Genomic DNA, 57,671 nt, shown 5'->3' on the forward strand with positions numbered 1-57,671 from the left:
ACCCGAGACACCGTCGGCGCCGCTCCCCCCGTGGGAGCGCCTGCGTCACGCGTGGGACGCCCTCACCCGGTGGGGCAAGGCCCAGGCGGGCCCGCTGGGAGCGGCGCTCGTCGGGTTGCTCACGTTCCTGGCGACCTTCGGGCCGGGCGCGCTCGCGCCCTGGCGACTCGGCTGGCTCATCCGGGACGACTTCAGTCAGCACCTGTTGGGGTGGCTCTTCTTCCGCCAGACGCCGCTCGGCCTGCCGCTGGGAGCCACGCCCAACTACCTCCATCCGCTGGGGACCTCGCTCGGGTACACGGACTCGATTCCCTGGGTGGGCTTGCTGCTGCGGCCCTTCTCCTTCGCGCTGCCCACGGACTTCCAGTACATCGGCCCGTGGATGTGTTTGTGCCTCATGCTGCAAGGCGCGTCCGCGGCGTGGGTGGCGCGGCGCATGGGCGCCTCCACGCAGCACCAGTGGTGCGTGGGTGGACTGCTGGTGCTGTCGCCCGTGCTGCTCTCGCGGATGACCTTCGCGCACGAGGCCCTGTGCGCGCACTGGCTGCTGGTGCTGCTGGTGGGGCTCCACCTGATTCCCCAGCGCGACGCGCGTGACGCGAAGCAGGCGCTGGGGTTGGGCCTGTCGCTCTGTGTCTTCGCCGCGGGCGTCCACCCCGTCATCGCCGCCATGACGTTGCCGCTCGCGCTGTCGCTGTGCGCGCGAACGGCGCTGGAGCGGAAGCTGCCCTTCACCTGGCCCGCGCTCGCGGCGGTGGCCTGCTTCGCGTCCGTGCTCGGCCTCTTCTTCGCCTTCGGCTACCTGGGCACCGGCATCCCCGTGAGCGCCACGGAGTTCGGTGACTACTCCTCGGACCTGACCACGCTGTTCAACAGCATTGGCCACGGCGAGATTCGCTGGTCCCGCTTCCTGCCCCCGCTGCCCAGGAACGGAACCCAGAACGAGGGCTTCGGCTACCTGGGCATGGGGGGCCTCGTCGCGCTCGTCATCGTGCTCGGGCTCATGGCCCGCGAGCCCCGGCGCATCCTGTCGCTGTGGCGGCGCTGGGTGCCCCTCACCGTCGTCGCCCTGGGACTGGCCTTCTTCGCCCTCTCGTGGCGCATCACCTTCCAGGGCGTGCAGGTGGCCGACGTGTCCGCGCTCTATCGCCCCGTGCTCAAGTGGGTGGAGGCGTTCCGCTCCTCGGGCCGCTTCATCTGGCCGCTGCACTACCTGCTGCTCGTGGGGGCCGCGCTCGCGCTGCCTCGGCTGGTGCGCCCGTCGCTCGCGCCCACGCTGGCGGGGCTGCTGCTGCTCATCCAGGGCCTGGACCTCAACCTGGGCGAAGGGCGCAGGGCCCAAGGAGGAGGCCGTTGGAACACGCTCCCGTCCCCCGCGCTCACCGAGGCGGCGAAGGGCCGCAAGCACCTGGCGCTGTATCCGCCGCAGATGCATGACGGCTCCGGCCGGGGCTGCCGCGCGGGCCCCATGGACTTCCACCGCTGGGCCTACCGCGCGTACCGGCTGGGCCTCACCTTCAACAGCGGCTATGTCGCGCGCATCGACGACGCCAAGGCGCAGACGTACTGCCTGGGCATGGACGCCGAAATCGCCGCGGGCAAGCTGGACCCCGAGACGGTCTACCTGGTCATCCCCGTGAGGGTGCGCTGGCTCCAGAAGATTCCGGGCGCGCACTGCACGCCGGAGGACGGGCTGTGGCTGTGCGTCTACAACGAGCCGCCCGCGTCCTCCGTGTCCGGTCGCTGAAACCCCCGGCTCAGGCGGCCGGGGGGGCCTGACGCGCCGGCGGCTCAGCGGGCATGAGCGCGTTCAGGTTGGCGTGGATGGTGTTGCAGATGGAGTCCAGCGGCAGGTCGTTGTCGTCGTGGCCGAAGGGGTCTTCGATTTCGACGCCGATCTCCTCGATGCCGAAGAAGATGTACGCGACGACGAACGTGGCGAGCACGGTCAGCCCACCGAAGGACTCCACCAGCGCGAAGGGCAGCGTGTAGCAGAAGACGAGCAGCGCCCGGCGCAGGTGCATCACATACGCGAAGGGGATGGGCGTCTTGCGGATGCGCTCACAGCCGCCGATGTAGTCGACGAGCAGGTGGACGTCCTGGTCCAGCTGCATCTGCACGTACTCGGAATAAAGGCCCTTGCGCCGGCCGGCGTCGAGCAGCGCGCTCATCTTCCGCGCCACGGCGAACGGCACGTGCTGCGCGCGCATCACCTCCGCCACCTCGTCCGGAGGCAGCTCCTGGGCCAGGGGCCCCAGCTCCGCCTTGGTGCGCAGGAACGACGCGGACGCGAAGGGGAAGGCGGCCGTCCACCGCAGCAGCGCGGCGTAGAGGGCGGGCTCGGACTGGAGGAAGACGCCCGCGGCGCGCGCCAGGTTGCGCGTCTCGTTGACGATGCCGCCCCACAGCTTCCGCCCCTCCCAGAAGCGGTCATAGGAGGAGTTCGTGCGGAAGACGAGCAGGAGGCTCAGGGAGATTCCCGCCAGCGTGTGGACCGTGGGGGGAATCGCCACCGAGCGGACATGGGAATGGAAGATGGTGACGCCCAGCGCCCACAGGACGCAGACCATGACTCGGGCCACGATTTCGCGGACCATCGAGCCCTTGAGATAGTGGAAGTAACTCCACCAACGATGCGGATCGTACTCAACCATGGGATTCGAGGGCGTAGGCTGCCACGGCGCTTGAAACCGTGCCGCAACCTTTTCGTCCAGGGGCTGCTGGTGTGTCCAGCCCTCTCTTCCATGAGCAAGGGCTGGCCTCGGGCCTCGTGACTACGGCTGGAGCACTCGGTTTCCGCCGAGCGCGTCAATCACCGCGATGACGTCGTTGGGAGCGCGCTCGTAGAGACCCGGCGTGTAGTTGCGGGACGTCGCGGTCCACACGGGGCTCGGGGCCGACCACGTCTCGAAGTTGACCGTGGTGCTGACGTAGCCGACGTGGCAGTTGCGCTGGTCCACGGGGGCGCTCGACAGGTCGGGCGCTCCCACCTTGTCCTCGTCTGTGCAGAAGGCGACGCCGACGGGGCCATTGCCCACGCGGATGGCATACGGGACGTAGGCGTTGTAGCGACGCCCGGAGCCCGGGTCGACACGGGAGCGATAGACGGTGCGCCGCAGGGACTCGTCCCATGTCCTGCCGCCGTCCCACGACTGCACGGCGTTGATGACATTGGCGCGCGCGCCGCCAGTGGCGAAGGCCTCCACGCCCTCCACGACGACCATCAACCGGTCTCCTCCGAGTTGCACGACGGTGGGCATGCCCTCGCGGTTCAGCGCTCCAGCGCGCTTGTCCCACGCCACGGCGACGACGCCATACGCGGTCCACGGCCCCGAGATTCCCGCGCGTCCCTGCATGGCAATCCACTGGTGGCCCGGATAGCCGCGCTGCGCGGCGAGCGGCTCGGAGTCGTAATAGACTTGCAGGTCTCCATTCGCGCGCTGGAAGAGGAAGGGCGCTCCGACGAAGCGGGTGACGGGGCCGATGACGGTGCTGTCGTAGACCCAGTGGTCTCCGTCGTTGTCGCTCCGGGTGATGGTGATGCGGTACTGGCCGCCGGCGTACTCGCGGAACGCACAGAAGATGGTGCGTGTCCCCGGAATGGCTCGCATCGTCACGTCGCCGAACTGCACCGCGGGGTTGTTCGCGACGGAGCCGTGGAGCGACCAACTCGCACCACCGTTGCCGCTCGTCCAGACGTCGACGCGCGTCCCCGCGCTCGCGCCGCCAATCAGCAGTCCATCCGAGCGGCGGGTGATGTTCCGGATGGGCGCGCCGCCGCTCGCCATCAGCGTCCGCCAACCGCCCGCGGGCAGTGCGTCCTCTCTTCGCTCCAGCGGCTCGGTTTCATCGCGAGGCGCTTCGGGTCCACACGCGGCGAGCGCCGCCACCAGGACGAGCACAGCCAGGGGACGCGAATCAGAACAGCGGCCAGTCCGAAGCACGGGAGCAGGTGTCATGCGCTCCAGCGTGCCCGTTCGTTTTTTATCTGCTCAAGCCCATAAAGCTGATTTTCTTGAAATGCTAAGTTGTCGTCTCCGCGAGGAGTCGGGAGAGGAGCGCGAAGCCAGGGGCCTCCAGGGGGACGCGACCTCGAAGCGCGGCGAGCAGGGACCAGCCGTGGTTCGAGAGCAGGACGACTCCCGCGTCCACGGAGGGCGCCAGGCCGATGAAGCCGACATACCCGCCCATCACCGACGAGCACCACGCCACGGTGTGGCCACGAAGCTGGGAGATGGACCAGCCGAGCCCCATGCGCACGGCGCCGCCTTCGGTGCGCGGAAGCAGAGACATCTTCAGGGGGCGTGAGAGGGACTCGTCGGCGCGGCCGAGGCTCGCGTCGAGGAAGCCCAGCAGGTCCGGCACGGTGGAGTGGAGCGCACCCGCACCCGGCAGTGCTGGGAAGGTCCAGGCGGGCACGGGCCGGCCGCGCGCGGTGTGGCCGGGGAGCAGGCGAGGCGCCAGTTCGTCCGTCACCCGTGCCGAGGTGTCGCTGAGCTTCAGGGGAGTGAAGAGCAGGTCGCGCAGCGCGTGCCCGTAGTTGAGTCCCGCGCGTCGGGAGAGCGCGTGGCCCAGGACGCCCATGCCGAGCAGGGACTCGGAGACGGGGCGTGGAGGGGGGAGTTGGGGGTGGTAGGTCCGGAGGAAGTCTCCGAAGAGGTTGGCGGAATAGTGGCCGAACGGGTCTTCGGGATTGCGAGGTGCCGCGTCGAGATTGGGCGGCAGGTGGGGCATGCCAGAGGTGTGCGTGGCGAGCTGCTCCAGGGTGATTCGGCCCGCGTCCGCATCGGGGAGGAGCGAGCGGGGAATCACCTCGGCGAGCGGCATGTCGAGTCGTGCCTTGCCCTGCTCCACCAGGAGGCCGAGCAGGGCGCCGGTGAAGACCTGGGTGAGTCCGCCCAGGGAGAACAAGGCGTTGTCGGGAGGCGGTGTGCCCTTCCCTCGGAAGGCCTGGACGTGGTGCTCGCCGCGTGAGGTCAGGCCCGCGCACAGCGAAGCCGAGCGATAGCTCCGCACGTAGCGACGGGTCTCATCCTGAAGCAGCGTGGCGAGGGACGGAGGGGAGCTCACGGAGATTGTCTACACCATGGCGGACGCGGGCTGTGCGGAGACGTGTTGCCAGTTCGTGGTTGCCTGGACGCGCTGCCCTCTCCATGGTCAGCACCCAAGGAGGAAGCAAATGCCGACCGGACTTGCAGCGGATGGGACGTATGGGGCCGGAGCCCGACACACCTTCGACATGACGGCCGAAGAGGCGTGGCGGAACTGGGCGGAGGCGAAAGGCCTGGGGCGATGGCTCTCACCCGCACGGGCCTCGTTCAAGGAGGGAGACCTGACCACCCTCAAGGACGGGACGGACGTCGTCGTGATTCGGGCGAGGCCTCCAACCCTGCTCCGCATCCGACTGAATCGCATCGACTGGCCACGACCGCGGACCGCGCAACTCCGTGTCCTCCCGGCGGCGCGCGGCCACACCGTCGCCCTGCATGCGGAAGGACTCCCCGACGCGAAGACCCGTGCTGACTACATCCAGCGATGGACGAAGGCCCTGACCGGCGAAGCCTCGGCGACCACGACGAAGGTCGCGGCGAATTCCGCCTCCGCGAAGAAGACCTCCACGCGGAAGACGGCGGTGACGAAGAGCGCGGCGAAGAAGACCTCCACGAGGAAGACGGTGGCGAAGAAGAGCGCGGCGAAGAAGCCTTCCGCGCGAAAGCCAGCGGCGAAGAAGCCTTCCACGCGAAAGCCCGCGGCGAAGAAGTCCTCAACGCGGAAGACGCCAGCCAGGCGCTGACGCCTGACGTCCAGCCCGGCGATGACGACTGAGGTCCAGCACGACACCCTCCAGGAATCGCCTTGAGCTGATAGCGACAGCCCAGAGCGCCCTACGCCTCGACGAAGCGCTCTGCCTCTCGTTGATAAAGGGCGCCGCACCGGTCCTTCTTCACCGCCGGGCCGCGAGCTCCGTGACCTCACGCCGAGGCCTGAACGGCGCGAACAGCTCCACCGCCCAGTCCACGAACGCGCGGAGCTTGGCGCTCACGTGCCGGTTCTGCGGATAGACGATGAAGAGGGGGAACGGCGGCCCCTGCCACTCACCCAGGATTTGAACCAGCGCCCCGCTGTCCAGATGAGGCCGGGCCACGAAGGCGGGAAGCTGCGTCACGCCCAGCCCCGCCAGCACCGCCGACAAGTGCGCGGTGCTCTCGTTGACGGCCACGCTGGAGCGGCCCATCACATCGATGCGCTCTCCTTCCCGTGGGATGAAGGACAACGGCACGAGCCGACCCGTCCTCGTGGAGAAGTAGCTCACGATGTCGTGGCCCTCCTGGAGGTCCGAGGGATGCACGGGCTTGCCCTTGCGCTTCAGGTACTCGGGCGTGGCGCACGACAGGAACTCCAACTCACCGATGCGCCGCGCCACCAGCGACTGGTCCGGCAGCACGCCTCCGCGAATCACGCAGTCCACGCCGTCGCCCACCAGGTCCACCGAGCGGTCACTCACCCCCAGCTCCAACTGGATGTCCGGGTACTTCGCCCGGAACGCCGGCAGCGCGGGGATGAGCAGGAAGTTGGACACCGAGGACCCCGCGTCCACCCGCAGCCGTCCCCGAGGACGCGTCCGAGCGTTCGACACGTCCGCTTCGATGTCCTCCAGGTCCGCCAGGAGCCTCGCCGTGCGCTCGTAGTACGCCGCGCCCTCGGGCGTCACCGTCACGCGTCGGGTGGTGCGCTGGAGCAGCTTGACTTGAAGGTGCTCCTCCAACCCCTGGACCAGCTTCGTCACCGAGGGCTTGGGCATCTTCAGCGTGTCCGCGGCCCGGGTGAAGGTGCCGGCTTCGACCACGCGGGCGAACACCCGCATCGCGGTGAGCTGATCCATGGAGTCGTCCTCGAAGCGGCCCGAAGGGAAGTCCCGGGCTCCGGCGATTATTACTCGAATGGAAACAGTCCTGTCCCGAGGCCGGCGTTTCTCCCGCGAGGCGAGGTCCCTACCCTTGCCTCATCGAAACCCCACACCGGAGACACGCCATGACGAAGACACGCAAGAACCTCGAAGGCAGGGTGGCCCTCATCACCGGTGGCTCGCGCGGCCTGGGCGCGGCCATCGCCCGGGCCCTGGCGGATGAAGGCGCGGACGTCGCCATCAGCTACGCCTCCTCCGAGACGAAGGCCCAGGCGCTCGTCGAGGAACTGAAGACACGCGGAGTCCGCGCCGCCGCGCTCAAAGCCGACCAGGCCTCACCCCAGCAGGTGGAGGCCCTGGTCAACGAGGTCGCGCGGCGCTTCGGCCGCCTCGACGTGCTCGTCAACAACGCGGGCATCTTCCACACCGCCGTCGTCGGAGACCCCGCCAGCGACCTCGAGGCGCTCGAGCACCAGTTCTCCGTCAACGTCCACGGGGTCGTCGCCGCCGTCCGCTCCGCCGTGCCCCTGCTGCGCGAAGGCGGGCGCATCATCTCCATCGGCTCTGGCATCGCCAGCCACACGCCCTTCGCGGGGCTCGGAGACTACGCCGCCACCAAGGCCGCCATCGCCGCATACACCCGAGGCTGGGCTCGCGACCTGGGCCCCCGAGGCATCACCGTCAATCTCATCCAGCCCGGCCCCATCGACACCGACATGAATCCCGCCACCGGCGCCAGCGCCCCGGTGCAGCGCGCCGGCACCGCGCTCGGACGCTACGGCCAGCCCGAGGAGATCGCCGCCGCCGTCGCATTCCTCGCCAGCCCGCAGGCCTCTTTCGTCACCGGCGCCACCCTCGACGTGGACGGCGGCTTCAACGCCTGAGCTCCAGGCTTATGCCCCGTGGGTACATTTGCAACAAAGTGGCAAATCAATCTCTTGCAAAAACAAGGGATTGGAGATTCTCCTTAACACCGCGCTCAACAAACCCAATCATGTGAGTCCTTTCCCGAAAGGCCTCCCATGACCTGGAAACCCCGACGTCTCCTCGCCGCGGTCCTGTCCCTGCTCGCCCTGCCCGCATGGGCGCAGTCGGCGAATGTCGCGCAAGGAAAGGCCTCTTCGGCGTCCTCGGTGCATGCCAATGGAGCCCCCTTGCTGTATGGGCATGCCAAGGCGTTCAACGGCATCCTCAACACCGAGGACCGGTGGGCCTCCGCCACGCCGCCCGCGGCGTCGACCCCGGAGTGGCTGGAGGTGGACCTCCAGGCGGTGCATCGCATCGACGGGCTCAGGCTGCACTCCGGCCGAGACACCACGGTGGGACTGCAGATGCTCGACTTCGACGTCCAGCATCGGTTCGCCGCCACGGACAGCTTTCAGCCCATTGCCGGCGCCTCCGTCACCAACAACACGCTGCCCACCTGGACGTTCCAACTCGCCCAGCCCGTGGAGACGCGCTACGTGCGCCTCCTGTGCAAGCGCGCGTCAGGCGACGGCCTGTGCCGGGTGCGGGAGCTGGAGGTGCTGGGTGTCCGCCTCGCCAACCAGCCGCCCACCGCCTTCGCGGGCCACGACACGGCCGTCGTCCTGCCAGTCAGCACGGTGCAACTCCCGGGAACGGCCACTGATGGCGATGGCACCATCGCCAGTTACCTCTGGCAGCAGGTCTTCGGCCCCACGCCGGCCACGCTGACGGGAGCAACGACGTCGACTGTGAGCGCCAGCGGGCTGACGAGCGGGACGTACCTCTTCCGCTTCACCGCCACCGACAACGGCGGCTCCACCTCATCCGACACCGTGAGCGTCACGGTGCATCCGAGCACCGCGCCGGTGGACCCGCGCGCGGGCAAGCTTCACGTCTGGTCTCGCGGCGGCAGCTACGACACCGCCGTCTTCCTCCCCATCGAGTACGGCGCGCTTCCAGCGAAGAAGTATCCCCTGGTCCTCTCGCTGCACGGCCGGGGCGGCACCACGCTCACCGCGAACCACACCCAGGTGCTCGGCAATCCGGAGGGCTTCATCCGGCAGCTCATCCCCGGCAAGCCCATCGTCAATACCTACCCCGCCGTCGTCATCGCGCCCAATGGGCCCAACATCGGGGGGGCCCATGAGACGTGGTGGGACTCGGCCCGCACCCACACCCTGGTGCTGCAGGCCATCAGTCTCTACAACATCGACCCGGACCGCGTGACGATGACGGGCCTCTCCTCCGGCGGCGGGGGCGTGAATGACCAGATGCTCGATCACCGGAGCACCTACGCCGGCGGCATGCCGTTGGCATTCACCACACCCCTGGCCAACCCGGTCTGCATCCTCGAGGACTTCCCCCTCTGGGCGGCGGGCAACGTGGGCGATGGGACGTTCAACGCCTGGAAGTGGACCAACCCCACCGACGGACTGCTGACCCAGGTCCGGCAGTGCCCCGGCTACACCGGCGAATTCCAGGTCACCGTGATGCCGGGGACCACGCACAGCGGCTGGGATGAATTCTGGAGCCGCCCCGACGCGCAGAACTGGCTCGTGAGCCAGGTGCGCCAGACGCCCTGAGCTTCACGACGGGGCGGAAGCGGGTGGAGGTGCCTTCCGGCATCACGCCTGCTTCTGCCCTCGCATCACATCTGTTCCCCCACCCCCGAAAGGCGTCCGCATGCCCTGGCACCCCCGGAGTCTCGCCACAGCGCTGTGTGTCCTCTTGCTTCCCCTGGCCCCCGACGCCCTCGCGCAGTCCACCAACGTGGCGCTCGGCAAGCCGTCCTCCGCGTCGTCCGTACATCCCATCGGTTATCCCGACACCTTCGGGCACGCCAAGGCGTTCAACGGCGTCTTCAACAGCCCGGATGACCGCTGGTGCTCGGGCGTCAATCCGCTGCCCTCGAATCCGGAGTGGCTGGAGGTGGACCTCCAGGCGCTGCACCGCGTGGACAGCCTCACCCTCTACTTCGGCAAGGACGACACGTTTGGCCGGATGGTGGACTTCGACATCCTCTACCGGGCGAGCAACACCGCCGACTACCAGCTGGTGCCAGGCGGCGCCATCACCGGCAACACCCTGCCTGGCCGGACCTTCACCTTCACGCAGCCCCTGGACGCGCGCTATCTGCGAGTGCAGTGCAAGCTGGGAGCTGACGACAACTACTGCCGCGTGCGCGAGTTCCTGGTCTTCGGCGCCCTGCAGGGCAACCAGCCTCCGTCCGCCTTCGCGGGCAATGACGTCTCCATCACCCTGCCCGTCAGCACCGCGCAGCTCCAGGGCTCGGCCAGCGACTCGGACGGCACCGTCACCGGTTACGCCTGGACGCAGGTCTCCGGCCCGACGACGGCCACGCTGTCATCACCCACCGCGCAGTCCCCGAGCGCCAGTGGCCTCTCGCAAGGCGTCTATGTGTTCAGGCTCACCGCCACGGACAACGGCGGAGCCACGGGCTCGGACACGGTGAGCGTCACGGTGCAGCCGGCGACCCCCTCCGCGGACCCTCGCGCGGGCAAGCTCCACGTCTGGTCTCGGGGCAACAGCTACGACTCGGCCGTCTTCCTGCCCAAGGACTACGGCACCGTGCCCGGCAAGAAGTACCCGCTCGTGCTCTCCCTGCACGGCCGGGGCGGCACCACGTTGGACGAGAACCACACGCAGGTGGGGAGCAACCCGGAGGGCTTCATCCGACAGCTCATCCCAGGCAAGGCGTTGGTCGACACCTTCCCAGGCATCGTCGTCGCGCCCAACGGACCGAAGATCAAAGAGGCCATCGACACCTGGTGGCACGCCCCCGGCGTCCACGCACTGGTGCTGGAGGCCATCACCCTCTACGGCGCCGACCCGGAGCGCGTGACGATGACGGGCCTGTCGTCCGGCGCCGCGGGCGTGAATGACCAGATCGCCTCGTACCGGAGCACGTATGCCGGCGCCATGCCTCAGGCGTACTTCCCGCCGTTCACGTCGCCCATCTGCTTGATGGAGGCCTTCCCCATCTGGGCCGCGGGCAACGAGGACGACGGCACGTTCGGCGCGTGGAACTGGACCAACCCCTGGGATGGCGTCCAGCCGCGCGTCCGCGCCTGCCCGGGCTACACGGGAGAGTTCCAGGTCACCGTGAATCCGACGGGTGGACACAGTGGCTGGGACATATTCTGGAGCCGCTCCGACGCGCAGAACTGGCTCGTGAGCCAGGTGCGCAAGGCCCCCTGACCTCGTCGGCTGCCGCCCCGAGTGTCCCCGGACGAAGCACGCTCCGGGGACACCTGGGTTCAACGCGCTACTGACGAAGGACGCGCTTGAGCTTGAAGGGCGAGGGGCTCTCGCTCATCGTGTAATAGCTCGCGCCGCTCGGGTCGTACTCGATGGCCTCGCCCTGCCCCTCCACGGTGTCCGTGAGGGTGACGGGCGCCGCCGCGAAGGCCGTCTCGAAGGCCGCTCCCGGCGCCGCGCGGAACTCATACACGGTCTTGTACGTGCGCAGGATGAAGCGGTTGGAGCACGGGTGGATGGCCGCGGACGTGGTGTAGGACCAGTTCGGCTGGTCCGGAACCACGGGCAGCTGGAGGTTGGACACGAAGATGAGCGTGGACTGCACGCCCGGCGCCGGCAACGGATTGGGCATCTTGTACACCTTGCTCAACCCCGAGCCGGACTTGGTGATGATGTAGATGTCCGCGGTGACGGGGTGGACCATGATGGCCTCGGCGTCCTTGCCGCCATCCGGGTACACGAAGGGGAACTGCTGCGCCGTCAAATCCCCGCTCGTCTGGCCCGCGCCGATGTTCGGCTCGGGGATGCGGTAGACGTAGAACGTGTTCGGAGGGATGGGCAGGCTCGCGCTCGAGCGGCCAATGTCTCCCATGTAGATGCAGAAGCCCGTGGGGCACGGCCCGGTGGCCACGTCTTCCCAGTCCTGCGGCGTCACGCCCGCCACCTTGAAGGAGCCCAGCGTGGCCGCGGTGGTGGTGCTGATGGCGACGATGTCGTTGACGTCCTCGTTGTGGACGTAGATGGCGCCCGGGGTGACACGGCTGGCGGCCAGGCCCGACGGCTCGACGATGAGCGGCGCGGACACGTTGCCCATCAGCGTCCACGTCGTGGCGAAGGTGTCACCCACGGTGCAAGTGGGCGCGTCCGCGGCCCGGAGAGCGACGACCTGCGCGATGTTGGTGTTGGGCAGCGTCGACACGCCGTTGAACGCGGGCTGCAGACCCGCCGCCCCCAGCTCCTTCCACGCCATGTCGAAGAGGATGCCCCGGTCCGAGGACTGCAGGCACGCCTCGAAGGCCTCGGTGAACCCCGTGGGAGGCGTCAGCGGGTCAACGGGGCACGTGGCGCCCGCCCACAGCTGCGAGCCGAACCACACCGCCAGCCCGTTCGCCGAGGTCGTGGTGATGGCCGGGCTGTCCATGGTCGCCAGGTTGCCGTTCTTCTGGCCGCTCTGCGCGTCGATGGGGTTGGTGGGGTTCGCGCCGGAGAACGCGGAGATGCTGCCGGCCACGTAGTAGGCGGCGTCGAAGGTGAACGCGTAGCTCGCCGGCTCCGAAGCCCCGGCGACCTTGTAGAAGACCCACGCCTTTATCTGCGACGCGCTCTGGTCCGAGCGAAGGAATGTCCAGCCCGCGGGCGCCGTCGCCACCGCCGCCACGTTGTTGCGGTTGCTGAGGCGCACCAGCAGCACGTCACCCGCGACGGTTCCCGCCGGCTTGGTGAGCGTCAGCGAGGTGACAGTCTTGCCCCAGGCCGTCGTGCTCGCCCGGTGGCTCACCAAGGACACCGCCTGCCGCGCGGCCCCCACCGACGCCGGAGCCTCCTCCGAGCTGCTCGGCGCGGACTCGGACTCCAGCGGCCCGCAGGCGCCCAACGCCAGCAATGAGACTGATACAACCCACCGTGAAACTCCCTGACTGAAGACCTTCAATGTCATTCCAATCTCCCGAAGAGCAGCTCGGCGATGCCGCCTCGCTATCGAGCCCCGCTATCTCAGGAAATGGGAAAAGATGGGAGAGACACGTTGAGAAAAACAGAAGTCTCAACAGCACATGTCAGCCATTGCTGAAAACTTCCACGGCAACCATCCGAGCGGAGGTATCTGATTCCGCCCGGATGGTTCGTTTCACCCTACGGCGCGACGTCCAGGAGGCCCACGCCGCGCTGGGCCCACTCAGTGCCGGGCGCGGTGCGCAGGTCATCCACGGGCACGGGCAGGTGCTCCCACTGCGCGGAGTTGGCCGGCGGGGGCTTGTTGGTGTTCTGGACACGCGCCCGGTACAGCTGCCCGTCATGCATCACCAGCGCGCCCGCCGCGTACGTCATCTCGGGTGAGCCGGGCGCCAGGGTGGCCTTGTCCGTCCAGCGCTCCAACTGGCGCGTCGTCGTGCCGGCCGGCAGGCCCGTGTCGACGAACGTCAGCGCGGTGACGGCCCCATTCACGTTGCCGGTGGCCGTCACCGAGCCCACCGTCCCGCTGCCACCCGTCAGGCCGGAGATGAACCGGCGGCTGCCCTCCCAGCGGTTCTCCTTCAGGGTGATGGGGGCGGTAATCGTCCCCGCCTTGCTGAGCACGACGCCCGGGTCCGTGGCGGTCGGGTAGACGCCCTGGTAGCCGAAGTCGAGTCCCCGGAAGGCATTGCGCTCCCAGTTGAACCGGGCCCCCGCGCCGGCCGTGCCGCCGAACCAGATGCCCAGCGACAGCGTGTCCGCGAAGTAGTTGTCGGTGAACTCGACATTGAGCGGCACGTCTCCGGTCTCCGGCTGCGCGAAGAAGTTGAGCAGCGCGCCGGCGCCGCCCACGAAGACGTTGTGGTGGAAGCGGATGGTGCCGCCGCGCACCTGGGCCTGGGAGTTGTTGTCCTGGTAGTTCGCGAAGGCCGCGCGCCAGTCGATGGCGCCGTAGGCGAACACGTTGTGGTGGACCTCCGTGCCGTCGCCCAGGTTCTGAATCTGGAGGGACTCCGTCCCGGTGCGCACCAGCCGGTTGTTGTAGACCTTCAGGTTGGAGCCCAGCGGCGTGGGCGCGCCCTGCGTGGAGCCGAAGTAGATGGCCTCGCTGGCGGTGTCGTGGATGTAGAGGTCGTGCAGTTTGATGTCGTTGAGCGGCGACACCGTGCCGTCGCTGTTCTTCTCGCGGAGGATGCGCAGGCCCGCGAAGCCCGCGCGGGTGATTTCCAGATATTCCAGCTCGAAGCTGTGCGCCCCACCGATGCCCAGCCCCATGTGGCCGTCGCCCAGGAAGAGGTCGTCGCTGAGGATGCCGTAGCGCTCCCGCGACGTCGCATATGCGCCGCAGCGGTGCCCCGGAAAGTCCGCGTGGCCCGTGCCCGAGTCCGCGTCATAGCGGCCGGTGAGCACCCAGTTCGAGCCGCCACTCATGGCCCAGATGTAGCCCTGCGAGGACCCCGGATTGGGGCGGATGACCACCTGGCCCCCCGTGTTGGTGATGACCAGCAGGCGGCTCGCCTGACGGTGAGGCAGGTTGCCCAGGTTGATGAGCGTGTAGTTCCCCGCGGGGATGTAGAGCCGGTCCAGCGTGCTCCAGTTCGTGGACGGGAAGCGGGCCTGCACATCCGGGATGTACATCTCTCCGTTCGCGGAAGGCCCGGGCAGCGTGAGCGTGGTGCCGGGCGCACCGAAGCGGCCAAAGGGCTCGCACGCACCGGCGACGCCACCATCCCCCTGCGTGGAGCCACCATCCGTCGGTCCCGCGTCCGCCTGGAGGTCGGGCCCCTCATCCCCGGGTGAATCGCCCGAGCACGCCGAGGTGAGGCAGACCATCAGACACAGGACGCAGAGGCTCCGAATCATGGTGCGGCTCCCGAGGGGAAGGAGCCGCCAAGCCTAGCCCGATTCCGCGAGCGGTCCGCGCACCCCGCACGCGGACCTCCCGCCCACTCTTGTCACCCAGTGACATCTTCAACGAAATAGCGGGTTTAGGTTCAGGCCACCTTGCCCACCAGGATGGAGTAGGGGCTGTGGGTGGGGATGATGCGGTCCAGCTTGAAGCCCCCCTCGGCGAACAGGGCATCGTATTGGACCTGCGTGCGCTCGCGCCCTCCGGCCAGCGACAGCATGACCAGGTCCATCACCATGGCCGGGTGCAGCTCCGGGCCCTCGGGCAACATCATCTCCATCACCAGCACTTCCGCGTGGGGCGGAGCCACCTGGCGAATCTGGCGAAGGATGGAGATGGCCTGCGGGTCCGCCCAGTCGTGGATGATGTTGCTCAGGATGTAGGCGTCGGCGCGGGGCAGCGGCCCCACGAAGAAGTCTCCCGCCTGCGTCTTCATGCGGGGGTGCGGCTGGGAGTTCTGCACCACGTCCGGCAGGTCGAACAGCGTGCCCTGGGAGCGAGGCGTGGCGTCGAGCACCGCCGCCAGGATGTGGCCCCGGCCGCCAGCGATGTCCGCGATGTGCTCATAGCGGTGGAACTCCATCGCCTGGAGCACCGCCGCGATGGCCATGTGCGACTTGCCCGTCATCGCCGCGTCGAAGACACGGGCGTCCTCCGGGTGGGCTCGCAGGTAGGGCCAGAGCCCGCCCGGCGTCACGGCCTCACAGGCCGTCTGGCCCGTCCGCGAGGACACGCCCAACGCTCCGGCCGAGCGCCAGTTGATGTCGTCTCCGAACATCAGCACCAGGGACTTCAGCGAGTGGGCGTGACTGGCCTTCAGGTGCTCGGAGTACTCGGTGTGGACCCAGCCGCCCCCGCGCCGCTCGAACACCCCGTGCGCCGCCAACAGCCGCATCATCCGGTGGAGCGAGTCGGCATGCGCCCCCGTCGCCCGCGCCAGCTCCTCGCTGGTCATCGGTGTATTGCCCAGAACATCCGCGACTCCCAGCTGCGCGACGAGATGCAGACACCGTGGGGCGAAATATCCAGTGCTGAGATTGAAGATGAACGCCGGGGCTGGAAGCTGTTGCATGCGCGCTCCTGGTCAGCAGGGCTTGAATTGCCTGCAAAGTGAAATTCTAGCTGGACCCTGGAACGAAGCAGACACCCCCGCATACCGCCTTGCCTTCAATTGAACACAGCTGCTGTAGCCATACAGTCCAAAGCCTGACGTGACGCATCTGGCCGCGGCGCGACGAAGGACGGTGGAACTCTCGCCCTGGAGGGCATGACCCTGGAGGGCTGGGTGGGGAATGACAACACCGCCAGCCCTGGCGCGCGGGGCGACAGGGCTGGCGGCCTTGGACGGGAGGGATTAGCGCGTGGCGCGCGTGCGTCCCTGGGTGGCCTTGGGGCTGGCCGGGCCGGAGGCGACGGCCGCCGCCACGCCGAAGACGACGTCGTCATTGTCGTCGTAGAGGCCGAAGGTGCAGCTCGACGCCGGGCTGGAGGCCTCCACGAACTGCGCCCGGAGGGCGTGCTGGCCCACGGTGCTGCCCACCGTGAAGGTGTGGCTGAACGTCCGCGCGCCGCTGCCCGTGCACGTCAGGCCGGCGACGAGCTGCGTCCACAGGGGGAAGCCCGACACGGGGGCGGTGTAGAGGTTCAGCCGGTCCGTGGCGTCGTAGCACCACACCGTCACGTCCACCTTGACCTGCTTGCCCGGGGTGATGGGTCCACCGTCCACGCTCTTGAGCACGACGCGGTCGATGCTCTCGTCGAAGTGGTAGAAGCCGAAGGGGCCGTCCGGGCAACCGTCGAGCGTGTTGGGCGTGTTGGGCTCGGCCGCCAGGAACTGGCTGCCCCGGCTGTTGACGAGCGTGCCGGTGTCACACCCGCAGCCCGTCCCGCATGCGGGCGTGCCGAGCGAGGCGTCATACGTGGCCAGCGCCGGAGACGTGCAGGTGCCACCACCCGCCTGGGTGGTGAAGCTGAAACCGGTGCTGTAGTTGCCAGCGCCGCAGGCATCCACCGCGCGGGCCCGCCAGAAGTACTGCGTGTTGGCGGTGAGCGCGGGCGTGACGCTCCAGGTGCTGCTGGTGAGCGCCGTGGCCGAACGCACCACGTTGGAGAAGCCCGCGTCAGACGCCACCTGCACCTCGTACGCGGTGGCGCCCGTGACATCGCTCCAGTCGAGCGCCGGGGCCAGCGCGACGTTGGCCGCCCCGTTGGCCGGGGTGGATAGCGTGGGCGCCGCGGCCGGCTGACACGTGGTGTCCGCGGTGGTGAAGCGGAAGGCCGTGCTGTACGCGCTGGTGCCGCAGCCGCTCACCGCGCGAACGCGCCAGAAGTACTGCGTGTCGGCCGTTAGCGAGGGGGTCACCGTCCACGTGCTGCTGGTGAGCAAGGTGGCGGAGCGCACCACGGTGCCGAACCCAGCGTCCGTGGCCACCTGCACCTCGTACGTGGTGGCGCCCGACACGTCCGCCCAGTCGAGCACGGGGGCCAGCGCGACGTTCGCCGCGCCATCCGCCGGCGTGGAGAGCGTGGCGGTGCCCGGCGGCGTGCAGGGGCCTCCGGCCGTCGCGCAGACACACGCGGCGGCGGGGCCGTAGCAGGCGGTGGAGCTGGCGGGGACGACGGAGTAGCAGTACTGCCGCCCGTTGGCGACCTCGGCGTCCGTGTACGTGGTGCCGGAGACGGTGGCGACGCGCACCTTGCCGAAGTCACAGCCGGCGTAGCCGTCCGTCTTCATCACCCAGTACTCGCTCGCGCTGGGCACCGAGTTCCAGCTCAGCGCCACCTGGCCGTCGCTGGGGCTCGCCGTCGCGGTGGGCGCCGTCTTCGGGCCCGTCGCGCAGCCGCCGTTGGTGGGGGCGGGCGTGGAGCAGGCGATGCCGTGACGGTTGAAGGCCGCGTGGATGGCCGTCATGTGCGGCGTGCCGTCGTTCAGGTTGCCGTTGTCGTCATCCGCCGCCAGCCACTGCATGTAGCCATGGCTCGCGCCGCAGCCGTCGGACGTGCCCGCCGAGCAGTTGCAGGCGTGCCACGAGCCCACGTTGCCGCTGCCCTGGTAGAAAATCTTGTTGCCGATGATGAAGGCGGTGTTGGAGTCGTAGTTGAACGGCGCGGCCTGCAAATCGCGAGCGACCAGGTCCCACGCGGCCTGACGCACCGGCGCGGCGGCGCAGTGCACCTGCCGACCGCAGGGGCCCGTGCCGGAGGAGCAGCGCGAGCACACGAAGTTCTGCGGCGTGGCCGGCGTCTGGTTGACGTGCGCCAGGTAGTCCGCGTCGCGCACGCCCGAGCAGCGCGCGTTGCACCACGTCCCGCCCGCCTGCGCCTCGTTCTGGTTGTAGCCCGTGCCGTCCGGCGTCTTGCCGCAGCCCAGGTCCGTGGTGGCGAAGAAGCCGTAGCCCACGCACGAGGCCTGCAACCGGTAGATGGACGCGATGTCCGCGTACGCCTCGCTGGAGTTGGAGAGCGCGCCGCCGGAGTCGAAGTCGTCCATGCCGTGGCCCCACTCGTGGTCGAACACGGCGGCGATTTCGCCCGTGTTCCGGCAGCCTCCGCCGCTGCGGTAGAAGTTGACGGTGGAGCCGTTCCAGAAGGCGTTGCACGTGCTGTTGATGTTGACGTTCGCGGTGAGCTGCCCCTGCAGCCACGTGTTGCCCGGCAGCCAGCCGCGCCCCAGCTCCGCGATGCGGTTCAGCTCGTAGAAGGCCGAGCGCGAAGCCGGCGTGTTGCCCGCGCCGCCGCCACCCGTGGCGCAGTCATGCTGGCCGTTGGTGCCACCCAGTTGGATGTTGCCGGTGGCCGAGGTGGTGCTCGGCGAGCCGCAGGTGTCGCTGACGCGCACGTACTTGCCGGCCAGCGTCGTGGTGACGCTGCCGGAGCTGTAGTTGAGGACGCCGGCGCTGTCGGTGAAGTTGTTGGGCGCGGCCAGGCCCGTGTTCGCCCAGGGCATGGGCGAGTCGACCTGCATCGTCCCGCACGTCGTGTTGGACGGGCAGATTTCCGTGTTGCTCAGCGGGTAGATGCCGCCCTTGATGGTCGCATCCAGGTAGTGGTTGTCATCCTCCAGGGCGAGCACCTCGCCGGAGTGCGCGTCCACCGTCACCTTCCAGCGCTCCGTCTCCCCGGGGTTCTGGAAGCCATACGTCCAGACGAGCTGGTGGCGGTAGCCCTCGCCAAAGCCCGCGTCCGCGCGAGCCAGCGGGGCCATCTCCAGCGTGGGCGCCTGCCACAGCGTGCCCGGCGTCTCCAGGAGGCCGAAGCGCTCACCGCCCGCCGTCAGCGCCTGCTCGGGGCTCAGCGTGGGCCGCGTGGACGCGGTGACGTTGCTCCACGCCTCGGTGCCCAACAGGACGAGGTTGCCGTGGTTGATGGTGGCCACCAGCTGGCCGTGCCGCACGGGGATGCCATCCACCTGCTGCGGCACCCGCACGTGCCAGAGCACGTCGGTGACTCGCGTGACTTTCGGCTCGTCCAACTGCAACAGGTCCACGCCCAGCGCGGCCTGGTTGTCGTTGAGGAACTTGAAGAGGATGTCCGCGACGACGGCGGCATCCACCTCCCCCGTGGAGCGGCCGAGCTGCTGCTGGAGCGTGGACAGGCTCACCGTGTTGCCCACGCCCTTGCCGGGGATGAGCGGAATGGCGCCCTGGATGGCGGTGGGCGAGCCCGTCAGCGGGTCCAGGTACACGTGGAAGTCCCGCCCGTTGCGCGCGAAGAAGTCCTCCCAGACGCTCGGCCCCGCGCCCTTCAACTTCGAGCGGGCGTCCTCCAGGGAGATGTTGGAGACCGGCAGGTAGAGCTCCGGCTTGAAAAACGCCTGGCTCGCCAATGAGCTGGGTTGTGAGGGCTGGAGTGCCCACGCCAACGCGCTGCTACACAGCACGAGACAGGCTAGCCACTTCGACACGAGACGCATGCGGTCCTCCCGCGAGTCACGAATGACAGACACTCCCCCCTGGGAGCACCCGCTCAGTCGAGCCCGTGCGTTGTGACGAGGAAATCGCTACTTTCGAGAAGTGTCGGACCAGCCAGAACATCAATTGCCACGCGGAGCTAGACAGCCCACGGCTGAACAGTCACCAGGACTTCCAGTCTGACGTATCTAGGTGGGCGCGAAATCATCCATTGCACTGGAGTTGACGCTCCGCGCCGCGTTTGACGCGCTCCGCTCAGGCCGGGAAGAGCAGACGTGAGGACTGTTTCACCCACGCGCGCCGCGTCTCCAGCGTGCGGAAGTCCAGGAGGATGAGCTGGTCGAACACGCGCGGCATCATCGACATCAGCGACACCGAGGACCAGATTTGCGTGAGCGCCAGCCGGCGCCGCTCCTCCGTCAGGTGCGCGGTGTCCGGCGCGAGCTTGCCCGACAGCGCCTCCAGGAACGCGTTGAGCTCCCGGATGGCCGCGCCGTCGTAGCGCTGATGCACGAGCGCGTCGTGGAGGTGCGCGTGGGCGATTCGCGGGTAGCGCCCCACGTTGCCGATGACGTCCTCCAGCAGCGTCTCGAAGGCCTCGCGGATGCCCAGCCCCTCGGCGCGCAGCCGGTCGAAGTCCACCAGCACGTGCCCGAAGGCCTGCTCCAGCGTCGCCTCCAGCGCCTGGGCAATCAGCTTCTCCTTGCTGCGGAAGTAGTAGCTGATGGCCGCGCTGTTCACCTGCGCCTCGCGCGCGATTTCCCGGATGCCCGTGGCGTCCAGACCGTCCCGCTCCAGGCAGACGATGGTCGCCCGGAGGATGCGCTCCCGGGCGTCCTGCTCCTTGGTTCCCATGTGCGCCAAACCCTTGAAACAACGGGACATTGAGCCCCGCGCTTGACGCCGGAGCTCGATTCAATCTATCGATTCAATCAACTGATTAATTCCGGAGATTGAATCCCATGAACAACCCAGGACGCGACAGTAGCGCAGGCGGACTCTCCCGACGAGGCGTGCTGGTGGGGACGGGGCTGTTCGTGGGCGGGGCCGCCGTCACCACGGGCTCTCGCCGGCTGATGGAGCCCGAGTCCACGGACGTCGTCGGCCTGAATCCCCGGAGCGACGCCTGGTACGACCTGCGCCTGTCGGGGGACGGGCTGATGGACAATCAGCTGCTCTGGTTCCTGGGGCATGCGACGCACGGACAGGCGGACGTGTCGGATGTGATGGAGACGGCCAAGCGGATGCGGCCCGGGGACGAGCGCAGTTGGTTCGAGGCGTGGCTCCAGACGGCGACGCGGGTGCATGGGCTCGCCACCACCGCGGAGGCCAAGGGTCACCGGCTGAGCGCGGGACAGGCGTATGCGCGGGCGGCGAACTACTACCGCGCGGCGACGATGCACTACACGGACACGGCGGACCCGAGGCTGCTTGAAGTCACGCGGACCTCGGCGGCCACGTTCGAGAAGTCCAACGCGTTGCTCGACTTCGACATCCAGCCGCTCGAGATTCCCTACGAGGGCACGAGCCTTCCGGCGTACTTCGTCCGCTCGCCTCACGCGAAGCCCAGCGCGCCTGTCCTGCTGCTGCACCAGGGGCTGCATGCGTGGCCGGAGGAGACGAAGTGGGTCTGGGAGGGGGCGCGAAAGCGGGGCTACCATGTGCTGATGTTCCATGGGCCGGGGCAAGGGCGCGCGCTGCGCGAGAAGGGCCTGAGCTTCCGGCCGGACTGGGAGAAGGCGGTGAGCCCCGTGGTGGACGCGGCCGAGCGCATCAGCGGCGTGGACCCGCGCCGCATCCTCCTGATGGGTTTGTCGTTTGGTGGAGCGCTGGCGCCCCGGGCGGCGGCGTTCGAGCCTCGGCTGGCCCTGTGTATCGCGAACCCCGGAGTGCTGAGCTGGTGGGAGTCGCATGCCGCGCACTTCAATCGCTTCCTGCCCGGGTCGCTGGCGTTGTTGAAGTCGCACCCGGAGGCGTTCGACGAGGCGATTCTCGGGCTCGCTTCACGCTGGCCCACGGCGAGCTACTGGCTGAAGGACGTCTTCTGGAAGCATGGGGCGAAGACGCCGTCGGAGCTGTTCCGCAAGTTGGAGGAGTTCACCAACGAGGCCATCGTCGAGCGCATCCGCTGCCCGGTGCTCATCATGGAGGGCGAGGCGGAGGACGTGTCGCCGGGGCAGTCGCGCAAGCTGTACGACGCGCTTCGCGGACCCAAGCACCTGATGAACTTCACCCAGGCCGACGCCGCGCCCCTGCACTGTCAGGCGGCCTCCACCGCGCTCGCGGAAGAGCGGATGTTCGACTGGCTCGACGAGAACGTGTGAGCGTCCCATGACACCGCTTTCACTCGTGACAGTGCTCGGCGTCCTGCTCGCCTCCACGCCCGAGGTCGTACCGGAGACTCCGCCCCAGGCGCCCCTGGACGGGCGTGGGAAGTTCAGCGTCGTCCCCTTCGTCCTGCCCGCGTATCAACCGGAGACGAGCTTCCTGCTCGGGGGCGCGGGCTCGCTCGTGTACCAACCTCCGGAGGGCAGTGGCCGCAGGGAGTCCCAGGTGCTCCTGGCCGCGGCGGCGAGCGTGCGGGGACAGTTCACCGTGCTGCTCCAGCCGGATGTGTACTTCCTGGAGGACCGGCTCAACCTGACGGCGACGCTCAGCGCCGCGCGCTTTCCGGACCGGTTCTACGGCATGGGGGCGAACACACAGGTCGCCGACGAGGAGGACTTCACGCCCGTCTTCTTCGAACTGGAGCTGAGTCCGAAGTGGCGCATCGCTCCCCGGCTGTATGTCGGGCCCACGCTGCGCGCGCAGCACGTGCGAATCACGAAGCGGGCCGAGGACGGCGTGGTCCGGAACATGCCGGGCGCCGAGGGCGGAGACACGCTCCAGTTGGGACTCACTGCGCTGTATGACTCGCGGGACAACACGCTGAATCCCACCACGGGATTCCTGGGACGGCTGAACCTGCGCCGGGCGAGCGGGGCATGGGGTTCTGATTACACGTTCGGACTCTTGCGCCTGGATGCCCGTCGCTACGTGTCACTGCCATGGGGACAGCGGCACGTGCTCGCGTTTCAAGGATTGGTGGAGCTGAGAGATGGCGAGCCGCCCTTCTATGACACGGGGAGGCTGGGCGGCATGGAGCTGAGCCGGGGTTATCTGGAGGGGCGGTTCCGCGAGCGCCAGCATCTGGGGGCACAGGTGGAGTACCGGGCGCCGCTGTTCTGGAGACTGGGAGGCGTGGCCTTCGCATCGGCGGCGACGGTGGCGCGGAGCCTGAAGGACCTGGACTCGGGGGACATCAAGCCCGCGGGCGGCGTGGGATTGCGCTTCGCTCCGCTCTCGGATGTCCCGGTGAACATCCGGCTCGATGTGGCGTATGGCTCGGAGCCGAGCTTCTATCTGAACATCGGCGAGGCGTTCTGAGCGTCGTTCGTCCTCTGCTCCCTTGCTTGCGCGGCGACGCGTCGGAACCTATGAGTGCGGGTATCACGCAGGTTCACCACGCCGTCCTCCCATGACGCTGAACGAAGCACAGCAGAGCATCTGTCATCGAGCAGGGGCCGAGTTCTCACCCCTCCCAGCCGGCACGCGAGTGGCCATCGCACGAAACCTGCGGTCCGGGGCCATGCCGATATACGGCGTGCGGTACAGCACCCAGCCGGGCGGTGTCGGCTGGTTCTTCTGGGCGGGAGAGGGGGAACTCAGCACCGATGTGGACTACTTCCAGGCACTGCACGTCGAGCACCTGGAGGAGTGGTGTCCTCTGGTGTTGCCCTACCTTGCCCTTCCACCTGGGTGGCGCTTCCTGACCGATGGCGAGGTGGATGACGTGTGGTTTGACCAGGCCGTCCTGGACCGACCCATTCCCTGACTACGCTGGGAGCGCCGCTGACGAGACGTCCGCGTGGCGCCGGGTGGAGGCCCAGCTCGACAGGCCTACTTCGTCCCGGATTTCCCGGCACGCGTCGACGACGTGGTCGAGGTCGTCCTGGCTCAGCTCGCTGTGAACGGAGAGGCGCACGAGCGAGTGCTTCACGGGCGTGGCCGGGTCGCAGAACACCGAGCCGAAGATGCCCCGCGCTTCCAGCGCGTCCTTGAGGCGCAGTGTTCGAGCCTCCAGACCGGATTGCAGGGCGAGAATCTGCGCAGTGCCGCCGTCCAGGTCGTAGCCCAGTTCTTCCAGACGCGCGCGCAGGGACGCGGCATTCGCGTGCAGCCGTTGACGACGTGCGTCCGCGTCGCGGATGAGCTCCAGTGCCGCCAGCAACGCCGCGATGTCGTGTGGCAGTACGGCGGAGCTGAAGACGGCGGGGCCCGAGGTCATCTCGAAGTAGCGCTCGAAGCCGCGCATGCAGGCGACGAAGCCAGCACGTCCGACGAAGGCCTTGGACAGGCTCGCGGTCCGGAAGTGGACGTGCTCCAGCAGCCCCTGCCCCACCACCATCCCCGCGCCACGGGGCCCGTGCGTGCCCAGGGAGTGGGATTCATCCACCAGCAACACGCAGCCGTGCCGCGAGGCGAGCTCCGCCACATCCGCGAGCGGGCAGACGGAACCGTTCGTGCTGTAGACCGAGTCCACAGTGATGACGCCGGGGCCCAAGCGCGTGATGCGCCGCCGCAGGTCATCGACGTCGTTGTGACGAAAGGGCACGGCGGTGGCACCCGCGCTCCGGATTCCTCTCCAGAGAGACACGTGTGCCATCCGGTCGATGTAGACAGGCACCTGCTCGTCCGCCAGACACTCCAGCAGGCCCACATTCGCACAGTAACCGGACTGGCACAGGATGCCTGACTCCGCGCGAAGCAACACGGCGAGCCGCTGCTCCAAGGTGTGCCGAGGGTGCTCCCCGCGCTGGAACACGCCCGACATCATCACGCCCAGCCCTTCCCGGGAGACGGCCTCCATCGCCGCTTGGGCGAGCCGGGGGTGTTTCGACAGGGAGAGATAGTCATTGCCGTTGAGCAGGATGGCTCCTGGCCCGGGGGACAGACCGTCGAGGATGTGTCGCGGCGACTCCCAGCGCTGAATCCGCTTCTCGAAGTCGTGGAGCTTGCGCTGCAAGAAGCCAGGAACTGGAGGGCTGACGCCTTCCGTCGCCTTCGCCTCGGGTGCATGGTCTGTCATGGCACCGGAGAGAGGTTCGACTCTGGCGATGTGACGCAGACAGCCCGAGGACGCTCACTTCCGCGAACGCGCGCGGAGCGAGGAGTGGAGCACTCGCTGGGATGTTCCGCCCCTGTCCGCTGCCAGCCGGAGGGGGGCCGCCCTTAAACTTCTGTGAACGACACTCCGGTGGCTCCGCCGCGCTCCAGTGCCTCCTTGATGGTGTCGGAAACGATGAGCGCAACGGTCCATCCCCAGGTACGAAACACATGGGCGTCGTCGACTTTCGCGATGTTGATTCGCAGCCCATCCACGTCGCGATACTCCCCGGTCTTCTCAGGTCGTCCATCTTCCGGGAGCCAGAGCTCCACCTCCCGGGATGCCTTGTCGTCGATGCACTGTATCGTCTGGGTTGCGACCAGGATGCAGTACTGGTCGGGCTGCCCCTCTATCTCCACCGGGAAGACCTGGACAGCCGATGGAGCCAGCTCCAGGAAGACAGAAGCGACCCTGATGTGAACCACGGGGATGGCAAGGCCCGTCAAGGTGAAGTCGAGCGCCTTCCCAGCGCGCGCCACGGGGAGCTGCAGACGGCCCGGCTCGGGAATGGGTGTCCCATTCGTGAAGCGCCAGGGGTCCACTTCCTGCCCGCTCGAATCGGTGGGACTCCGGAGATGCCAGCGCCCTGGCACGGCAACGTCGTCGGTCAACCGGAAGTATCTTTTGGGCATCGTGATGAACCTTGCGTCATTCTCGCCGAGTCACCAGCGCGTTCAAGCGAGTACCTGGTGTGCCGATCTGCAGTGCCAGCCTCTTGAGCTCCTCGGTCAGGGCATCGCGGCATCGCAGCATCGTTCCGCACCCCCGCATCGCACCCTGGAGCCGGTCAAGAATCCGTTGGTGGTATTCCTCGGGATGAGGGCCCTTGTGCCCAGCGACCCGCACGATGTTGGCGGGGTCGTTCAGCGACATCCCCGCCTGGTCGAAGACTTCTTGAAACTTGGGCGACCAGGGCCCGTCGTTGTAGGTCGCCTCCCACCACTTGTCCGTGGCGATGTGGTGGTCGTGCCCCTTCGCATCCACCGGGCCCACGGCCGCTCCACCCAGCCCCTGCGCCGTCGCGGACACCGCGTCGGCGGCAACCGCCAGGGTGACGACCTCGCCCACCACCGCCACGGCCCGCACTTCCACCACGGCCGACAGGACGACTCCCGCCTGGGATGCAGCCTGCACGGACGCTTGAGCCGAGCCGGGCAGCATCGGCACCTTCCCCGCGAAGCCCGCCGCTGTGTTCCCGATGGCCACCGTCGCGAGCAACGCGAAGGCTCGCGCCGCATTCCGGCCCATCACCTTGCCGTACCGCTCGCCAACCACCCGCAGCTCATCGAACGTCCGCGCCCGGTCCGCCTCCTCCATCAACCGCGCGAAGCCCGTCGTCAGGCTCCAGAACGTGTCGACGCCCAGGTAGGCAATGAGCGTCGCCGTCATCACCGCCGCCAGCCCCTTGCTCACCGGCTCCGGCACCGTCCAAAGAATCAGGTACATCGTCCCCGTCCACATCGCCGCCGCCACCATCGCGCTCGGGTCGGCCATGTCCTGGAACGCCTCCAACATCTCTTCGAGCACCGCCCCATGCGCGAGCGCCATGGCCAGCGCGTAGCGGCCATCCCCCTCCAGCCGCACGCCATCCACCAACACCTGGAGACAGTCGCCACGCCTCCCTGTCCGCTCGCACCACTCCAGATAGGCGCGCGTCATGGCCCGCTCCGTCTCGGTGGCCTCCACCTCCAGGTGCGCACCCGACTCCAGCGGCGTCACGTGACGGGTGCGCGCATCGAATCGGTACTCACCTCCTCGCGCACCCATCTCGAAAAGGCGTCGCGCCGCCTCCTGGGCCTTCACGGGAAGACGAACTCCTCGCCCCTCAAGACCCATGGCCAGCATGAACTCGTCTTCGTCCAACGCGACAGGCGCGGAGTCAGCGGCGCGTGGAGTGAATGCGATGACCTCGCCGCTCCCCGTCTCCAAGCGCACACCACGCGTCGCGGCACACCCCGTCAGCAGCGACACGAGCAACAACACGACAGCGCAAGGCAGCCTCATCCGACACGCTCCCCGCAGAGGCCCCGGGCTCCCGACACAAACAAGTACACGGGGGCAACGGCGATGAAGCGTAGCACTCAAGGCGGACAACGGAGTCCACCCCACCCCTTGGGCGACAACGACCCGCTGCGCGCGGTGCAAACCATTGCACCCGCCAAGAGCATCCGATTCGCGACGGCAGGCTCCCCCAGGGCGCCCATTCTTCCTAGACGCTCGGAACCGCTTCCGGAGGCGTCAGGGGGCGCGAGTTCGCGCGCTCGCGTCCCAGCAGCAGCGCCGCGCAAAGAGTGCCAATCAACAGCTCGGCGACCATCGCCGCCACCAGCTCGGGCGCGGGCGCACCATCCAACACCAGGCTCAGGACTCGCGACACGCCATAGGACAAGTAGAGCGTCGTCGACACCACCAGCGAGGTGAAGGTCATTCGAGGCCAGAGCGCCCCGGCCATGATCAACAGTCCGCAGGCCAGCAACGCCCCACCCGGAGCACGCACCTCGCTCAGCAGGCTGACCTGGCCGCCAAGGTCGATGCCACTCCAGCCATGGAAGACCTTGGGGATGAACAACAGCGGCGTGCCAATCAGACTCCCACTGACGCCCGCGACCAGGAGCACCGTCTTCGTCACTCTGTTCCGCATCGCCGTCCTCGCTTGACACCGTGTCAATTGACTCGACAGTGATTATTCGCGACTTTACATCATGTCAAGTGAATCACCCGAGACGCGGACCCGCATCCTCGCGGCCGCGCTGCACCTGTTGGAGACCGGCCAGGGCCAGGCGGTCCGGATGAGTGACATCGCTCGGAAGGCCGGGCTCAGCCGGCAGGCCGTCTATCTGCATTTCGGCACGCGGGCGGCCCTGCTGATCGCCACCACGCTCTATCTGGACGAACTCAAGGACGTGCGGGCGCGCCTTGTCCCCAGCCGCACCGCCCGAAGCGGCGTCGAGCGCCTGGACGCCTATGTCGGAGCCTGGGCCGACTACATCCCGGAGATTCGCGGCGTGGCCAAGGCGCTGATGGCCATGAGCGACACCGACGAAGAGGCCGCCGCGGCGTGGCGCAAGCGCATGGAGGACATGCGCGAAGGCTGCGCCGCCGCCGTCGCCGCGCTCCGCGCCGATGGCACCCTCTCACCCGACTTCACACCGGGCGAGGCCACCGACCTGCTCTGGACGCTGCTGTCGGTACGAAACTGGGAGCACCTGACCCTCGAGCGCGGCTATGCACAGCCACGCTACAAGGACCTGTTGCTGCGCACCGCGCGGAGGCTCCTGGTCCGCGCCCCACGCTCCGCCACCTGAGCAGCGCCTCGAACGCACAAAGGCCGCACGCACCACGACCCGCTGCTCACCCGCGCCACCCGCTGCGCGCTGTGCAATCCGTTGCACGCCTCCCTCCCACGGTCTCCAGGCCTTGAGCGCGAGGTACACCGGTTGCAATCCCGCGAGTCCATGTCCACGCGCCTCTCCCTTCTCGTCCTGGTGTTGCTCGGGGCCCCCTTGTCCGCGCGGGCCGACCCCTACCTTCCCAACAACGAGCGCTGGTTCACCATTGGCCCGCTGCTCAGCGCGACACCGCTTTCGAGCAAGCCCCAGCTGGGCCTGGGCGTGGAGACCACCTTCAACGTCCTGGACGGCATCACCGCCCTGGGCGTCTTCGGCCAGGCCCAGTGGATGACGGAGGGCCACGCCCGCCTCGGCGCGGGCATCCAGGGCACCCTGGTCTTCGGTGGCGTCGAGCTCGGGGTGATGCACGAGACGGGCACCCGCGAGCACCTGCCCACCACCGGCCTGCACATCGCGCCCTTCGTGACGTTCGTCTTCGGCTCGGTGGGCGTGCGCTTCGGCATCCCCCTCTCCGAGCCAGGCGCCGCCGGCCCCGGCCTGCCCGGACGCACCCGGCACGGCCGTGAGGTGGGACTCGTCCTGACAGCCAAGATTCCGGCGAAGTGGACCTCGAAGGGCACCCTGGAGCCCATGTTCCCCTGGGACTAGGCCCCTCCCCCCTCGGGGCCCCTTCCCTCCCAGGCTCGCGGTGCTATCAAGCACGGCACCATGCCTGAGACAGCGCCCGCCCCCCTGTTCGACGCCGTGCCCGCGGAGATGGACTTCCCGGCCGAGGAGCGCCGCATCCTCGCCTTCTGGAAGGACCGCCGCATCTTCGAGCGCTCGCTCGAGGCACGCGAAGGCGCCAAGAGCTTCGTCTTCTACGAGGGCCCGCCCACCGCCAACGGCCTTCCCCACAACGGCCACGTCCTCACCCGCGTCATCAAGGACCTGTTCCCCCGCTACCAGACGATGCGCGGCCACTACGTCCCCCGCAAGGCCGGCTGGGACACCCACGGCCTGCCCGTGGAAGTGGAGGTGGAGAAGGAGCTGCGCATCCACGGCAAGGCGGAAATCGAGCGCTACGGCGTGGAGCCCTTCACCGAGCGCTGCATCGAGTCCGTCTTTCGCTACACCTCCGAATGGGAGCGGCTCACCGAGCGCATCGGCTTCTGGGTGGACCTGAACCAGGCCTATGTCACCTACCACCGGGGCTTCGTGGAGAGCGTGTGGTGGGCGCTCGCCGAACTGCACAAGAAGGGCCTGCTCTACCAGGGCCACAAAGTGGTGTGGTGGTGGCCCCAGGGCGGCACCGCGCTCAGCTCCGCCGAGGTGGGCCTGGGCTACAAGACGGTGGACGACCCGAGCGTCTACGTCACCTTCCCCCTGCGCGACGCGCCGGACACCTCGCTGCTCGTGTGGACGACCACCCCGTGGACGCTGCCGTCCAACATGTACGCGGCCGTCAACCCGGGCGTGGACTACGTCACCGTGGACGCCGGTGACCGCAAGCTCATCATCGCCGCCGCGCTGCGCGAGGAGCTGGCCAAGAAGCTCAAGAAGGACCTGCCCATCCTCGCCACCCAGCCGGGCAGCGCGCTGGTGGGCCAGCGCTACCTGCCGCCCTTCGACACGTACTTCGCCAGCGAAGGTGACACGCGCCTGAAGCTGCGCGACGGCGGAGACGACACCCGCGCCTGGCGCGTGCTGGGCGCGGACTTCGTGACGCTCAACACGGGCACGGGCATCGTCCACATCGCCCCCGCCTTCGGCGAGGACGACTACGACGCGTTCCGCAAGGACCGCGCGCGCTTCCTCCAGCCGGAGGCGATGGAGCTGTTCTGCGCCGTCAAGCCGGACGGCACCTTCTCCGAGGAAGTCCCGCTCGTCGCCGGGCGCTTCGTGAAGGACGCGGACAAGGACATCCAGCGCAACCTCAAGGAGCGCGGGCTCTTGCTCGTCACCGAGCAGTACAAACACGAGTACCCCTTCTGCTGGCGCGCGGACGACGACCCGCTCATCCAGTACGCCCGCCCCGCCTGGTACATCCGCACCACCGCGGTGAAGGACCGCGCCATCGAGAACAACCGCGCCGTCAACTGGGTGCCCGAGCACATCAAGGAAGGCCGCTTCGGCGACTTCCTGGCCAACAACGTGGACTGGGCCCTGTCGCGCGAGCGCTACTGGGGCACCGCGCTGCCGCTCTGGATTCACTCGGAGACGGGCGAGGTGGAGGCCGTGCCTTCCCTCCAGGCCCTGCGTGACAAGCCCGGCAGCAACCTGGCGGCCGTGGAGGCCGAGCTCGCGGCGTTCCTCGCCGGCAAGCCGCACGAGGCCAACGCGAAGCACCTCATCGTCCACAAGCCGTGGATCGACAAGGTGACGTACGAGAAGCCGGGCTCCCCGGGCCGCTTCAACCGCGTGCCCGAAGTCGTGGACGTGTGGTTCGACTCCGGCTGCATGCCCTTCGCGCAGTGGGGCTTCCCTCACGCGCCCGGCTCGCACGAGCTGTTCAACCGCGCCTTCCCCGCCGACTTCATCTCCGAGGCCATCGACCAGACGCGTGGCTGGTTCTACTCGCTGCTCATGGTGAGCACGCTCGTCTTCGACGAGGAGACGCAGGCCCGTCTGGGATTGACGCCCCAGCGCGAATGGCCGCACCCGTACAAGAGCTGCATCGTGCTGGGCCACGTCTCCGACAAGGAGGGCCGCAAGGAGTCCAAGTCCAAGGGCAACTACACGCCGCCCGAAATCATCCTGGACGAAGTGCGCATGGACTTCGCGGTGCTGTCCGCCACGGAGGCGGGCGCGCCGGCGGAGGCGGGCGTGGCGCTCATCGCGCGTGAGGACCTGGAGGGCCTGGACCTGCAGGAAGGCGCCAAGGTGCAGTTGTTCCGCCCGGACAGGCCGGACGTCTCCATCTCCGCGACGGTGAAGGCGCACAAGAAGCTCAAGCGCCGCGTGGTGCTGCTGGCCCCCTCGGAGCTGCAGGCGCTCGGCGTGGCGCCGTCCGCGAAGGGCGCGGGCGTCATGCCGGTGGAGGTGCCTCGCCTGGCGCCGTCCGAGCGCGTGACGGTGAAGGACCCCGCCGCCAAGGCTCCCGGCGCGGATGCGTTCCGCTGGTTCTTCTACGCGGCGAGCCCCACCTGGTCCAACACGCGCCACTCCCTGGCGAACGTGCGGCTGTTGCAGAAGGACTTCCAGGTCAAGCTGCGCAACGTCTACTCGTTCTTCACCATCTACGCGAACATCGACGGCTTCAATCCGGCGCAAGGCAACCCGGACGCGACAGAGGCTCCGTGGGAGGCCGTGCGCAAGAGCCACGGCTGGCGCGAGGTGAAGGCCCGGCCGATGCTGGACCGCTGGATTCTGTCGGAAGTCCAGCTGGCGCTGCGCCACGTGGAGAAGTGCCTGGACACCTATCAGGTGTACGACGCGGCCCAGCGCATGGTGGCGCTGGTGGACGCGCTGTCCAACTGGTACCTGCGCCGCAGCCGCGAGCGCTTCTGGAAGCCGGGCTTCGAGCAGGACAAGCGCGACGCGTACTTCACCCTCTACGAAGCGCTCACCACCATCACCGCCCTGGCCGCGCCCTTCGTCCCGTTCTTCTCCGACGAGATGTGGGGCAACCTGGTGCGCAAGGCCTGGCCCCAGACGCAGCCGGAGAGCGTGCACCTGGCCTCCTTCCCTCGCGCCGACGCCAGCCTCATCGACGACGAGCTGGCGGTGGACATGGCCGCCCTGCGCGAGCTGGTGTCCCCGGGGCTCAAGGTCCGCACGGACAACAAGCTCAAGGTGCGTCAGCCCCTGGCCCGCGCGGACATCATCCTCGCGCGCAAGGAGATGACGGACCGGCTGGCCGTCTACAAGGACCTGCTCGCCGAGGAGCTGAACGTCCACGAGGTGCGCTTCGTGGAGCAGGGCAGCCCGGACGCGGACGTGGTGCGCTTCCGCGTGCGTCCCAACCTGCGCGCGGTGGGCGGACGGCTCGGCGCCAAGCTGGCGCCGGTGCGCAAGGCGTTCGACACCGGAGACGGCCGCGCGCTGCACCGGGAGCTGCTCCAGACGGGGCAGGTGGCCATCCAGCTCGCGGGCGAGACGCTGGTGTTCTCCGGCGAGGACCTGGAGACGCTGGTGGAGGCCAACCCCGGCTTCGCGGCCGCGGGCACGGGCGCGGGCGTGGTGGTGCTCCACACCGAGCTGACGGAGGCGCTCGTCGATGAGGGCCTCGTGCGCGAGCTGCTGGCGCGCGTGCAGGGCGCTCGCAAGGACATGGAGCTGGGCTACACGGACCGCATCCGCCTCTGGGTGGACGGTGACGCGCGGGTGAAGCGCGTCACGGAAGAAGGCCGCGAGCTGATTGCCCGGGAGACGCTGGCCGACTCCATCAACGTGGGGCCCGAGGGCCTCACGGGACAGGAAGAAGAGGTCAACCTCAACGGCCTGCCCGCGCGACTGCGCGTGGAGCGCGCCTGACCTGAGGTCGCTCATCCCCGCCCGGTCGACCACCGACTGAGCGGGAGGGACGCCAGGGGTTGAAGCAATCCCTGGCGTCGTCTCACCGGACCAGCAGCAGCAGGAACACGCCCAGGAACAGCAGCAGCGCGAGGCCCACATGGCTCAGCTGGCTCAGGCCCTCCTCGGCGTTCTCGAACTCGTCGAGCGAGGCGCGCCGGAACCGCGCGAACCGGCTCGGGGGGCCTTCACCGATGTCTTCCTGCTGGGGAGGCTCGCGGTCCGCGTCCGCCGTCAGCAGGCGCCAGCCCGGAAGCAGCACCCGCGCCATGGGCCAGAGCACGTCGCCGGGCGGAATCTCCGGCACGCGCCAGGAGCGCCACCGACGCGAGCGCCACACCAGCCCCGTCAGCAGCACGCCGGCGACGACGGGCCACGCCGCCGAGACGAGGCTCTTCGACTCGAGCAGGTGCGGCAGCTCCTCGCGCCCCACGGGTGGCCAGAGGAGCAGCGCCGTGTCGACGACGAGCAGCAGGACCCACGCGAGCAACATCCCCCCTGCCCCGGGTGAGCCCTGCTCGGGGGCCTTGGGGACGGTGCGCTCCAGGAAGCGCGCCATGATGAGCGTGCTGCCCACGGCCGCGAGGGAGAGCAGCGTCGGCAGGGCCTCCGATGCGTGCGCGGCGGCCTCCGCGGACTTCAGCGCGAGCTTCGCCAGGGCCCCGCTCGTCAGCGGCGCACCCGCGATTTCCAGCGCGGACCACGTCAGCCCCACCAACACCAGCACACCCCTCCAGCCCTTGCGGCCCGTCGCGGGCAGCAGGCCCGTGCCCAGGAACAACAACCCCTTCGCCAGGGAGTGATGCACCGCATAGACGAGCACCGCGCCGATGAGCACGGGAGCCGCCTCCGGGGCCCCCAGCGCGAGCCCCACCGCCAGCGTGAGGAAGCCCATCTGGCTGATGCTGGAGTAGGCCAGCACCGTCTTCGCCTCGCGCTGCGTGAGGCCCACCGCGACACCGTAGAACGCGGCCGTCAGCCCCGCCGCCACGCACACGGTGCCCAGCGTGGGGAGGCTCGCATGCCCCAGCGGCAGGAAGCGCAGCCAGCCCAGCACGCCGACCTTGATGATGGTGCCGCTGAGCACGGCGCTGCCCGGGGCGGGCGCGACGGGATGCGCCAGGGGCAGCCACATGTGCAGCAGGAGGGCACCCACCTTGACGCCAAAGCCGCCCAGAATCAGCACGCAGATGACCTCGCGGGAGGACGACTCCGCCACCACGCGCGGCACCTCGGCGAGCGACAGGTTGATGCGCGTGCCCACCGTGAGGAAGAAGGCCGCGAGCAGCAACACCTCTCCCAGCAGGGCCATGATGATGTAGACGCGGCCCGCCCGCGCCGCCGCCTCGGTGCGCTCGTGGACCACGAGGCCATACGCGCAGAACGTCATCATCGCGAAGAACAGATAGAAGCTCGCCACGTCCTGCGCGAGCACCGCGCCCACGTTCCCCGCGAGCGTCGCCAGGAAGAAGCCCCAGAACGAGGCCCGGCGCGAGTCCTCGCGCAGATACCCTCGCGCGAAGAGGCCGGAGAAGAGCCACAGAATCCCGGTGAAGAGCAGGTACGTCCGCGTCACCTCGTCCGGCGCATACAGCCGCATCCCCAGCAGCACCGGCTTCCAGTGGACGGACGCCCCCGTCCCCAGGCCCAGCCCGAGCGCCGGAAGCGCGGCCCACGGCGCCAGCGCCATGCCGATGCCGCGAAGGACGGGAATCATCACCACCACCGTGAGCACCAGCGGCACGCACAGGGCCGCGATGACGGCGAGCGAGGCAAGGTCATGGCCACTCACGGACGGAACTCCCGCTCGGTGATGAGCCGCGTCCAGCCCAGCGGGCTGAGCTCCGCTCCGGCGAAGAGTCCCGCGGCGAGCGACAGCACCGCCGTGGCCACCGTGGGCAGCAGCAGGAGCAACCCAATCTCCCACCCCCGGGTGCTCGGCTTCCATTCCTCGCGCGGGGCCTGGAACCACGCGGAGTAGACGATGGGCAGGAAGTAGCCCGCGTTGAGCAGGCTGCTCGTCAACAGCACCACCACCATCCAGGGCTGATGCGCCTCCAGCGCGCCGATGCCCAGGTACCACTTCGAGATGAACCCGGCGATGGGGGGAATCCCAATCATCCCCAGCGCGGCGATGGTGAAGGCCCCCGTGGTGAGCGGCATCCGTCGCCCCACGCCGCGAAGCTCACTCACCCGGTGCACGTGCAGCTCCTCGGCGAAGTTCCCCGCGCAGAAGAACAGGGTGATTTTCATCACCCCCTGATGCACCAGGTGCACCAGCCCACCGATGGTGGACACCGTCCCGAAGAGGGAGACACCCAGCACGATGTACGCGACCTGGCTCACCGTGGAGTAGGCCAGCCGCTTCTTCAAGTCTCCTTGCTGGAGCGCTCGCACCGAGCCGTAGAGGATGGTGATGGCGGCGACGATGGCCAGCGGCTGCATCACCCCCAGGTCATGCACCAGGTAGACGCCATACACATCGTAGATGATGCGGGTGATGCCGAAGGCCCCCGCCTTCACCACCGCGACGGCGTGCAGCAGCGCGCTGACCGGAGCGGGCGCCACCATCGCCACCGGCAGCCAACCATGGAGCGGCACCAGCGCCGTCTTCACCCCGAGCCCGGCTATCAGCAGCACGAAGGCCACCACCAGCTCGGTGCGGTGTGACGCGACGGCGCCCAGCGCGCCTCGCTCGGTGAACTCCACCGAGCCCGTGAGCGAGTAGAGCAGCACCACGCCCGCAAGCAGCAGCGTGGCCCCGCTCAGCGTGTAGCGCAGGTACACGTTGCCCGCGCGCAGCGCCTCGGGCGTTCCCCGGTGGATGACCAGCGGGTACGTCGACAGCGTGAGCATCTCGTAGAACAGGAAGAAGGTGAGCAGGTTGCCCGCGAGCGCGATGCCCATCGTCGACGCGACACACAGCGAGAAGAAGCCGAAGAACCGGCTGCGGTGGTCCGTCCCCTCCAGGTAGCCCACCGCGTAGATGGTCGTCACGAACCAGAGCACCGCGGACAGGGTGATGAAGAGCAGGCTGAAGGAGTCCGCCCTCAGCACCAGGTCCGCCTTGGGAAAGAAGGGCAGCCGCGTCTCGTACTGGCGCCCCTGGAACACGCCCCACGCCATGACCGCGGTGAGCAGCAGCTTGGTCACCGCCGCGAGCAGGTTGAGCACCGTGCGCGTGCGCCGCTGCTCTTCGGCGAGCAGGAAGATGATGAGCCCCGGCAACAGCGAGCTGAGCAGCACGGACAGTGGCAGCCAGGTGTTCATCATCTCGACGCACCGACGGCCAGCAGGTCCAACGGGAACCAGGGCACCAGTCCCAGCAACAGCGCGATGAGCGCGAGCGCGAGCGGCGCCAGCTCGTTCCCCAGGGGAATGGACCGCACGGTGACGCCTGGAGGCAGCGGCAGGAACGAGCCCCGGAGGATGCGAAAGACATACGCCGCCGCCAGCAGGCTGCCTCCCAGCAGCACCAGCGCCCACCACCACTGCTGAGTGCCAATGGACTCATTCAACAGGAGCCACTTCGCGATGAACCCTCCACTGGGCGGAATGCCAATCAGGCTGATGCCTCCCAACGCCATCGCCAGGAACGTGAAGGGCATCCGGTAGGCCAGTCCCTGGACACCCCCCAGCTCGGTGATGCCCACCGCCTGATGGATGTTGCCCACCGCCACGAACATGGAAGCCTTCGCGGCCGCGTGGGAGACGACCAGATAGATGACCCCCGCGCGGGCCCCACTGGTCGCCATGGGGAAGACGAGGAACATGTAGCCAATCTGCGCGACGCTCGAATAGGCGACCACCCGCTTGAGCTGCGTCTGGCTCAGCGCCAGGACCGAGCCCCACAGCACCGCCACCGCTCCGAGCAGGCCCAACAGCTGCCCCACCTCCGCGTCCAGGACGGGCGCGAAGACCTCCAGCCACAGCCGCAAGAGGACGTAGAAGGAGCCCTTCGAGATGAGCGCCGACAGGAGCGCGGTGACGGGCGTGGGCGCGCCCGTGTACGTCGGTGGCAACCAGACGTGGAGCGGAAACAGGGGCGTCTTGAGACACAGCCCCACCGTCACCAGCCCCGCGGCCACCCACGTCACCGGCCCCGACTGCACGCGCTGGGCGAGCATCCCCACATCCAGCGTGGCGTAGGCGCCGTACAGGAACGCGATGCCCAGCAGGTAGCACAGCGAACCCGGCAGCGCGAAGAGCAGGTAGCGCAGGCCCGCGTCGAGCCCTGGCAAATCCCTGCGCACCACGATGAGAGACACCGCGCCCAGCGTCGTCAGCTCCAGCGTGACGTAGAGGTTGAAGGCATCCGCCGACAACACCAGCGCGTTGAGCGCGCACCAGATGAACAGCCACAGCGGGAGGAACTCCCGGTCCTCACGGTCCCCCAGGTGGTCCAAGGCGTGGACGCTGATGAGCGGCCCCACCACCGCGATGGTCAGCAGCATCAGGGCGGCGAGCCCGTCCGCGCGCCACTCGATGCCCAGCGGTGCGCCCCACCCTCCCAATTGCTGGCGAAGCACTCCCTGCGTGGAGACCTCCCAGGCCACCAGCGATGACGCGATGAGCGTGGCCACGGAGGCCACGCCCGCGACCAGGCGCACCCCCGCGCGTCCCACCAGCAGCGACAGCACCGCGCCTATCAGCGGAAGGGCGACGGACCACGCCATCAGGGCCGTGCCCCCCATCATGGACCTTCCCCGCCGGAACCCGGCGGCGGCTCGGAAGCACGTGCCGCGTCGGCTCGGAGCCGGGCCATGCGCCGGGCCAGGGCCACGCCCAGCGCCGTCGAGCTCACCGACACGACGATGCCCGTGAGCACCAGCGCATGAGGCACGGGGTCCGGCACGCCCGACGGCGCGCGCCGTGCCAGGGCGACCAGGACTATCAGCACTCCGGAGCCCGCGATGTTCGAGGCGAGGATGCGCTTCACCACGTGCTGATGGGAGAAGAGCCCCACCAGCCCCACGCTGAACATCGCCACACCCGACAGCGCGTAGACGGCCCACGGGTTCATGGCTCGCCCTCCGCTCCCGCCCTGGGTGGACGCGTGCCTGGGAAGAACATCAACAGCACCATGGCGATGGTGACCGTCAGCGCCAGCTCCACGACGAAGATGAGCGTGCCCGCGTATGGCCTCGGGAGCTCCAGCAGACGCCTCCCGGTGAACAGCGGCGCCACCGCCACGCCGATGAAGAGCATGGGCCCGGTGAGCAGCGCCCACCTCACCTGCCAGGACGACAGGCGGGGCGGCCCCATCCGCATCGTGAGGAGGGCCACGACGCCGCCTCCCGCGAGGATGGCGCCCGCCTGGAACGCCCCTCCTGGTCCATGGTCCCCCACCCACACCAGGTAGCCCGCCACCAGCAGCAGGGCCGGCATCATCATCCGGAACAACTCTCCGGTGAGCGGGTCATCTCCAGCGTCCGGAGTGGGCCGCTCGCTGCGCGGATTCACCGCCCGCGCCCCCAACGCGGCCACCAGCAACACCGCGATTTCCAGCAGCGTGTCGTAGCCCCGGAAGTTCAGCAGCACCGCCGTGACGGGGTGCTTCACACCGCTTTCCTCCCGTCGCGCCTCCACCAGCGGCCCCAGCCCCGGGCTGTCGGCGGGAAGCGCGAGCACGGCCCACCCGAGCATGAGCGTGGACGCGGCGACCGCCAGCAGGGCCCAGGGCCTGCGCCGGCCCCGCGCGCGAATGTCGGGCGGCGTCTCCTCCGTCCAACTCAACGTGTGCATCAGCAGCGCGCCGGTGAGGCCCGTGCCCACCGCGGACTCCACCAGCGCGATGTCCGGGGCCTCCAGTCGCGCCCAGCCCAGCGCGGACAGCAGTCCGAACGCGACGAAGAGCACCACCGCCTGGGACAGCGACTCGGTCCGCAACACCAGCCACGCCAGCAAGGGGAGGCACAGCGCGAGGACGCCATCGAGCAGCACATCCATCATGGCTCCCGCCGTCCTCCCCAGGGCGCCGCGCCCCTGCCGCGGAGCGCCGCGCGGGCGATGAGCTGGCAGGTGAAGGCGCTGGAGATGAGGACGAAGAACCAGACGAGGAGCAGCTTGAGCGCCGTCGCCCACGAGCCCGACTGGAGCGCCAGCCCCACCACCACCAGCCCCAGGCCCAGGTTGTCGACCTTGGTGAGCGCATGCAGCCGGCAATACACATCCGGGAAGCGCAGCACGCCCACCGTGCCCGCCAGACAGAAGGCGCCGCCGCCGAAGAGGAACGCCGCGGAGAGGAAGTCCAGGGGGCTCATGGCCTCGGCTCCTTGTCCGAGCCAGGGGCTGCGTCGCTCCCCACCGCGAAGCGTACGAAGGCCACGACGGTGACGGGCGCCAGCAGGGCGAAGACCAGGGCGACGTCACGCAAGGCATCCCTGCCCGCATCCGCCGCGAGCAGGATGAGGACGCCCACGCCCGTCGTCCCGAAGAGCTGCGCCACGATGAAGCGGTCGGTGACGGTGGGCCCGCGAATGACTCGCACCATCCCCGCGAGGATGTTCAGGAGCAGGAAGAAGGCCAGGCCCGTGCGCAGCTCATGCATGCGCGGGCTCCGGCGGCGGCAGCCCCAGTCCGAAGAGTCGCGACACGCGCCACTCCAGGTTCTTCAACTCGTGCTGGATGCCCTCGCCCCGGTCCACGAGCGAATGCACCACCAGCTCGTCCCCGAGGACATCCGCGTTCAACGTGCCCGGCATCAGGCTGAGGGTGATTCTGAACACCGTCTGGGGCGCGCCTCCGGGCAGGCTCATCCGATATCGGACGAACACGGGGGAGATGGGCATGCTCGGCGCGAGCGCGCGGCGCGCCACGTCGAAGCCTCCGTGGACGGAGCCCGCGAGGAAGTAGCCGGCGAAGCGCACCACCTCCGTGAGTCGCCACCCGTAGCTTCGGGGCGGACTCAGCAGGAAGCTCACCACCGACACCGTCGCGACGACGGGCACGCCGAAGATGAAGCTGCGCGGGTCTCCATCGCATAGGGCCCACCACGCCATGCCCACGAAGACGACGCGTGCCACCGCGCTCTTCCAGGCGCCCGCACGGAACCAGGACCCCACCTTCTGGAGCCCCCCCGTGTTCCTCCGTGTCTTGCCTGCATCCCCTGGGTCCACGGGTCAGGACCCTAGTGCCAGCCCCACGGCCCACGTCGGACCGAGTCAGCCTCCGCGTTCGTCACCGGACGCTTACCGGACGCAGGGCCTTCGAGACGACTGTCGCGCTGTGAGGCCGTCATCCCCCGACAGGGGGACCGCGCTCCGCCCCGCCCGGGGGTGGGGAGCCCTGGCGTCGACAGCTAGCGTGACTCCATCGCAGTCATCCCCTCGGAGTCACGCCCATGAGCATCATCACGACGAAGGACGGAGCGCGCATCTATTACAAGGACTGGGGCAAGGGTCAGCCCATCGTCTTCAGCCATGGCTGGCCGCTGAGCTCCGACAGCTGGGATGAGCAGCTCTACTTCCTCGGCTCCAATGGCTTTCGCTGCATCGCGCATGACCGCCGGGGCCATGGCCGCTCCACGCAGACGTGGGATGGCAACGACATGAACACCTACGCCGACGACCTCGCGGCGCTGCTCGACACCCTGGACGTGAAGAACGCCATCCTCGTCGGCTTCTCCACCGGAGGCGGCGAGGTGGCCCGCTACATCGGACGGCATGGGACGAAGCGCGTGGCCAAGGCGGTGCTCGTGGGCGCGGTGCCTCCGCTCATGCTGAAGTCGGCCGCCAACCCCGGCGGACTGCCCATCGAGGCCTTCGATGGCATCCGCGCTGGCGTGCTCGCCGACCGCTCCCAGTTCTTCAAGGACCTCACCACGCCCTTCTACGGCGCCAACCGCCCGGGCTCGAAAGTTTCCCAGGGCGCGCGGGACGCGTTCTGGCTCGCGGGCATGCAGTGTGGCCTCAAGCCCGCCTACGACTGCATCAAGGCGTTCTCCGAGACGGACCTCACCGAGGACCTCAAGAAGTTCGACGTCCCCACGCTCATCATCCACGGTGACGACGACCAGATTGTCCCCATCGGCGCGTCGGCGCACCTGTCATCCAAGCTCATCAAGAACTCCACGCTGAAGGTCTACGCAGGCGCGCCGCACGGCCTCTCCGTGACGCACCGGGAGCAGTTCCACTCGGACCTGCTCGCCTTCGCGAAGTCCTGACGTCTTCGCCGCGACTCAGGGCGTGCCCTCCCCGGTCACGCCCACGCGGATGACCTGGGTGGTGGAAGCACTCACGCCCCTGCCATCCGTCGCGGTGAGCGTGACGGTGTAGCGGCCCACCTGGGTGTAGCGGTGCTCCAGGTACGCCGCGTCGGACGTCGTGCCATCGCCCAGGTCCCACCGGAAGCGCTGAAGCCAGCCCCCCGGGTCCGTCGTCGTGCTCGTCGTCGCATCGAGGAACACATCCAGCGGCGCGGAGGTACCGGAGAAGGGACCTCCGGTGATGCGTGGCACCAGACGCGGGCCTCCGCCGCTCGACGGCGCGAGCAGCTTGCGAACCGTCGACGCGCCCTGGTCCACGACGAGCACGTCTCCGTTCGGCAGTCCCGCGACGCCCGTGGGCAGACTGAAGGTCGCCTGCTCGGCGGCGCCGTCCCTCGCGCCGTGCGCCCCCGTCCCCGCATAGGTGCGCACCTGTCCACCGACGAGCGCGCGGATGCGCTCGTTGCCGGTGTCCGTCAGCAGCAATCGCCCGTCGACATACGCCGCGCCCAGCATGGGCAGGAACAGCGCCGCGCCTCCCGCTCCATCCGCGAAGCCCCCCGTGACGGCGCCGGCCACGGTGGAGGTGGTGAAGCTGGCATCCATCGCCACCCGCCGGATGAGCCGGTTGCCCGTGTCCACCACCCACAGCGCGCCGCCGCCGAAGGCCACCGCCGTCGGCCGATGGAAGCGAGCCTGCGCGGCGGGGCCGTTGGTGCTGCCCGAACCCCGGGCGCCAATCACCGTGGTGACCTTCCCTTCCGGCGAGATGCGCGCGAGCCGATGGTTGAAGGTGTCCGTCACGTACAGGTCCGCGCCCGCGAACGTCGCGCTGCCAGGCGTCTGGAAGCGCGCGGCGGTGCCCACCCCGTCGCTCTTGCCCTGTCGTCCGTCCTTCGAGCCCGCGAAGGTGCTCACCGTCCAGCGTCCATCCCGAGCGATGCGGACGATGCGGTGATTGCCCGTGTCCGCCACGTAGAGGGTGCCATCCGGGGCGATGGCGATGGACTCCGGCGAGCGCAGCGCCGTCGTCGCGCCCGGCCCCTCTCCCACGCCCGGCGTCCCCGTGCCTGCGATGGTGGTGACGGTGCGAGCCTCGTCATTGGCGATGCGTCGCACCGCGTGGTTGCCCGTGTCCGCCACGAACACCGTGCCCGTTCCATCCACGGCCACACCCACGGGCCTGCGGAAGCGCGCCTGTGACGCCGGGCCATTCACGAAGCCTTCCTGGAACGCGCTCCCGGCGAACGTGGAGACCCCGGCGGACTGGCCCGTGCGGTCCACGGGCCGGGGGTTCTGCGCGCCGAAGGTGTCCCCGTCGAGCGTGGGCACCAGGCCCGCCTTGCGCATCACGTTGTCGGTGATGCGCTGCACCCGGAGGTCGGCGAAGTGGGGATGGGACAAACCTTGAGACCAGGAGATGCCGCCACTGGAGAAGACGAACGCGCCGGAAGGCGCGGTGTAGAGGCCGGAGGTGTGCCAGTTGGGCTCGCCCTTGTTGCTGATGGCCGGGGACTGCGCCAGCGGGATGAGGCCCGGGGGAGAAGCACCGTTCGTCCACGCGCGGTCGATTTCGTAGCCGACGACGGCGGGGATGGAGTCACCCTGCGCGAGCCCCGTACCGGCGAAGGGCCAGGCTCCGGGCGTGCGCACGACGTAGGGCTGGGGAATGATTCCCCACGCGTCGGACATCACCCCCACGAGCCCGTTCTCCGGCTCACCGAGCAGCGCGTTGCGCCAGCGGACGGTGACGAGCGGCGTGCCCGCGAGCGGGTCCTCCGTCCGAGCCTCGTCCTTGTAACAAACCTGCTTGCGCCGCGACGCGCCCGCGGTCGAGGACTCCAGGCGGATGAGCCAGCAGCTCGTGTCACTGCCAAGGAACGCCAGGTTCACACCTGACGCGAGCGCCGCGTCCACCGCCGTCCGGGCCGGGCGGGACCAGTACTCGTCATGCCCCACCGAGAGGAACAGCCGCTGCCCCAGCAGCAGGGAGGGGTCCCTGTCCACGTCGACATTGGTGACATAGGACAGCTCGTAGCCCTTCGACTCGGCCCACATCACGAAGTTGTGCGTGGCGTAGAAGTACTCGCCCGCGCCATTGCCATCCACGTAGGGACGGTCGAACGAGACGACCTTGGCGTGGCCTCCCGACAGTCCCAGGGAGTCGGCGTAGAGGCTCTCGCCGCCCCAGGCGTTGTAGGCCTGGAAGGTGGTGAACGGAATCTGCAGGACGCCCGTGTTCTTCCGCTCGTCCGCGCGGACGACGAAGATGACGTAGGACTGGGGCCCGTCGTCGCGCCGCAGCTTGAGCAGGTAGACGCCGCTGGGCCAGCTCGCCTGCGTGGGGACGGTGAAGCTGGTGGGCCAGCGGCACTCGACCAGTCCCGTCGTCCGGTCCGCCACGGGCGTGGGCTGGGGGCCAATGGTGAGGGGGCCGCCCGACGCCATCTTCCGGGAGCCGGTGCCCCCGTAATAGCCCATGCGGAAGAGCTCCCAGCTCACGGGGCGCGCGCCGTCCGTGCGGACGTGGATGTCAATGGACTCGCCCCGCTGCACGCTGGTCGCTCCGGCGTATCCCTCCAACTGGGCGCCCGTGGCGGTCTGACTCAGCCTCCACTCCGTCGTGCCGGGACGACGTGCCTCTGGGCCTTCCGGAGTGACCGACATCATGCCCACCATCATCAAGACGATTGCCAACCCCATGCGCGCACCCCTCCCGCGCCCGTTGTCATCGCCGACCGAATCCCTCTCAATCCGTCCTGCCCTCGAGTGGGCGGCCGCCAACAATGGCGCCTCACTCTGTGCCGGGGCTGACGGGACGAATGTCTGACATGGCCGACCGGGCACGGGCCTCGCGTCGCGCGCGCTTGCCCTGGCGTCAATGACACCCACGTTTCCCGACCCAATGCGGGCTCAGGGGTTTCCACGAGGTCGGGTGGGTCAACGCGACACTTCGTTGATTGGTCGACCCGTGGGCATGCGGGGCTGGTCGGCGCTGACGTGGTGCCTGGCTTAGACTGGTCCAGCCATGTCCAAGACGGTCCTCACTCGAAACAATGTGCAGGTCGTCGGCAGGGGCGACGACGTGCTCGTGCTTGCCCACGGCTTCGGCAACAATCAGAAAGCGTGGCACAACCAGGTGCGTGCCTTCGAGGACACGCACCGCATCGTCCTGTTCGACCATGTGGGCGCCCAGGGCTCGGATTTGGAGGCCTACAGTCCGCATCGCTACGCGAGTCTGGAGAGCTACTCGCTGGACTTGATTGAGGTGCTGGAGGCCGTCCAGGCGCGCGATGTCTTCTACGTGGGCCATTCCATGAGCGGGATGATTGGCCTGCTGGCGGGGCTGGTCCGTCCGGAGCTCTTCCGCTCCATGCTCTTCATCAGCGCGTCGCCGCGCTACATGAACGCCCCCAACTACCTGGGCGGCTTCGAGCGGCCGGACATCGACGCGCTGTACGAGACCATCGAGAAACACTTCGACGCCTGGGCCAGCGGCTTCGCGCAGGCCGCCGTGGGCCCCTCCGCGACACCCGAGATGGTCCGGGCCTTCTCCGAGTCCCTCGTCGCGCTGCGACCCGACATCGCCATCGGCGTGATTCGCATCATCTTCGAGTCCGACTTCCGCGAGCAGGTCGCCCGACTCACCATTCCGGCCTGGGTCGTCCAGCCGCTCAACGACTTCGCCGTCCCGAACAGCGTGGGCGAATACCTGGCGAAGAGCCTGCCCCAGGGGCAGCTTCACCACGTCCCCAATCAGGGACACCTGCCGCACCTGACCGCGCCCCACGAGGTCAACACGCTCATCGCCAAGGCACTCGCCGCCTCGTGAGTCTGTCGCGGAAGGACGCCTCCGACCCGGGTGAGCCCCCGGGACCACCGAGCGTGGACCCCTCGGTGACGGAGCTGATGGTGGCCTCGGTGAAGGCCCTGTCCCTCCGGGATGGCGGCCAGCTCGCGAGGGTGCTGGAGGTGATTCGCCAGGCCTGTCGCGCGGACGTGGCCGTCAGCCTGCGCCGCATCGACGCTGTCACCGTCTTCGAACTGGCGGGCACCCCCGCCACGCGCCCCCGGCTGGCCCACCTGGGAGAGCTGCTCTTCCGAGGGGTGCTGGGCGAAGCGGAGTGGCGCTTCTTCGAGCCGAGCCCCACGGACCTGGCGCTTCCGGCGTCTCTGCGCGGGGCCATGGCCGTGCTGCCGTGGCAGTCCGTCGATGACCGCAAGGGGGGCTTGGTCCTGCTTCGCCAGGACACCTCGCCCTTCACGCCCACCGAGCAGGAAGCCCTCCGGGCCTTGTCCGGGCTCCTGCTCACCGCCGCGCGCGAGTGCGATTTGGAAGGCGCGACGGAGACGTTGCGCGCGCGCGTGGACTCCATCACCGACGCGGTGCCCTGCGGGCTCGTCTTCCTGGAGCAGAACCGCGTGGAGACGTGGGTGAACAAGCCGGGTGCCACGCTGCTCGGCCTTCCGGAGGGACAGGTGGCCGCCCACCTCATGTCCCGCGCCATGGCCACCCTGCGTGAGCGCGCGACGAACCGCGCGCGAATCGAGGAACGGATGGCGCGCATGTTCGACGGCAGCGAGCCGGAGCTGCGCAACATGCTCTGGCACTTCGAGTCACCGCACCAGACGCTGTCCGTCTCCTGCGTCCCCGCGCGCCGAGGCTCCGCGCGCGGCCGGCTGTGGGCCTTCCTCGACGTCACCGAGGCCCAGGACGCCCTCTCCGCGATGGGCGAGAAGAACGTGGCCCTGGACGCGGCGCGCGCGGAGGCCGACGCGGCCAATGCCGCCAAGTCCAGCTTCCTGGCCAACATGAGCCACGAGATTCGCACGCCCATGAATGGCGTGCTCGGCATGGCCCAGCTCCTGCGCGACACGTCGCTCACCGAGGAGCAGCAGGAGTGCGTCGATGTCATCCACACCAGCGGCGACGCGCTGCTGCGCCTCATCAACGACCTGCTCGACTTCTCCAAGATTGAAGCTGGAGCCTTCGAGCTCGACAGCCAGTCCTTCTCGCTGCGCCAGGGCATCAAGGAGTGCATGGGACTGCTGAGCCCCCAGGCGTCCACCCGGGGGCTCTACCTGCGCCACTCGGTGGACGAGGACGTGCACGACGCATTGCTTGGCGACAAGACGCGACTGCGGCAGGTCATCGTCAACCTGGTGGGCAACGCGCTCAAGTTCACCCACGAGGGCGGCGTCTCCATCCACGTCTCGAAGGGAGAGGCGCCCCCCGACGCCGAAGCGAAGAGCTGGCCTTTGCGCATCACCATCCAGGACACGGGCATCGGCATTCCCACCGAGCGAATGAATCGGCTCTTCCGCTCGTTCAGCCAGGTGGATGCGTCGACGAGCCGCCACTACGGCGGCACGGGCCTGGGGCTCGCCATCAGCCTGCGGCTGGCGGAGATGATGGGCGGCGCCATCCGCGTCCAGAGCACCGTGGGCGTGGGCTCCACCTTCACGCTCGAAGTCGTCCTCAAGGAAGGACAGGTGGTCCCCACGCGGCCCACCGTCGAGCTGGACGGCACCCTGGGCAAGCGCCTGCCGCTGCGCATCCTGTTGGTGGAGGACAACCCCATCAACCAGAAGGTCGGCCTGCGCCTGTTCAAGAAGCTGGGCTACGAGGCCGACGTCGCGGGCAATGGCGAGGAGTCGCTCGGCGCGCTGGAGCGCGAGCCGTATGACGTCGTCTTCATGGACGTCCACATGCCCCAGATGGATGGCCTGGAGGCCACCCGGCGCATCCGGGCGGACGCGCGGCGCTATGGAAACCCTCGCATCATCGCGATGACGGCGAGTGTCATCCAGGGAGACCAGGAGCTGTGTCTCCAGGCGGGGATGAACGACTTCGTGACCAAGCCCGTGGAGGCGTCGGTGCTGGTGGCGGCGCTGGAGAACGCGGCGGAGGCGCCTCGCTTCGCACCGCCTCCCGCGCCCCCCGCCGTCGCGTTCGACCCGGCAGCCTTCCAACGACTGGAGCTGCTCACCGGCCCGGACCGGAGCGAGCTGGCCACGCTGGTGCGCGACTTCCTGCGCAACGCCGACAAGCACCTGTCAGCGTTCCGTCTCGCCCTGGAGGAGAACGACGCGGCCGCGCTGACCCGGCACGCGCACAGCCTGCGCTCCAGCGCGGCCCTGTTCGGCGCGGCGCGCCTCTCGCGGACCTGCGAGGAGCTGGAGGCCCGCTCACAGCAGGAGCCGACGGAGCACCTGAGCGCGCAAGTGGACTCCGCCCTGCGCGACTTCGAGGAGGCCCGCCAGGCCTTGATGGAGGCCGTGCCCGAGGCCTGTCCCGTGGGGACACCGCCTTCGGACTCCAGCGCCTGAGTCATCCGAACGGCGCGGCGACCCCGGGAGGCAGCAGGTCATCGAGCCGCGCATCGGGCGTCTCCACGACGCGGCCCAGCAGGTGGCGGAAGCGCTCCGCGAGCTGTTCGACCTCCACGGGCTGGAACACGTCAGCGGCGTACTCGAAGGCGCCCCGCAGGCCTCCCTCGTCCTCGCGCAACAGCAACGTCAGCTCATGGCGGGCCGTGCCGGGTACGGACGCATCCGGAGTGTCCGACAACAGCGTGCAGCACAGGCCGGGAATGGTCAGCTCGAAGGTGGCCAGACTCTCGAACACACATGCGGCCCGCACCCTCGGCGGCGCGCCCCCGGCGTCGCGGACGTGCCGCACCACCTCGTCGAACGGCAGCTCCTGATGACTCAGGTCGTCGGTGGTGCGGACGCGGTGGCGCGCCAGCAGCTCCCGGAACGAGGGGTTGCCCGTCAGGTCACACCGGAGCGCCACGGTGTTGGCGAGATACCCCACCACGTCGCGAAGCTCGCGCCGCCCCCGGTTGGCCACCACGGTGCCCAGCAGCACATCCTCCTGGCCCGCATGCGAGCGCAGCAGCGCGGCGAAGGCGGCCGAGAGGGCGGTGAACAACGTCGCGCCCTCCCTGCTCGCCAGCGCCTTCCAGGCCGACGTCAGGGCCACGGGCACCTCGAAACAGACCAGTCCTCCCAGCCGCGGGTCCTCGGCATCGGCGCTCCTCGACGCGAGCGTCAACGCGGGCACCCCGTCCAGCCGCGCGCGCCAGTACTCACGCTGCCGCTGCGCTGCCTCTCCGGAGAGCCACGCATGCTGCCAGCGCGCCACGTCCGCCACCTGACGCGACGGTGGGGCCAGCGGCGACGGCACCCCCGCATGGAAGACGCGATACAGGGACGCAAGTTCGCGACCGAACACGCCGAGCGAGGAACCATCCGTGATGAGCTGGTGCTGCGTCACCAACAACACATGGGTCTGGTCCGCCAGCACCACCAGCGCCGTGCGAATCAGGGGTCCGGCCTGGAGGTCGAAGGGCGTGCGCCCCTGCGCCTCATGGAGTGTCCGGAAGGACGCGGAGCCCAGGGCCCCTCCCAGGTCCCCGTCCAGTTCCGCGCGCAGGTCCACGACAGGCATCTCCAGCCGCGACGGTGAGGCCACCACCTGCGTCAGCCGCCCGTCCTGCTCGCGAAACGTCGTCCGGAACGACTCATGCCGTCGCACGATTTCCTGGAGGCTGAGCCTGAGGGAGTCGACATCCAGCGGACCGTCGAATCGCAGCCCCAGGTGGACATGGAAGCGAGCACTCCCCGGCTGGAGCTTGTTGAGTCGCCAGAGCTGCTGCTGGCCCAGGGATGCGGGAGTCGCACCGCCGGGCGCCCACGTCGACTCGGCGGACTCGCTCGGAGGTGCCTGGGCGAACAGGTCTCCCGGCGAAGCCAGGGCACGCGCCAGGGCTTCGATGGAGCGCTGCTCCCAGAGGAAGGACAGGGTGAGCGGCAAACCCAACCATTGCTCCAGGTCATGCGCCAGGGAGATGGCCCCCATGGAGTCGAGCCCCTGCTCCACCAGGGGACGCCGCGTGTCGATGGAGGCCGCGGGCATCTGCCAGTAGAGGGCGAGCCACTCCACCACCCAGCCCTCGATGGTCACATTGTGAGCAGGCAGCCGGGATTCGTTCTTCACGCAAGCACTTCCACTCCAGTTGAGGTGGGTGCGTGACCGGGCGACGTCAAGGACTGCTTCCAATAGTCTGACATTCAGGCGTGCACGAGCAGACGCGGCCCGCCACCGGGCGTCACCTGCCAATCCCTCCCGTTCCGATACACGCGCGCCCAGGTGCTCCACGGTCCAGGGTCGCTGTCCAATGCCTTGCGGAAGGCCCCACGCGGCTCACCGTGCCTGGCGAAGCGCGCGTCGAAGTCGGAGTCCACCAGCGCGTCCACCGCCCGGGCCACATGGGGAAAACGCGGCGTGGCGAGCGCCCGCATCCGCTCGGCCACTGGAGGCCCCTCGCCCTGCTGAGCACCGAAGGCCTGCTCCTCGATGGTGAACCCGAGCACGTCGTCGAGCAACGCGAAGGTGGCCTGGCCCACCTCCTGCCTCGCCCTCACCCCCGCGCATGGCAACGCCTTCATCGTCCCCATGGGGGACGGCATCATCACGGACGCCCGGCACGAGCACACGCCCCTCAAGGAGCCGCTCCCCCTGGACGAGCTGCGGGCGAGCCTCACGCGCGTGGCGGGCTCCGACTTCGGGATGCGAGAACCCCGGTGGCTGTCGCGCTTCGGCAACGAGACGCGGCTGGCGGAGGCGTACCGGCAAGGACGCGTGCTGCTCGCCGGTGACGCCGCTCGCCGAGCACCTCGGAGGACTCGATGTCGCCTACCCGGACGCGCCCGTGCCTTCGCCCCACCGGGCGCTGCCCTCACTGCCGGGTTGGACGGGCGGGGGCCGCTCTGCACGCGAAGGGCGGCCCCCACCCGCCCACCCGACGGGAGCCCGCGCCAGGCTGGACACCGAGGCTGGAGGTGCTGGAACTCGACATTTCCGACGACGCCACCCCGCTCCACGGCCTGGGAGGGCTGCTGATTCGTCCAGAGGGACACGCCGCATGGGCCTGGGCGGCCGGGCGGTGAAGTCGTTGTGGGACGTTTCACTCTGGCGTGAGACTTCACGCATACCGAGACGCGTCATACGACTCTGCTAGGCTCGCGAGCCTTCAGAGGTTCCCCCTGCAGACACGCATCACGACAGGTGCCTTCCGAGCACTGGGTACGGCCGCCCTGCTCTTCCTGCTTCCCTGGGTCGTCTATGGCAGCGCCATCTCCCTGGACTATGGCCTGCGCGACGACTACGCGATTCTGAGGGAGGCCCGCGAGGAGCCTGGGAAGATTCTGCGGGTGTGCGGCGCCATGGGCCGTCCGCTGTACGGCTGGCTCCTGGAGCGCTCCACGCGTGAAGTCGACGACGTGGACGGGCTGGGCGGCCTGCGGGCCCTGGGCGTGCTGGGGCTGGCCCTGCTGTCACTCGCGCTCTACCTCCTGTTCCGGGCCGAGGGGTGGCGGAGGTCTCCCGCCGCGCTGCTCGCCGCCTTCCTCATCGTGATTCCCTCCGCGCAGGTGGTCGCCAGTTGGAGCATCTGCTGGCCCCAGGCGGTGGCGCTGCTCTTGAGCGTGGGGGCGTTCGCCCTGGCGCGAAGAGGCGTGGGCACCTCGACGGGCGGGGCGCGGAGCGTGACCTGGTGCGTGGGCGGGGTAGCGGCCCTGGCCGCGTCGACGCTCATCTATCAGGCGAGCGGTCCGTTCTACGCGGTGCTGCTCGCGGCGGCGCTGGTGACGCGGCGGTTCGACGACGTGCGCGCGTCCGCGCGCTGGCTCGCGAGCCACGTGCTCGTCGTGGGCGGGGGACTGGGGCTGGCGTATGTCGTCACCCGGATGACGTTCGCGCTGGGGGTGTTCACCCCGTCGCCGCGCATGGTGCTGGAGCGGCACTTCGTGGCCAAGGCGGTCTGGTTCGTCACCCAGGTGCTGCCCAACGCCCTGGCGCTGAATGCGCTCAACGACACGGACGCCGCGCCCTCGTGGGGGTACTGGCCCATGGTGGGCGTGACGCTGACGGTGCTCGCGCTGGGGCTCGTCGTCGAGGGGCGCCGCACGGGACGCGTTGGCGTGGGGACGTGGGTGGTGTCGCTCGTGGGCCTGTCGGGCGTCGCGTACTGCGCGAGCCTGCTCGCCAGCGAGCGGTGGCCCACGTACCGCACCCTCTATGCCCTCACGGGGGTGTGGAGCGTGTTCTTCTTCGCCGCCATGGTGAAGCTGGGGGACCGGTTTCCCACGCGGGGACCTCGCGTGGCCGTGGCGTTGCTGGGCGGGTTCGTCGCGGTGAGCGCCCTGCTCGCGCATCAGCAATCCGTGGAGCTGTTCGCGGTGCCGCAGGAGCGGGAGCTGGCGCTGATGCGGCAGGGGGCCTCCGCCATCGTCCCCGCGCGCAAGCCGCGCGTCTTCGTCCTCACCGCGCGGCAGGGAGACTCCGCCGCGTCCCAGCGCTATCTGGACGAGTTCGGCTCCGTGTCCGTCGACACCGAGTGGGTGGCCAAGGAGCTGCTCGCCACCGCCGTCCGGGAGCGCTTCCCCCAGGAGAAGGACACGCGGAGCCTCTACCGCTTCGCCGCGGGTCCCGTCCTGCCCGAGTCCCGCGCGTACGACATCCTCGTCGACATGCGCCAGCTGAGGGCTTCGCCGCCCAGGCTCATCCAGCTCGCCCGCTGAGGCGTGTCCACAGCGAACCGGAAATGACACGTCCCCGTTGACGCGGGGGCGCAGGGGCGGCATGCAACGGGACCGTGCCCTCCTACGAAAAGATTTTCGAGAACAACCGCCGCTGGTCCGCCGACAAGACGAAGGACGACCCGCAGTACTTCGAGCGTCTGTCCGCGGAACACAACCCGGAGTACCTCTACATCGGCTGCTCCGACAGCCGGGTGCCCGCCAACGAAATCATGGGCGTGGAGCCGGGGGACGTCTTCGTCCACCGCAACGTCGCGAACCTGGTCAACAACGTCGACCTGAACGTGATGTCGGTCATCAACTACGCGGTCCGCCACCTGTCGGTGAAGCGCATCATCGTCTGCGGCCACTACGGCTGTCAGGGCGTGAAGGCGGCCATGCAGCCCAAGGATTTGGGCATCCTCAACCCGTGGCTGCGCAACGTGCGCGACGTCTACCGGCTCCACAAGGCGGAGCTGAACACGTTCACGGACCCCGAGGCCCGCTATGCCCGGCTCGTGGAGCTGAACGTCACCGAGCAGTGCATCAGCATCGTCAAGACGGCCGCCGTGCAGCGCAGCTACGTGGAGAAGGGCTTCCCCACCGTGCACGGCTGGGTGTTCGACATGCGCACCGGCCTCTTGCGAGACCTGGAGCTGGACTTCCCCAAGCTGCTGCGCGACGTGCAGGAGGTCTACAACCTCACCGACAAGGACTCGATTTTCTAGCTGGGACAAGACAGAGCGTTGCTTGTTATCAATGGATTGGAAGTCTTCCGGTTTTTACACACCCCCTGGAAGACGACACCTCCATGCTCTCCACACCCCCTCGTCGAGCGGTCTGCCTTGCGTTGTTCCTTCCCTTCCTCGGAGCCTGCGGCCCCGCCTCCCGGCCCGAGGAAGCCCCACCGCCTTCCACGACAACGGAGGCGGGCCTCCAGGTCAGCACGCTCGTCGCACCGGGCAGCGTGTGGAGATATCGCGACACGGGCGTGGACCCGGGCGCGGGCTGGACGGCGGTGGGCTACACGGACACGGCGTGGAAGCAGGGCTCCGCGCAGCTCGGCTACGGCGACGGCGACGAGGCGACGGTCGTGTCCTACGGCCCCAGCACGTCGTCGCGCTACGTGACGACCTGGCTGCGCAAGACGTTCGCCGTCGCGGACCCTTCCCGGGTGAGCAACGTGGTGCTGCGGCTGCTGCGCGATGACGGCGCCATCGTCTACCTGAACGGGCAGGAGGTCCTTCGCAGCAACCTGCCCTCGGGCACGGTGACGGCGTCGACGCTGGCGAGCACCGTCATCGCGGATAGCGCCGAGCTGACCTGGCACAGCACCACCGTGCCCATTAGCGCGCTCATCGCGGGCACCAACGTGCTCGCGGTGGAGGTGCACCAGTCCACGCTCAACTCGTCGGACCTGAGCTTCGACCTGGAGCTGACCGCGGACGTCTCCGCCGCGCCCGCCACGCCGTGCTGGCCGTTGGACCTGCCGGCCCTGAGCACGCTGCGCGCGTCGCCGAAGAAGGTCTTCGCGCACTACTTCTCGCCCTACCCGCTCTCCCTCGACAACCGGGAGCCTTCGGTCGACTACTACGCGCGGCACTACCTGGTGCCCACCGGGGAGAACTCCAAGTTCGCGTACTGCGGCGGGCTGCTCAAGCAGCGGCCCCTGCCCCAGGCACCTCGCGCGGCGGGCGTGGACTACGAGCTGGCGAACTTCGAGCTGGAGGTGCGCCGCGCCTCGGCGCTGGGCCTGGACGGCTTCACCTACGACATCCTCAACCACACCGGCACGCACTGGAACCGCCTGCTGAAGCTGCTGCAGGCCGCGAGCAACGTCGACAGCGGGTTCCGCATCGTCCTCATGCCGGACCTGACCTCCACGTACTCGGGCACCGACGCGGAGGCGCTGACGGCGTTCGTGAACTCCATCGCATCGGTGGCCTCGCACCCGGCGGTGTATCACCTGGACGATGGGCGCCTGCTGCTCGCGCCGTACTACGCCGACAAGCGCACGCCGCAGTGGTGGGCCTCCGTCGTCCAGGCCCTCCAGGCACGCGGAATCCCCTCGGCGCTGTGGCCCGTGTACGTCAACCCGTGGGTGGCGCAGACGAACGCACTCAAGGCGGTGGTGCCGTTGCATGGCACGTCCACCTGGGGCAGCCGGACGCTCTCCGGAGCCTCGGGGCAGTTGGCCAACCCCGGCACGGCGCACGGCATGGGGCTCCAGTGGATGGCACCGGTGGCCTTGCAGGACTCCCGCCCCAAGGACCTCGTCTACACGGAGGCGAACAACTCGCAGGCGCTCCGGGCCCTGTGGAGCGCGGCCATCCAGGGCGGCGCGGACTGGGTGCAGCTCATCACGTGGAATGACTATTCGGAGGCGACGGAGTTCTCCCCGTCCTCCGGCACGCAGTGGGCCGCCTTCGACCTGACGGCGTATTACACCGCGTGGTTCAAGACAGGCGTGCAGCCGCCCATCGTCCGGGATGGGTTGTATTATTTCCACCGGCGGCACTCGACGAGCGCGGCGCCGGACCTGACGAAGCAGAGCGCCGTCTACCGGCTGGTGAATGGCGCGCCCGCGGTGAACGAAATCGAGCTGCTCGCGTTCCTGACGGCGCCGGCGACGCTGGAAATCGAGCTGGCGGGCAGCGTTCAGCGCACGAACGTGGCGGCGGGAATCCAGTCGTTCCGAGTCCCGCTCCAGCAGGGGACGCCGAGCTTCCGGTTGGTGCGCAATGGCGCCACGGTGGCCTCCGTGACGAGCGCCTTCCCCATCAACAACACCATCGTCTACCAGGACATGCTGTACCGCGCGGGAGGAAGCCTCTCCTGTGACCGCTCGCCCTTCCTCCCCTGAGGTCACTCGCGGGTGACGTGAGTCACGGCGTCACCTGGGTCGGCCGTGGATGTTCGACGGCCGGCCCGGCCTGTTGCGCTCGCATGACAACCCACGAGAGTGGCCCGATGCGAAACAGACCGCACTGGAGAATCCCATGACGCGGAACACGCACAGGGTCCAGTCGGGAGTCGACCCGGCCACGTGTCAGTTGCAGCTCGACGGCTTCATGTTCTGAGCCGCGCTACTTCCCCGTGGCGCGGAGCTTCGCCAGTCGCGACTTGTCCAGCTTCGCGACGACGCCGACGCTTCGCCCCGCGAGGTTTGCGACGACGTACTGCACGCTGGTGCCCAACACCTGCGCGCTCTCCGACAACGACAGCCCGTAGTCCTGCTCCAGCCACTGCGTCATGCCGCTGGTCGCCGAGCGCAGCGCATCATCCAGCGAGCCCGCCTGCCCGAGCACCATGAGATGCGTGGGAGACTCCACCCGGGGCATCGACGGCGCCTTGCCGTGCACGACATCCACGGTCAGCTCCACCTCCATCGACGTCTCCAACGCGTACTGTGACGTCTCACCGTCGCCCTGCGCGGCATGGGCATCACCCAGATAGAGCAGCGCCCCCGGCTGGAAGACAGGCAGATAGACGGTGTTGCCCTCCACCACCTCGTTGAAGTCCATGTTTCCACCGAAGCGCCCCGTGTCTCCGGTGGAGAAGGCAGGCAGACCGAAGCCCGGCGCCACCGCCAGTCCTCCCAGCATGGGACGCAGCGGCACCGTGTAGTCCTTCAGTCGCTCCGTCGGCGTCTCAGGGCTCGCGACGCCCTTCTCCCAGTCCAGCGTCCAGCGCACGGGCTTGCCCAACTCCGTCGCCTTCGCCGCCAGCGCGGGCGTCATCGCCCTTCCGACGATGCTGTCGAGACTGTCCGCGTGACGCCGATTCAAGCGCACGCGCTTCAGGTGGATGACCAGCGTGTCCCCAGGCCGCGCATCCCCGATGAAGAACGGCCCCGTCTGGGGATTTCCGAAGAGCGCCTTCGTGACGCCGTGCTCATCCACGCCACCAGAGTCGAGCGTGGTCGTCTTCAGCGTGTCACCCGCCCAGAGCGTCAGCACCGGCTCGCGCGTCGCGGAGAACTCGTTGGACCAGGTGGTGGGCTTGAACTCGTGGCGACGCGGAGGCCCCGAGGGACGCTCGGCGATGCGCCGGGCGGTGAAGGCATGCTTCACCCGCGCCTGGGCGTTGTTCGTGTCGGGCATGTCCGCGGTGCCCCGCATCGTGTCCCCGCTCACCTTGCCCGTGAAGATGTAGCGCGCCTTGTTTGAGTCCGTGACGGTGAAGCGGACCTCCTGGCCCGTCCGCTCACCCTCCAACGTGTCCCCGTCGAACTCGCCCCCCAGCCGCTTGCCCGTCCGCTCCAGCGACAGGGCCTGATAGAGCGGATTGCCCCACAGGTCCGTCGTGACGACCCACTGCTCCTTCACGGGGGCCTGCGCGAACACCAACCAGGGAACACAGCAGAGGAGCAACGTCACGGCGGGGCGGGTCATGTCGAAGGTCACCATGCCATCGGAGTGCACCCCGCGCATCGTCCAAGCGAGCCTGACGCCAGGCGTGAAGGTCCCGCATCCACGCCATTCGCGGGAATACCTCACGGCAGGCGAGCCAGGCGTCACTGGACAAGGCAGGTCGTCACGCTAGCGTCGCACCCACCCCGCGCCTCCACGCGGTGCGAGGTGACGAGACATGACGGCCCTGAGCCACACCTATCAGTACAGCGGCCCTTCGGAGCTCGTGGCCGAGGAGCGCGGACAGGCGCTGCGCCTCATGACCTCCGGCGGCGGCGCGCCCCGGCCGTACTTCTTCGAGGGGCGCCTGCTCCAACCCCGGCTGACGGCGCTGTCGCTGCGCGCCCTGTCCCGCGTGGTGGGGACGCGCTTCCATGTCCCTCCCGCCATGCTGCACCGCATCCTGCTCGAAGCCGACCCGGTGGTGACATGCGGACGCGGCATGCTGCGTTTCGAGGGGTTCTCCGGCTGCGCCAGCACCTATGCCCGCGTGGACCTCACGCCGTCGGCCTACGAAGGTGACGTCGCCTCGTTCGGCACCACCAACGTGGACTTCAACGCGCCGATGCGTGCGGCGTTGGCCACCGTGCGCGCTGAGGAGCCGCTCGCGCTGTCCGTGGGCCACGCGGAGGTGGCGCTCCAGCGCGGCGAAGCACGGGTGGTGGAGCGCAAGGTGCCGCTGCCGCTGCGCTGGCTCAAGGGCTTCGCCGAGGTGCAGGCGTACCTGTCCCGCCTCACGCCCTTCGCGGAGCTGCCCGCGACGGAGGCCCTGCGCTTCCTGCGCGGCCTTCCTCGAACACGCACCGACAAGCGCCCGCACTACCTGGTGCCCCAGGGGCGCTCGGTGCGACTGAGCTCGACGGCGGCGACGGGCGCGATGCGCCTCACCGGCCTGGAGCGCTTGCGCGTGCTGGAGGACCTGGTCCCCTTCGCGAAGCGACTCATCCTGCACGCGGACCCTCGGGGACAGGCCAGTGCCTTCGTGCTCGACATGGGCGTCCTGCGCTTCACCCTCGCGCTCTCCGGCGAGGTGTGGCGTGGCTTCTCCGGCGAAGGGCAGACGCTGTCGGCCCTGGCACAGCGCCCCGCCGTGGAGCAGGTGCTGTCCACGCTGCGCGCGGAGCTGCGCTGGGAGGCCGTGCTGGAGCCCCGCGCGCTGGCGAGCAAGCTGTCCGCGCCCGAGGACCTCGTGTGGCACGGTCTCCAGGTGCTCGGCGTCAGGGGACTGGTGGGCTTTGATTCGCAGACGGCCGCCTTCTTCCACCGGGAGCTGCCCTTCGACCTCGAGCAGGTGGAGGCTCTCGCACCCCGCCTCTCCGACGCACGCGCGCTGCTGGAGGCGGGTGCACTGGAACCGGACGCCTCTACCCCGAACGCCTGGTGGGTGCGCGGCGCGGACGTCACCTACCACGCCCTGCTGGACGCGGATGGAGAGCCGCTGCGCTGTGGCTGCCCCTGGTTCTCCCGCCACGCCCTGGAGCGAGGCCCCTGCAAACACCTTCTCGCGGCGCAGCTACACGCCCAGCGCGCCGAGGACCCCGACGCCTCATGACGACCTCGCCCCTCGATGCGCTGCTCGCCGCTCCCAGCCCCGCCGCCTGCGCCACTCTGCTGGAGGGGCTGACTCCGGCGCAGCGAAGACAGCTCGGCCCCGAGGCACTCAAGCGGGACAAGGCGCTCCGGGACGAGCACTGGTCGGACTCCCGCGAGGAACAGGCGCTCCGGCGCGAACGCTCCCGGGTGCTGGCCATGTTGTGTTTCTTCACCGTCCCGCCTT

General features: G+C 68.9%; 45 protein-coding genes (1 of these 45 running past the window's edge). 19 read left to right on the plus strand and 26 right to left on the minus strand.

The window, feature by feature from the left end; all coding sequences use genetic code 11:
- Positions 1-40 precede the first annotated feature (40 nt).
- Entirely contained in the window at positions 41-1,747 is a 1,707-nt protein-coding gene (locus tag FJV41_RS52170; protein ID WP_220137850.1) for a DUF6311 domain-containing protein, read from the plus strand.
- 10 nt (positions 1,748-1,757) lie between these two features.
- Here FJV41_RS52170 and FJV41_RS11535 read toward each other — a convergent pair whose 3' ends face one another.
- The 5 genes from FJV41_RS11535 to FJV41_RS11555 form a co-directional block, all read right to left on the minus strand.
- Positions 1,758-2,654, minus strand: coding sequence for a bestrophin family protein (locus FJV41_RS11535; RefSeq protein WP_141642502.1), 897 nt, complete (start codon positions 2,652-2,654; stop codon positions 1,758-1,760).
- 120 nt (positions 2,655-2,774) lie between these two features.
- Positions 2,775-3,959 (minus strand): phage capsid protein, encoded by a 1,185-nt coding sequence (locus tag FJV41_RS11540; RefSeq protein ID WP_141642503.1) that lies wholly within the window; start codon positions 3,957-3,959, stop codon positions 2,775-2,777.
- Between the two features lie 64 nt (positions 3,960-4,023).
- Positions 4,024-5,070 (minus strand): serine hydrolase domain-containing protein, encoded by a 1,047-nt coding sequence (locus tag FJV41_RS11545; protein WP_141642504.1) that lies wholly within the window; start codon positions 5,068-5,070, stop codon positions 4,024-4,026.
- Positions 5,071-5,523: 453 nt separating this feature from the next.
- On the minus strand, positions 5,524-5,841 hold the full coding sequence (locus tag FJV41_RS11550) for a hypothetical protein (RefSeq protein WP_141642505.1): 318 nt from the start codon (positions 5,839-5,841) through the stop codon (positions 5,524-5,526).
- 103 nt (positions 5,842-5,944) lie between these two features.
- Complete coding sequence (locus FJV41_RS11555) at positions 5,945-6,883, minus strand: LysR family transcriptional regulator (protein WP_141642506.1); 939 nt, start codon at positions 6,881-6,883, stop codon at positions 5,945-5,947.
- 149 nt (positions 6,884-7,032) lie between these two features.
- Between FJV41_RS11555 and FJV41_RS11560 the strand changes: the two genes are divergently transcribed.
- From FJV41_RS11560 to FJV41_RS11570, 3 genes are all read left to right on the plus strand, one after another.
- A complete protein-coding gene (locus FJV41_RS11560; protein ID WP_141642507.1) occupies positions 7,033-7,791 on the plus strand; it encodes an SDR family NAD(P)-dependent oxidoreductase in 759 nt (252 codons plus the stop codon).
- 138 nt (positions 7,792-7,929) lie between these two features.
- Positions 7,930-9,456: a PKD domain-containing protein gene (locus FJV41_RS11565; RefSeq protein ID WP_141642508.1), complete on the plus strand. Its 1,527-nt coding sequence runs from the start codon at positions 7,930-7,932 to the stop codon at positions 9,454-9,456.
- Between the two features lie 100 nt (positions 9,457-9,556).
- Entirely contained in the window at positions 9,557-11,092 is a 1,536-nt protein-coding gene (locus FJV41_RS11570) for a PKD domain-containing protein (protein WP_141642509.1), read from the plus strand.
- Positions 11,093-11,159: 67 nt separating this feature from the next.
- Here FJV41_RS11570 and FJV41_RS11575 read toward each other — a convergent pair whose 3' ends face one another.
- The 5 genes from FJV41_RS11575 to FJV41_RS11595 all read right to left on the minus strand — a co-directional run bounded on the left by FJV41_RS11575 (position 11,160) and on the right by FJV41_RS11595 (position 20,497).
- Positions 11,160-12,809, minus strand: a complete 1,650-nt coding sequence (locus FJV41_RS11575) for a cell wall anchor protein (protein ID WP_246137154.1) — start codon at positions 12,807-12,809, stop codon at positions 11,160-11,162.
- Between the two features lie 194 nt (positions 12,810-13,003).
- Positions 13,004-14,686, minus strand: coding sequence for a carbohydrate-binding protein (locus tag FJV41_RS11580; protein ID WP_141642510.1), 1,683 nt, complete (start codon positions 14,684-14,686; stop codon positions 13,004-13,006).
- 131 nt (positions 14,687-14,817) lie between these two features.
- Entirely contained in the window at positions 14,818-15,804 is a 987-nt protein-coding gene (locus FJV41_RS11585) for a methyltransferase (RefSeq protein WP_141642511.1), read from the minus strand.
- A gap of 282 nt (positions 15,805-16,086) precedes the next feature.
- Positions 16,087-19,644, minus strand: a complete 3,558-nt coding sequence (locus tag FJV41_RS11590; protein WP_141642512.1) for a PepSY domain-containing protein — start codon at positions 19,642-19,644, stop codon at positions 16,087-16,089.
- 253 nt (positions 19,645-19,897) lie between these two features.
- Entirely contained in the window at positions 19,898-20,497 is a 600-nt protein-coding gene (locus FJV41_RS11595) for a TetR/AcrR family transcriptional regulator (protein ID WP_141642513.1), read from the minus strand.
- Positions 20,498-20,604: 107 nt separating this feature from the next.
- Here FJV41_RS11595 and FJV41_RS11600 point away from each other — a divergent pair, with 107 nt between their 5' ends.
- The 3 genes from FJV41_RS11600 (at position 20,605) to FJV41_RS11610 (ending at position 23,516) form a co-directional block, all read left to right on the plus strand.
- Complete coding sequence (locus FJV41_RS11600) at positions 20,605-21,966, plus strand: alpha/beta hydrolase family protein (RefSeq protein WP_141642514.1); 1,362 nt, start codon at positions 20,605-20,607, stop codon at positions 21,964-21,966.
- Between the two features lie 7 nt (positions 21,967-21,973).
- Positions 21,974-23,068 (plus strand): BamA/TamA family outer membrane protein, encoded by a 1,095-nt coding sequence (locus FJV41_RS11605; protein WP_141642515.1) that lies wholly within the window; start codon positions 21,974-21,976, stop codon positions 23,066-23,068.
- A 91-nt stretch (positions 23,069-23,159) separates the two neighbouring features.
- Positions 23,160-23,516, plus strand: coding sequence for an immunity protein Imm33 domain-containing protein (locus FJV41_RS11610; RefSeq protein ID WP_141642516.1), 357 nt, complete (start codon positions 23,160-23,162; stop codon positions 23,514-23,516).
- Here the strand turns inward: FJV41_RS11610 and cqsA are convergent, their stop codons facing one another.
- From cqsA to FJV41_RS11630, 4 genes are all read right to left on the minus strand, one after another.
- On the minus strand, positions 23,517-24,770 hold the full coding sequence (gene cqsA, locus FJV41_RS11615) for an alpha-hydroxyketone-type quorum-sensing autoinducer synthase (RefSeq protein ID WP_141642517.1): 1,254 nt from the start codon (positions 24,768-24,770) through the stop codon (positions 23,517-23,519).
- A gap of 143 nt (positions 24,771-24,913) precedes the next feature.
- Positions 24,914-25,480 carry an imm11 family protein gene (locus tag FJV41_RS11620; protein WP_141642518.1) on the minus strand — a complete coding sequence of 189 codons (567 nt, stop codon included), beginning with the start codon at positions 25,478-25,480 and terminating at the stop codon, positions 24,914-24,916.
- A 16-nt stretch (positions 25,481-25,496) separates the two neighbouring features.
- Positions 25,497-26,852 (minus strand): AHH domain-containing protein, encoded by a 1,356-nt coding sequence (locus FJV41_RS11625; protein ID WP_141642519.1) that lies wholly within the window; start codon positions 26,850-26,852, stop codon positions 25,497-25,499.
- Positions 26,853-27,057: 205 nt separating this feature from the next.
- A complete protein-coding gene (locus tag FJV41_RS11630) occupies positions 27,058-27,489 on the minus strand; it encodes a DUF4345 domain-containing protein (RefSeq protein ID WP_141642520.1) in 432 nt (143 codons plus the stop codon).
- Positions 27,490-27,550: 61 nt separating this feature from the next.
- Between FJV41_RS11630 and FJV41_RS11635 the strand changes: the two genes are divergently transcribed.
- From FJV41_RS11635 to ileS, 3 genes are all read left to right on the plus strand, one after another.
- Positions 27,551-28,153 carry a TetR/AcrR family transcriptional regulator gene (locus FJV41_RS11635; RefSeq protein ID WP_141642521.1) on the plus strand — a complete coding sequence of 201 codons (603 nt, stop codon included), beginning with the start codon at positions 27,551-27,553 and terminating at the stop codon, positions 28,151-28,153.
- Between the two features lie 150 nt (positions 28,154-28,303).
- Entirely contained in the window at positions 28,304-28,846 is a 543-nt protein-coding gene (locus FJV41_RS11640) for a hypothetical protein (protein ID WP_141642522.1), read from the plus strand.
- Positions 28,847-28,906: 60 nt separating this feature from the next.
- On the plus strand, positions 28,907-32,653 hold the full coding sequence (ileS, locus tag FJV41_RS11645; protein ID WP_141642523.1) for an isoleucine--tRNA ligase: 3,747 nt from the start codon (positions 28,907-28,909) through the stop codon (positions 32,651-32,653).
- A gap of 82 nt (positions 32,654-32,735) precedes the next feature.
- Here ileS and FJV41_RS11650 read toward each other — a convergent pair whose 3' ends face one another.
- Genes FJV41_RS11650 through FJV41_RS11685 form a run of 8 tightly spaced genes read right to left on the minus strand, consistent with a single transcriptional unit; the run spans position 32,736 to position 39,717 of the window.
- Entirely contained in the window at positions 32,736-34,484 is a 1,749-nt protein-coding gene (locus tag FJV41_RS11650; RefSeq protein WP_141642524.1) for a complex I subunit 5 family protein, read from the minus strand.
- Positions 34,481-35,965 carry a monovalent cation/H+ antiporter subunit D family protein gene (locus FJV41_RS11655; RefSeq protein WP_217446545.1) on the minus strand — a complete coding sequence of 495 codons (1,485 nt, stop codon included), beginning with the start codon at positions 35,963-35,965 and terminating at the stop codon, positions 34,481-34,483. The genes FJV41_RS11650 and FJV41_RS11655 overlap by 4 nt, the downstream gene beginning before the upstream one ends.
- Positions 35,962-37,389 (minus strand): complex I subunit 5 family protein, encoded by a 1,428-nt coding sequence (locus FJV41_RS11660; RefSeq protein WP_141642525.1) that lies wholly within the window; start codon positions 37,387-37,389, stop codon positions 35,962-35,964. Before FJV41_RS11660 ends, FJV41_RS11655 begins: the two co-directional genes overlap by 4 nt.
- Positions 37,386-37,715 (minus strand): NADH-quinone oxidoreductase subunit K, encoded by a 330-nt coding sequence (locus tag FJV41_RS11665; RefSeq protein ID WP_141642526.1) that lies wholly within the window; start codon positions 37,713-37,715, stop codon positions 37,386-37,388. Before FJV41_RS11665 ends, FJV41_RS11660 begins: the two co-directional genes overlap by 4 nt.
- A complete protein-coding gene (gene mbhE, locus FJV41_RS11670) occupies positions 37,712-38,644 on the minus strand; it encodes a hydrogen gas-evolving membrane-bound hydrogenase subunit E (protein WP_141642527.1) in 933 nt (310 codons plus the stop codon). Before mbhE ends, FJV41_RS11665 begins: the two co-directional genes overlap by 4 nt.
- Positions 38,641-38,955, minus strand: a complete 315-nt coding sequence (mnhG, locus tag FJV41_RS11675) for a monovalent cation/H(+) antiporter subunit G (protein ID WP_141642528.1) — start codon at positions 38,953-38,955, stop codon at positions 38,641-38,643. Before mnhG ends, mbhE begins: the two co-directional genes overlap by 4 nt.
- Positions 38,952-39,242, minus strand: coding sequence for an MrpF/PhaF family protein (locus tag FJV41_RS11680; protein WP_141642529.1), 291 nt, complete (start codon positions 39,240-39,242; stop codon positions 38,952-38,954). Before FJV41_RS11680 ends, mnhG begins: the two co-directional genes overlap by 4 nt.
- The gene (locus tag FJV41_RS11685) at positions 39,235-39,717 is read right to left on the minus strand and encodes a Na+/H+ antiporter subunit E (RefSeq protein ID WP_181790569.1); all 483 of its coding nucleotides are present in this window, start codon (positions 39,715-39,717) and stop codon (positions 39,235-39,237) included. Before FJV41_RS11685 ends, FJV41_RS11680 begins: the two co-directional genes overlap by 8 nt.
- Positions 39,718-40,034: 317 nt before the next feature.
- Between FJV41_RS11685 and FJV41_RS11690 the strand changes: the two genes are divergently transcribed.
- Positions 40,035-40,856 (plus strand): alpha/beta fold hydrolase, encoded by an 822-nt coding sequence (locus tag FJV41_RS11690; protein ID WP_141642531.1) that lies wholly within the window; start codon positions 40,035-40,037, stop codon positions 40,854-40,856.
- Between the two features lie 15 nt (positions 40,857-40,871).
- Here the strand turns inward: FJV41_RS11690 and FJV41_RS11695 are convergent, their stop codons facing one another.
- Positions 40,872-43,601: a N,N-dimethylformamidase beta subunit family domain-containing protein gene (locus FJV41_RS11695; RefSeq protein ID WP_141642532.1), complete on the minus strand. Its 2,730-nt coding sequence runs from the start codon at positions 43,599-43,601 to the stop codon at positions 40,872-40,874.
- 325 nt (positions 43,602-43,926) lie between these two features.
- On the opposite strand from FJV41_RS11695, the gene FJV41_RS11700 reads away from it, so the two are divergent.
- A complete protein-coding gene (locus FJV41_RS11700) occupies positions 43,927-44,730 on the plus strand; it encodes an alpha/beta fold hydrolase (protein WP_141642533.1) in 804 nt (267 codons plus the stop codon).
- A complete protein-coding gene (locus FJV41_RS11705; RefSeq protein ID WP_141642534.1) occupies positions 44,727-47,228 on the plus strand; it encodes a hybrid sensor histidine kinase/response regulator in 2,502 nt (833 codons plus the stop codon). Before FJV41_RS11700 ends, FJV41_RS11705 begins: the two co-directional genes overlap by 4 nt.
- 1 nt (position 47,229) lies before the next feature.
- Here the strand turns inward: FJV41_RS11705 and FJV41_RS11710 are convergent, their stop codons facing one another.
- Positions 47,230-48,900 (minus strand): condensation domain-containing protein, encoded by a 1,671-nt coding sequence (locus FJV41_RS11710; RefSeq protein WP_141642535.1) that lies wholly within the window; start codon positions 48,898-48,900, stop codon positions 47,230-47,232.
- A 74-nt stretch (positions 48,901-48,974) separates the two neighbouring features.
- Positions 48,975-49,376 carry a hypothetical protein gene (locus tag FJV41_RS11715; protein WP_181790571.1) on the minus strand — a complete coding sequence of 134 codons (402 nt, stop codon included), beginning with the start codon at positions 49,374-49,376 and terminating at the stop codon, positions 48,975-48,977.
- Between FJV41_RS11715 and FJV41_RS11720 the strand changes: the two genes are divergently transcribed.
- From FJV41_RS11720 to FJV41_RS11735, 4 genes are all read left to right on the plus strand, one after another.
- Positions 49,360-49,806, plus strand: coding sequence for an FAD-dependent monooxygenase (locus FJV41_RS11720; protein WP_246137157.1), 447 nt, complete (start codon positions 49,360-49,362; stop codon positions 49,804-49,806). The two genes, FJV41_RS11715 and FJV41_RS11720, sit on opposite strands and share 17 nt — an antisense overlap.
- 74 nt (positions 49,807-49,880) lie before the next feature.
- Entirely contained in the window at positions 49,881-51,485 is a 1,605-nt protein-coding gene (locus FJV41_RS11725) for a glucosyltransferase domain-containing protein (protein ID WP_246137156.1), read from the plus strand.
- A gap of 74 nt (positions 51,486-51,559) precedes the next feature.
- Positions 51,560-52,210, plus strand: a complete 651-nt coding sequence (locus FJV41_RS11730; protein ID WP_141642538.1) for a carbonic anhydrase — start codon at positions 51,560-51,562, stop codon at positions 52,208-52,210.
- A gap of 83 nt (positions 52,211-52,293) precedes the next feature.
- Positions 52,294-54,345, plus strand: coding sequence for a glycoside hydrolase family 71 protein (locus tag FJV41_RS11735; RefSeq protein ID WP_141642539.1), 2,052 nt, complete (start codon positions 52,294-52,296; stop codon positions 54,343-54,345).
- 223 nt (positions 54,346-54,568) lie between these two features.
- Here the strand turns inward: FJV41_RS11735 and FJV41_RS11740 are convergent, their stop codons facing one another.
- A complete protein-coding gene (locus tag FJV41_RS11740; protein ID WP_141642540.1) occupies positions 54,569-55,876 on the minus strand; it encodes an acetamidase/formamidase family protein in 1,308 nt (435 codons plus the stop codon).
- Between the two features lie 196 nt (positions 55,877-56,072).
- Here FJV41_RS11740 and FJV41_RS11745 point away from each other — a divergent pair, with 196 nt between their 5' ends.
- Positions 56,073-57,446, plus strand: coding sequence for an SWIM zinc finger family protein (locus FJV41_RS11745; protein WP_141642541.1), 1,374 nt, complete (start codon positions 56,073-56,075; stop codon positions 57,444-57,446).
- Positions 57,443-57,671, plus strand: the 5' portion of a protein-coding gene (locus FJV41_RS11750) for a DUF6493 family protein (protein ID WP_141642542.1). Its footprint extends 2,489 nt past the window's final position; only the first 229 of its 2,718 coding nucleotides appear in the window; the start codon lies at positions 57,443-57,445; its stop codon lies off the right edge, out of view. The genes FJV41_RS11745 and FJV41_RS11750 overlap by 4 nt, the downstream gene beginning before the upstream one ends.

The sequence above is a fragment of the Myxococcus llanfairpwllgwyngyllgogerychwyrndrobwllllantysiliogogogochensis genome (assembly GCF_006636215.1).
GTDB lineage: Bacteria > Myxococcota > Myxococcia > Myxococcales > Myxococcaceae > Myxococcus > Myxococcus llanfairpwllgwyngyllgogerychwyrndrobwllllantysiliogogogochensis.

Excerpts from the sequence above, each read along its gene's own strand:
- FJV41_RS11585 (WP_141642511.1), bottom strand. The coding sequence starts at position 15,804 with ATGCAACAGCTTCCAGCCCCGGCGTTCATCTTCAATCTCAGCACTGGA.
- FJV41_RS11635 (WP_141642521.1), top strand. The coding sequence starts at position 27,551 with ATGTCAAGTGAATCACCCGAGACGCGGACCCGCATCCTCGCGGCCGCG.
- FJV41_RS11575 (WP_246137154.1), bottom strand. The coding sequence starts at position 12,809 with ATGACATTGAAGGTCTTCAGTCAGGGAGTTTCACGGTGGGTTGTATCA.
- mnhG (WP_141642528.1), bottom strand. The coding sequence starts at position 38,955 with ATGAGCCCCCTGGACTTCCTCTCCGCGGCGTTCCTCTTCGGCGGCGGC.
- FJV41_RS11540 (WP_141642503.1), bottom strand. The coding sequence starts at position 3,959 with ATGACACCTGCTCCCGTGCTTCGGACTGGCCGCTGTTCTGATTCGCGT.
- mbhE (WP_141642527.1), bottom strand. The coding sequence starts at position 38,644 with ATGATGGATGTGCTGCTCGATGGCGTCCTCGCGCTGTGCCTCCCCTTG.
- FJV41_RS11620 (WP_141642518.1), bottom strand. The coding sequence starts at position 25,480 with ATGCCCAAAAGATACTTCCGGTTGACCGACGACGTTGCCGTGCCAGGG.
- FJV41_RS11560 (WP_141642507.1), top strand. The coding sequence starts at position 7,033 with ATGACGAAGACACGCAAGAACCTCGAAGGCAGGGTGGCCCTCATCACC.
- FJV41_RS11555 (WP_141642506.1), bottom strand. The coding sequence starts at position 6,883 with ATGGATCAGCTCACCGCGATGCGGGTGTTCGCCCGCGTGGTCGAAGCC.
- FJV41_RS11715 (WP_181790571.1), bottom strand. The coding sequence starts at position 49,376 with ATGATGCCGTCCCCCATGGGGACGATGAAGGCGTTGCCATGCGCGGGG.
- FJV41_RS11720 (WP_246137157.1), top strand. The coding sequence starts at position 49,360 with ATGGGGGACGGCATCATCACGGACGCCCGGCACGAGCACACGCCCCTC.
- cqsA (WP_141642517.1), bottom strand. The coding sequence starts at position 24,770 with ATGACAGACCATGCACCCGAGGCGAAGGCGACGGAAGGCGTCAGCCCT.
- FJV41_RS11700 (WP_141642533.1), top strand. The coding sequence starts at position 43,927 with ATGTCCAAGACGGTCCTCACTCGAAACAATGTGCAGGTCGTCGGCAGG.
- FJV41_RS11595 (WP_141642513.1), bottom strand. The coding sequence starts at position 20,497 with ATGGGAACCAAGGAGCAGGACGCCCGGGAGCGCATCCTCCGGGCGACC.
- FJV41_RS11695 (WP_141642532.1), bottom strand. The coding sequence starts at position 43,601 with ATGGGGTTGGCAATCGTCTTGATGATGGTGGGCATGATGTCGGTCACT.
- FJV41_RS11735 (WP_141642539.1), top strand. The coding sequence starts at position 52,294 with ATGCTCTCCACACCCCCTCGTCGAGCGGTCTGCCTTGCGTTGTTCCTT.
- FJV41_RS11745 (WP_141642541.1), top strand. The coding sequence starts at position 56,073 with ATGACGGCCCTGAGCCACACCTATCAGTACAGCGGCCCTTCGGAGCTC.
- FJV41_RS11680 (WP_141642529.1), bottom strand. The coding sequence starts at position 39,242 with ATGCATGAGCTGCGCACGGGCCTGGCCTTCTTCCTGCTCCTGAACATC.
- FJV41_RS11570 (WP_141642509.1), top strand. The coding sequence starts at position 9,557 with ATGCCCTGGCACCCCCGGAGTCTCGCCACAGCGCTGTGTGTCCTCTTG.
- FJV41_RS11665 (WP_141642526.1), bottom strand. The coding sequence starts at position 37,715 with ATGAACCCGTGGGCCGTCTACGCGCTGTCGGGTGTGGCGATGTTCAGC.
- FJV41_RS11630 (WP_141642520.1), bottom strand. The coding sequence starts at position 27,489 with ATGCGGAACAGAGTGACGAAGACGGTGCTCCTGGTCGCGGGCGTCAGT.
- FJV41_RS11640 (WP_141642522.1), top strand. The coding sequence starts at position 28,304 with ATGTCCACGCGCCTCTCCCTTCTCGTCCTGGTGTTGCTCGGGGCCCCC.
- FJV41_RS11660 (WP_141642525.1), bottom strand. The coding sequence starts at position 37,389 with ATGATGGGGGGCACGGCCCTGATGGCGTGGTCCGTCGCCCTTCCGCTG.
- FJV41_RS11565 (WP_141642508.1), top strand. The coding sequence starts at position 7,930 with ATGACCTGGAAACCCCGACGTCTCCTCGCCGCGGTCCTGTCCCTGCTC.
- FJV41_RS11590 (WP_141642512.1), bottom strand. The coding sequence starts at position 19,644 with ATGCGTCTCGTGTCGAAGTGGCTAGCCTGTCTCGTGCTGTGTAGCAGC.
- FJV41_RS11535 (WP_141642502.1), bottom strand. The coding sequence starts at position 2,654 with ATGGTTGAGTACGATCCGCATCGTTGGTGGAGTTACTTCCACTATCTC.
- FJV41_RS11580 (WP_141642510.1), bottom strand. The coding sequence starts at position 14,686 with ATGATTCGGAGCCTCTGCGTCCTGTGTCTGATGGTCTGCCTCACCTCG.
- FJV41_RS11740 (WP_141642540.1), bottom strand. The coding sequence starts at position 55,876 with ATGACCCGCCCCGCCGTGACGTTGCTCCTCTGCTGTGTTCCCTGGTTG.
- FJV41_RS11625 (WP_141642519.1), bottom strand. The coding sequence starts at position 26,852 with ATGAGGCTGCCTTGCGCTGTCGTGTTGTTGCTCGTGTCGCTGCTGACG.
- FJV41_RS11600 (WP_141642514.1), top strand. The coding sequence starts at position 20,605 with ATGAACAACCCAGGACGCGACAGTAGCGCAGGCGGACTCTCCCGACGA.
- FJV41_RS11655 (WP_217446545.1), bottom strand. The coding sequence starts at position 35,965 with ATGATGAACACCTGGCTGCCACTGTCCGTGCTGCTCAGCTCGCTGTTG.
- FJV41_RS11605 (WP_141642515.1), top strand. The coding sequence starts at position 21,974 with ATGACACCGCTTTCACTCGTGACAGTGCTCGGCGTCCTGCTCGCCTCC.
- FJV41_RS11690 (WP_141642531.1), top strand. The coding sequence starts at position 40,035 with ATGAGCATCATCACGACGAAGGACGGAGCGCGCATCTATTACAAGGAC.
- FJV41_RS11610 (WP_141642516.1), top strand. The coding sequence starts at position 23,160 with ATGACGCTGAACGAAGCACAGCAGAGCATCTGTCATCGAGCAGGGGCC.
- ileS (WP_141642523.1), top strand. The coding sequence starts at position 28,907 with ATGCCTGAGACAGCGCCCGCCCCCCTGTTCGACGCCGTGCCCGCGGAG.